Raw genomic sequence first — 56783 nt, forward strand, 5'->3', positions numbered from 1 at the left:
TCCGGTGGTCATAGCGGTGGGGAAACGCCCGGTCTCATTCCGAACCCGGAAGCTAAGCCCACCAGCGCCGATGGTACTGCCCGGGAGACTGGGTGGGAGAGTAGGTCACCGCCGGCCACTCACTCTTGTGTAGTGAGATCGTGTAGGGGAGTAGTACCTCTTCGGAGGGCACTGCTCCCCTACACGCATGTCCGGCCTCTTTCGTGAGACGCTGGACCGCTCGCGCGTCGAGCTCAACGTGAACAGTGACGAGGACAACCGCGCTCAGCGCGGCAGGTGGGAGATGGACATGGCAGAACCAGGTGCACGAGGTCGCGGCAACGGTGACCGTCGTCCGACGGGTGCCGGCCGAGACTCCGCGGGCTCCCGCCCCGACCGTCCTCGTCGTGCCGACGGTACGGCCAACGGTGGCCGCGCTGGGGGCGGCAACCGGTACGAGCGCGACCGGCCGCGTGGTGCGTCCGCGGCCGGCGACAGCCAGCGCCCGAGCCGATCCGTCCGGGGTAGCGCCCCGCGGGGAGAGCGTCCCTACCGCGAGGACCGTCCTGCACGCGACGGCGCGCGGGACGAAGCGCGCCCGGCTCGCAGCTACCGCGACGACCAACCCCGTCGGAACGACCGTCCGTGGGAGGACCGGGGGCCGCGCGTGAGCCGTCCCCGTGACGACCGTCAGAGCGAGCCCCGCCGGGAGGCCCGGGCTTCCTCGGGTGGCGACCGTCCGCGCCAGGGCCGTCCTCAGCGCGACGACGCCCGCGGGGCGGGTCGGCCCGACCGTCGGGACGACCGCGGTCAGGGTGGCGCTGCTCGGGGTGGGTCGCGTCCGGACCGGTCGTTCCGCGACCGGCCCCGTGATGACCGGCCCCGTGATGACCGCCCCCGCGAGGACCGGCCGCAGCGTGCGGACTCCCGGGGTGGGTCGCGTCCTGAGCGGCCCGTCCGTGAGCGCCCGCAGCGTGGTGCCACCGGTGGCCGTCCCCGTCGTGACGACCGCGGCCCGGTCCGGTCCGCCGGCCCTGACCGGGGCCGGGACACCCGCCCGGCGCCGCGTCCGTCCGGCCCGCGCATCCCGGACGACATCACCGGCAAGGAACTCGCGCCGGAGGTCCGTCGTGCGCTGCAGGGCCTGACGGGGGAGAACGCCGACCTCGTGGCCCGTCACCTCGTCGCCAGCGGCCGGCTCGTGGACGTCGACGCCGAGGCGGCGTGGCAGCACGCCCTGGCCGCGCAGAAGCGGGGTGGCCGCATCGCCGCCGTCCGCGAGGCCGCCGGGATCGCGGCGTACAAGGCCGGTCACTTCCGGGAGGCGCTGGCCGAGCTGCGCACCGTGCGCCGGATGACCGGTGACGACAGCTACCTGCCGCTCATGGCCGACTGCGAACGCGGCCTCGGCCGTCCCGAACGCGCCCTGGATCTGGCCTCCTCCCCGGAGGTCGGCGGGCTGGACACCCCCGCCAAGGTCGAGATGCTCATCGTGGCCGCCGGCGCGCGGCACGACCTGGGCCAGCACGAGGCGGCCGTCGTGTCGCTGCAGGTCCCGCAGCTGCGCACCAACAGCCGGGCCCCCTGGCGCGCCCGTCTCTGGTACGCGTACGCCGACGCGCTCATCTCCGTGGGGCGCAACGGTGAGGCGCGCGAGTGGCTGGTCAAGGCCGCCGAGGCCGACAGCGACGGCGAGACCGACGCGGCCGAACGCCTCGACGAGCTCGACGGCATCGTGTTCGACGAGGACTGGGACGACGCCGACGACACCGAAGGCGCGGGCCCGGCCCCCTCGACGGGCCGCGAGGGCTGAGCGGTGCGGGTGTACTGGCCGACGACCCTGACCGCCCTGGCGCGCCTGGCCGACTCCGGCGAGCTCGCGCCCGCACCCGTCACCGTCCACGCCGTCACCCCGACGCTGCGCGACTACTACGCCGACGCCGATCCTCGTGACCTGGAGGAGGAGCTGGAGTACGTGGCCATGACCGACGCGGCGGAGCAGTCGGTGCGGCAGCTCACCGCGCAGGAGGCCCCGCGTCGCGTCGTGCTCGCGCTGGACGTCCCGGACGCTGCGGTGCAGGTCGAGCGCGGCGCGTGGTCGGCGCCCGAGCGGTCGCAGGTGCGGCTGACGGTGCCGCTGCGGCTGGCGGACCTGGCGAGCATCCACGTCGACGACGCCGAAGCCGAACCCGACGTCCGAGCGGCCGTCGCGGCGTTGCCGGCGGCCGACGCCGGGGACGAGGACGCCCGGTTCACGGTGGAGGCGTGCGAGGGGCACGACCTGCTCTGGTACGACGCGGGTGAGCTGCCCCTCCTGCTCGTCGCCGGTCCCTGACCCTCAGCGGGAGGACCACTCCCGCGCGAGGTCGACCTCCGAGCGGATCAGCTGGAGCAGCCCGGGCAGGGCGGCCCGCTCGACCTGGGCGCCCAGCAGGGGGACGCGCACGGTCAGCGAGCCGTCCAGCGCGTGCTGCGTCCCGGTGCCCTCGGGGGTCAGGAGCGCCGTGGCGACCAGCTCGACCGGGGCGGAGCGGACGGTCAGCGTGAGCCGGCCCCGGCGACCGCCGTCGGCGGCGGCCGGCTCCCACCGCTCGACCTGCTCGACGACGGCCGTGGCGCCGAGGAACCGGGCGGCCGCCGCGGGCAGGACGTCCGTGCGGACGGTCCGGGAGCTGGACACCACCGTCACGTCCCCGTCGGCCGTCACCGACTCGGTGTGGTCGACGGCCTCGGACCGTCGCGCGCGGGCGCGCAGGAACTCGGGGTCGACGAGCACGCCGAAGACGGTGGCCGGGTCGGCGGGCAGCTGAGCGCGCTCGGAGAACTGGACGGGCACGGGGCCACTGTAGGTCCCGGGCCCCCGGTCCTCCTGCGCGGCGGCGGTGATCGCCACTAGGGTGGTCGGGCGTACCCACCCGCGACACGGAGCAGTGATGCCCACCTCCACCTCGGCCCCCGCCGGCAGCGTCCGCGAGCTCGTGCGAGCCGCGTCGACCACTCGTGACGAGGCCTGGGGGGAGGGGATCCCCGACGCGCTGCGGTCCGGGACGGCCGTCGAACGACTGCTGCTGGACTACTACGCGCACACCGCCCCCGAGGACCTCGCCGAGCGCGACCCCGCGGAGCTGCTCACCGCCGTCGCCTCGCACGTGCGCTGCGGCGCGCAGCGCCTCCCGGGGACGACGCTGGCGCGCCTGGTCGAGGGCGTCGCCTCGGGCGCGGGGGAGGGGCGCGCGACCCTGGAGGTCGTCACCGACGACATGCCGTTCCTGGTGGACAGCCTCACCGCGGCCCTGACCCGCGCCGGGCGCGGGATCCACCTGCTGGTGCACCCGCGGCTGGCGGCGCGCCGCTCGCCCGAGGGGCGGCTGGAGGACCTGCACGACGTCGGCACCGCACCGCCCTCGGAACCGGCGGAGTCGTGGATCCGCATCGAGGTCGACTCCGCGGCCGGGGACGACGAGGAGCTGCTGGCGCAGCTGCGCAGCGTCCTGGACGACGTCCGCGCCGCCGTGAACGGCTGGCAGCCCATGCGCGCCAAGGCGTTGCAGATCGCCGACGCGTTGCAGATCGACCCGCCCAAGGGCATCCCCGAGGCGGAGCTGCGCACCGCCGAGCGGTTCCTGCGGTGGATGGCCGACGACCGGTTCACGTTCCTGGGCTACCGCGAGTACGACCTGCAGACCCAGGGCGAGGACGGCGCCGAGGAGATGGTCCTGGTGGCCCGGCCCGAGACCGGGCTCGGCGTGCTCGCCGACCGCCCCGGCCGCCGCGGGGGGCGCGAGCGCAAGCTGTCCGGTCCGGTGCGGGACAAGGCCACCGAACCGCAGGTCCTGGTGGTGACGAAGGCCAACGCGCAGGCGACCGTCCACCGGCCGGCCTTCCTCGACTACGTCGGGGTGAAGAAGTTCGACGCTCGGGGCGCCGTGACGGGGGAGCTGCGCTTCCTCGGGTTGTTCACCTCCGTCGCGTACACCGACTCGGTCAAGCGGGTGCCGGTGGTGGCCGAGAAGGTCGCCGAAGTGCTGCAGCGGGCCGGTTTCGGCTCCAGCGGGCACTCCGCGAAGGACCTGCTGAGCATCCTGGAGACGTTCCCGCGCGACGAGCTGCTGCAGTCCGACGTCGAGTCCATCCTCGCGACGGCGCTGGCGGTGCTGCGGTTGCAGGAGCGTCGCCGCACGCGGTTGTTCCTGCGTCGCGACGACTACCGCCGCTTCATGTCGTGCCTGGTGTACCTGCCGCGCGACCGGTACACGACGCGGGTCGGGGCGCGCATCGAGCAGCTGCTCATGGACGCCTTCGACGGCGGGTCGGTCGAGCACACGCTGCGGGTGTCCGAGTCGGTGCTGGCGCGGCTGCACGTCGTGGTCCGCGCCCGCGCCGGCGAGGAGCTCAGCGACGTCGACGTCTCGCAGCTCGAGGCCGACGTCGCCCGGGCCGCGCGGTCCTGGGAGGACGACGTCGTCGACGCCGCCCGGCAGCGGTCCGGCGACGCCGGGGCGGCCCTGGTCCGCCGGTGGGCCGCGGGCATCCCCAACGGCTACCGCGCCTCGGTGCCGGCCGAGCGCGCCGTCGCCGACCTCGAGCGGGCCGAGGACCTGCTGGCGGGCGGGTCGGGCGACCAGCCCGCCCTGCACCTGCGCGAGGACCCCGAGCAGCCGCGCTCGTGGCGCCTGACCAGCTACCGGACCAGCCCCGTCACCCTCAGCGCGGTGCTGCCGGTGATGACCGACCTCGGCGTGGAGGTCACCGACGAGCGCCCGCACCTGCTGACCCGCGAGGACGGCCGCCGGGTCTGGGTGGACGACGTGGGGCTGCGGCTGCCCGTCGAGGTGTGGCAGCTGGACGCCGACCCGGCCGCGGCGCGCACCCGGTTCACCGAGGCCTTCGCGGCGGCGTGGGCGGGACGGGCCGAGAGCGACTCGCTGGCCCGGCTCGTCCTGGCCGGCCAGCTGACCTGGAACCAGGTCGCCGTGGTCCGCGCGCTCGTGCGCTACCTGCGCCAGGTCGGCCTGGCGTACTCGCTGGACTACGTCGCGAACTGCCTGCTGAACGACGTCGGGATCACCCGGCTCGTGGTGCGGCTGTTCGAGGCGCGGTTCGCCCCGACCCGGCCCGGGCACGAGAGCGAGCGCGCCGAGCTCGTCGACGCGCTGCAGGAGGAGACCCGCGGCGCGCTGGACGGGGTCGCGAGCCTGGACGCCGACCGGATCCTGCGGGCGCTGCTGTCGGTGGTGCAGGCCGTCGTGCGGACCAACGCGTACCAGCGCGGCCCGGACGGGCAGCCGCACCCGTACCTGTCGTTCAAGCTGGCGCCGCGCCTGGTGGCGGGGATGCCCGAACCCGCTCCGCACGCCGAGGTGTGGGTGTACTCCCCGCGCGTGGAGGGCGTGCACCTGCGGTTCGGGGAGGTCGCCCGCGGCGGGTTGCGCTGGTCGGACCGGCGCGAGGACTTCCGCACCGAGGTGCTGGGGCTGGTGAAGGCGCAGATCGTGAAGAACGCCGTCATCGTCCCCACCGGCGCCAAGGGCGGTTTCGTCGCCAAGCAGCTGCCGGACCCGTCGGTGGACCGGGACGCGTGGTGGGCCGAGGGGATCGCGTCGTACCGGACGTTCATCTCCGGCCTGCTCGACATCACCGACGACCTGCGCACCGTCGAGGGGCCCGACGGCCGGCCGGTGCGCACGACGGTGCCGCCGACCGACGTCGTGCGCTACGACGGGGACGACTCCTACCTGGTGGTGGCGGCCGACAAGGGCACGGCGTCGTTCTCCGACATCGCCAACGAGATCGCCGTCTCGCGGGGTTTCTGGCTCGGTGACGCGTTCGCCTCGGGCGGGTCGGTCGGCTACGACCACAAGGCGATGGGCATCACCGCGCGGGGGGCGTGGGAGAGCGTGCGGCGGCACTTCCGCGAGCTCGGGCACGACACCCAGTCCGAGCCGTTCACCGTCGTCGGCGTCGGGGACATGAGCGGCGACGTGTTCGGCAACGGGATGCTGCTGTCGCAGCGGATCCGGCTGGTGGCGGCGTTCGACCACCGGCACGTGTTCCTCGACCCCGACCCCGACCCGGCGGCCTCGCACGCCGAACGGGCCCGGTTGTTCGCGCTGCCGCGCTCGTCGTGGGCCGACTACGACGCCTCGCTGATCTCCGCCGGCGGGGGGGTGTACCCGCGGACGGCGAAGTCGATCCCGGTCAGCCCGCAGGTCGCCGAGCGTCTCGGACTGGACCCCTCGACCGGGTCGCTGTCGCCGGTGGACCTGCTCAAGGCGGTCCTGGCCGCACCCGTGGACCTGTTCTGGAACGGGGGCATCGGGACGTACGTGAAGGCCTCCACCGAGTCGCACGCCGACGTCGGGGACAAGGCCAACGACGCCATCCGCATCGACGGCCGGGACCTGCGGGTCAAGGTCGTCGGCGAGGGCGGGAACCTGGGCCTGACCCAGCGCGGGCGCATCGAGGCCGCCACGGCCGGCAACGGCGGTCAGGGCGTGAAGCTGAACACCGACGCCATCGACAACTCCGCCGGCGTCGACTGCAGCGACCACGAGGTGAACATCAAGATCCTGCTCGACCACCTCGTGACGCAGGGGCAGCTGGACCCGGCCGACCGGGACCAGACGCTGCTGCGGATGACCGAGGAGGTCGGGCGGCTGGTCCTGCGGGACAACTACGAGCAGAACGTCGTGCTGAGCGTCGAGGGGAGCTTCGCGTCGGGGCTGCTGCCCGCGCACCGGCGGTTCCTGGACGCGCTGGTCCGCGCCGGGGACGTCGACCGGCGGCTGGAGGCGCTGCCGTCGTCGAGCGAGCTGGACCGGCGTGCCCGTGAAGGGTCCGGGCTGACCATGCCCGAGCTGTCGGTGCTGCTCGCGCACGCCAAGATCAGCCTGGGCCGGGCGGTCCTGGCCAGCTCGATGCCGGACGAGGCCTGGGTGGCGCAGACGCTGCGCGGGTACTTCCCCGCCGAGCTCGGGGAGCGGTTCGGCGACCACCTCACCGACCACCCGCTGCGCCGCGAGATCGCCACGACGGTGCTGGTGAACCACGTCGTCGGGACCGGTGGGCTGACCTTCGCGTTCCGCGCGGCCGAGGAGACCGGCAGCGACCCGGCCGACGTGGTGCGCGCCTTCGTCGTGGCCTCCCAGGTGTTCGGGCTGCCCGAGCGCGCCGCGGCCGTCGAGGCCCTGGACGGGCGGGTCGAGGCGTTCGCGCAGGCGCGGCTGCGGCAGGAGCACCAGCGGCTGCTGGACCGCTCGGTGCGGTGGCTGCTGCACACCCGGCCCGAGGGCGTCGACGTCCCGGCCGAGATCGCCCGCTTCGGCCCGGCCGTCGCCCGGCTGGCTCCCCGCTTGGCCGCGGTGGCCGACGGCGAGGGGCTGATCCGGGGGGAGGACGCGGCCGCGCTGCAGGCCGAGGCGGCCTTGTTCACCGACCGCGGCGTCCCGGCCGAGGAGGCCCTGCGCACGGTGACGCTGCTGTCCCTGTTCCCGCTGCTGGACGTGGTGGAGGTGGCCGACGCGACGGGCCGGGAGGTCGAGGAGATCACCGCCGTCTGGTACGAGCTGTCGCACCGGTACTCGATCGAGTCCGTGCTGAGCGGGATCTCCGCGCTGCCGCGGACCGACCGCTGGCAGTCGCTGGCCCGCGCGGCCCTGCGCGACGACCTGTACGCGGCCGTGCGGGACTTCACGGCCGCCGTCGTGGCCGAGGTCCCCACCGGCCGGCCGCTGGACGCGGCCGAGGCCGTGCGGGCCTGGGAGACCGCGCACGCCCCGGCGGTCCGGCGGGCGCAGCAGACGATGACCGACCTGGAGGGGGAGCCGGGGGCCGGCGACCTCGCGGCGCTGTCGGTGGGGCTGCGGGCGCTGCGGACGGTCCTGCGGGCGGGGTGATCGCCCGGCGGTGCGGGGGTGGGCCGTAGGCTCGTCGGGTGCCCACCATGTCGGACCTGCTGCACTCCCGGACCGCGATCGACGGCGCCGAGGCGGAGTGGTTGCGGTTGCTCGTCGGCGACTGGCAGCTCATCTCCGACCTCTCCTTCGCCGACCTCGTCCTGTGGGTGCCCACCGCGGACCGGCAGCACTTCGTGGCGGTGGCGCACTGCCGCCCCACGACCGGGCCGACCGTGCACTACGACGACGTCGTGGGGGCGCTGCTGGAACGCGGCCGCCGTCCGCAGGTCGACACCACGTTCGACGAGGCCCGCAGCCTGCGGGGGCGCGACCCCGAGTGGGACGACGACGTCCCCGTGCGCGAGGAGACGATCCCGGTGGTCCGCGAGGGCGTGGTCCTCGGCGTCCTGGCCCGGCACACGAACCTCGCGACGTCGCGCACGCCGAGCCGGCTGGAGCTGAACTACGTCAAGTGCGCCGACGACCTGACCCGGATGATCGCGGCCGGTGACTTCCCGCAGACGGCCGCGCCGACCGGCCCGCGCCGCGGGGCGCCGCGCGTGGGCGACGGGATGCTGCGGCTGGACGCCGAGGGGGTCGTCACGTACGCGAGCCCGAACGCGTTGTCGGCGTTCCACCGCGCGGGCCTGATCGGCGAGCTGGTCGGGGCGAACCTGGCGGAGATCTCCAGCTCGCTGGCGGCGTCCCACCTGCCGGTCGACGAGTCGCTGCCGCTGGTGGTGACCGGGCGGGCGCCGTGGCGGACGGACCTGGAGACGGAGGCGGCGACGCTGTCGATGCGCGCGATCCCGTTGACCCGCAGGGAGAACGGGGCCACCAACCGCATCGCCGCGCTGCTGCTGGTGCGGGACGTGTCCGAGCTGCGCCGCCGCGAGCGCGAGCTCATGACGAAGGACGCGACGATCCGGGAGGTGCACCACCGGGTCAAGAACAACCTGCAGACGGTGGCGGCGCTGCTGCGCCTGCAGGCCCGCCGGATCCACTCCGAGGAGGGGCGCTCGGCGTTGCAGGAGGCCATGCGCCGCGTCTCGACCATCGCCACCGTGCACGAGACGCTGTCGCAGGGGATCGACGAGAACGTCGACTTCGACCAGGTCCTCGACCGCTGCCTCATGATGGCCGCCGAGGTCGCGATGGAGAACGCCGAGCGGGTCCGGACGGTGCGCGAGGGCCGCTTCGGGGAACTGCGCCAGGAGGACGCGACGGCCCTGGCGCTCGTGCTGACCGAGCTCGTCACCAACGCCGTCGAGCACGGCTTCGGCTCCGACAAGGCGGGCACGGTCGTGGTGAAGGTCGAGCACACGGCCGACGACCGGCTCGAGGTCGTCGTCAGCGACGACGGCGTCGGGCTGCCGGAGGACTTCCAGGTCGGCAGTTCCGGGCTCGGGACGCAGATCGTGCGGTCGCTGGTCGCGGGGGAGCTGCGCGGGCGCATGGAGTTCGGGGCCAGCGAGGCCGGCGGGACCGAGGTCCGGCTGGACCTGCGGGTCCGGCGGGACGCCGCCCAGATCGGCAGCGTCCGCAACTGAGGGCGTGCAGGAAGGCCCCCGACCTGGTGGTCGGGGGCCTCGCCGGCGTCGTGGTGCGGTGCCGGGTCAGCTCGCGCGGCGGGCGCGGGCGGCGCGGCGCTTGAGCGCACGACGCTCGTCCTCGCTCATCCCGCCCCACACGCCGGCGTCCTGGCCGGTCTCCAGCGCCCACTTCAGGCAGGAGTCGACGACGTCGCAGCGGCGGCAGACGGCCTTGGCCTCCTCGATCTGGAGGATCGCGGGGCCGGTGTTGCCGATGGGGAAGAAGAGCTCGGGGTCTTCGTCGAGGCAGGCGGCGGTGTGGCGCCAGTCCATGGGTGTTCCACTCCTTCTAGCGTGTGGTCGGTCTCAGGACACGCGTGTCTGCCCCGCCGTAACGAGATGGACACGCGGGATCCCTGAGCACCGGCAACGCCGGCGGTGCCGGGACACATGCTCGATCACCTGCAACTTCCCAGGTGACGACGTGTGTCGGGGATCGCGTCGGAATCAAGGGTCACACTTCGTGCGTCCTTTCACAAGGGGTTCAACCAGGTCGATCGGCGAGAAGGTCTGTCGAGTACGTCACACGGTCGTAACACGCTGGACTCCTCCTCGTCATCCCGATCTCACGGCGCGCCCGGCCGGACACGCCGGGTGATGGCCCCCGGAGGGGGGACACCGGGCGGTCGGGCGCGGACCCGTCGTACCGTGCTCCTCGTGCCGTCCGCCCCGACCTCCAAGGCTGCGCCAGGATCCCCGCGCACGCCACTGCTCACCGTCATCGCCGCCCTCGTGGGCTTCGAGGCGCTGCTGCTGCTGGCCGGTGCGGCCTACCTCGTGCACGGCCTCGTCGTCGAGGGGTCCCGGGCCCCGGCCGCGGTGCTCTCGGTCGTCGTGCTGGCGGTGGGGTTCGCCGCGGCGATCGCGTTCTGCGCCCGCGGGCTGCTGGGCCGCGCCGCCTGGGCCCGGTCCCCGCTGGTCGTGTGGCAGGTGCTGCAGGTCGCGGCCGGGTTGCCGGCCTTCAGCGGCGGGTCACCGCTGCTCGGGCTGATCCTCGTCCTGCCGGCCGTCGCGGTGGGCGTCGGGCTGTTCCTGCCGTCGGTCTCGGCGCAGGTCGGGCGGTAGGTCTACCCGCCGTCGACGTCGCCGAGGTCCTCGCGCAGCTGCGCGAGGGTGCGGCTCAGCAGGCGGGACACGTGCATCTGCGAGATCCCGACCTCGGCGGCGATCTGCGCCTGGGACAGCCCGCGGACGAAGCGCAGGGCCAGGATGCGGCGCTCGCGCGCGGGCAGCGCCGCCAGCAGCGGCCGCAGCGCCTCGCGGTTCTCGACGTTCCCCAGGGCCTCGTCGTCGGAGCCGAGCGCGAGGGCCGGCGACGTGGGCGACCCGGTGTCCAGGGGGAGCGTGGAGTAGGCGTTCGCCGACTCCAGCACCTCCACGACGTCGTCGGTCTCCCGCCCCGTCCGCTGCGCCAGCTCGGTGACGGTCGGTGCGCGGCCGAGTTCCTGGGTCAGGGCTTCGCGGGCGTCGGCCAGCTGACGGCCGGCCTCCTGGACCCGACGGGGGACGCGCATCGCCCAGCCCCGGTCGCGGAAGTGCCGCTTGATCTCCCCGAGCATCGTGGGCACGGCGTACGCGCCGAACGGGACGCCGCGGGCGGGGTCGAAGCGGTCCAGCGCCTTGAGCAGGCCGATGGTCGCGACCTGGACGAGGTCGTCCTGCGGCTCGCCCCGGCCCAGGAAGCGGTTGGCCAGGTGCTCGGCCAGCGGCAGGTGCCGCCGGGTGAGCTCCTCGCGCAGCCGCGACCGTTCCGGGTCCCCGGGGTGCAGGGCGGCCATCCGGGCCAGCAGGGGCGCGTCCTCGGCGTCGCGCGCGCTCAGCGGTGCGGGGACCGGCGGAGAGGCGTCCTGGTCGGGTTCGTCGTGGCCGGGTCCTTCCTGATCCGGTTCGTCGCGGTCGGGTGCGTCGTGCTCCCCACCGCGCGCCGCCGGGAGGTCCCGCGCCGGGGGGCGACGCGACGTCCGGTTCACCCGACGCCCGCGACCAGCGTCGTCGGCGCTCCCGTGGTCTTGCTGTGGCGCAGGACGATCCAGGCGCCGGTGGCGGAGGTCCCGGTGAACACCTCGCCCACCAGGGCCTCCAGGACGGCCCACGCGAAGCTGGACCGCTCGGGCAGCTCGCGGGCCGGGCCGCGGACCTCGACCTCGAGGGTGCCGTCCCCCAGGCGGAACGTGGCGACCAGCTCGTCGGCGGAGGGGGAGGGGCCCAGCAGCAGGGTGCAGGCCTCGTCGACCGCGATCCGCAGGTCCTCGATCTCGTCGAGGGTGAGGTCGAGCCGGGCCGCGAGCCCGGCGCTGGCCGTCCGCACCACGGTCAGGTAGGCCGGGTCGGCGGGGACCCGCAGCTCCACCAGGTCGGTGGAGGTCTCCGCGACCGGGTCGCCGGTCGGGTCGCCGGTCGTGTGGGTCGTCACGAGGCTGCGTCCTCTCGGGGCCGGGCGGAACGGGGAGCTTCGAAGCTCAACGTATACGGGTGAACACTACCGGTCACGACGAGGTGGCTTCCGGCAGCGCCGCGAGCCGATCCCCGTCGACGCGCCAGACGGTCCACCCCTCCTGGGGAGCAGCACCCAGTGCACGGTAGAAGGCGTGGGCCGGGGTGTTCCAGTCCAGGACCGAGAACTCCAGCCGGCCGAACCCCCGCTGCGCGCAGATCCGCCCCAGCTCGGCGAAGAACGCCGACCCGATCCCCGCCCGCCGGTGCGCCGGGCGCACGTACAGGTCCTCCAGCCACATCCCCTGCCGGCCCTGCCACGTCGAGAACGTCGTGTACCACAACGCCATCCCCGCGACCTCGACGCCGTCGTCCCCCGCCACCTCGGCCAGCACGCACCCGATGCCCGTGCCGGGCCCCAGCGCCCGGGCGAAGTCCTCGGCCCGCGCCGTCGCCGCCTGCGGCTCCCGCTCGTACTCCGCCAGCTCGCGCACCAGCTCGGCGATCACGGGGGCGTCGGCCGCGGTCGCGGCCCGCAACGTCGCGGTGGGGTTCGGGACAGCGGTCACGGGGCCACCGTAACCGCGCACCGCGGCACCCCGACCCGCACGCTCGTCCACACCCCGTCGCGCACGACGAACCCGGCGCCCGGGCCCGGCCCCGGTGCCGCCACCGGCCGGCGCGACAGCACCTCCGCCGGGACCCGCCCGTCGCGCCCCAGCAGCACCGTCGTGCGGGCCGACGCCCGGGCCAGCGCCGGCAGCCCGCGGAAGCCGCCGACCAGTTCCGCGCCCTCCCCGGCCACCACCAGCCGCAGCGGGCCACCCCCGCGCAGGGCCTCCACCAGCAGGTCCTCCACCCCGGCGGGCAGCGGCCGGGAGACGTCGTCGACGAGCACCAGGCGGCCCGCCGCCAGCGCCGCCGCCAGGGTGCCCGCGTCCACCGCGCGCGCCCAGACGGGATCGGCGACCGCTGCGGCCAGCGTCCGCAGCACCTGGGTGCGGCCGCTGCCCGCCGGACCGCACACCAGCAGCACCGGGGACGGGTCCACCCGCACCGGCCCGGCGTCGTCGCCGCCGCGACCCAGCAGCAGGCCCGTGCCCCCCGCACCGGTGCCCGTGCGCTCGACCTCGACCCGCGCGGGCAGCGCCGCCACCCCCAGCGTCGTGGCCCCCGGCGCGCCCACCGCCGGCGCGGCCGGCAGCGCCACCTGGACCTCCCGCCCGCACCCGTCCACGACCAGGACCCCGCGCCCGGCGGGGGCCGCCCGCGGCAGGTCCGCCGGGCGCAGCCCGACCAGCGCCGCGTCGGCCCGGTCGGCCGTGCGCAGCAGCACCACCGACCCGACGGCCCCCGCGACCGCGCCCGTCAGGGCCTGCCTGTCCCCGGCGACGACGACCCGGACCCCCACCCCCGAGCCCTCCCGCAGCAGGCGCAGCAGCCCGTCCACGCCGACGGCCGGGTCCGCCGCCGTCAGCGCCGCCGACCACGCCTCCCAGCCGTCGACCACCAGCAGCACCGGCCCGGGCCACCGGCCCGCCGACCGGCGGCGGTCCACCTCGGCCTGCACCCGCTCGACGAGCCGCCCCGCGCGCCACACCTCCGCCAGCGCCACGACCGACCCGGTCGTCCCGGTGCCGGCCAGGTCCCGCAGCCCGCCCCCCGCGTCCAGCACGTGGACCTCCCCGCCGCCGCGGTGACCGGCCTCGACGACCAGCCGGCGCAGCAGGGTCGTCCGCCCGCTGCGCACGCCCCCGGCGACCAGCAGGTGCTGCCCGGCGTCGAGGTCCCAGACGGCGACCTCGCGGCACTGCCGGTCCGGGACGTCCAGCAGCCCCCAGGCCAGTCCCTGCTCCGACCGGCAGGACGCCGCGGGCACCACGTCGGGCAGCGGCGGCAGCCACGGGACCGCCGGGAGGCGACGGCCGCGGGCCGCCGCGCGCACCGCGTCCACCAGCGCGGGCAGGTCGTCGACCTCCTCGCGGTCCGGGGCCGTCCCCACCGGGCGCACCCGCGCACCGCCCGCGGCCACCGGCCCCCGGGTCCGCGCGGTCTGGAACTCCTGCGCGAACCCCTCGGACCCGGACCGGCTGCGTCGCACCACGGCCCGCCCCGGCACCGAGAACCCCGCCGGCCGCGGGTCCCCGACCACGTCCTCGGCGTCGGCGCGGTCCTGCACCCGCAGCGCGACCCGCAGGTCGGTGTTGGCCCGGACCTCCGGCGAGACCACCCCCGCGGGCCGCTGGGTGGCCAGGACCAGGTGCACGCCCAGCGACCGCCCCACCGAGGCCAGCCGCACCAGGCCGTCGACGAACTCCGGGACCTCCTGCACCAGCACCCGGAACTCGTCCACGACGACGACGAGCCGCGGCACCGTCCCCGCCGGCAGGTCCCGCACGTCCGCCACCCCCGCCGCCGCGAGCACCCGCTCGCGCCGCGACACCTCCGCCCGCAGGCTGCGCAGCACCCGGCCCGCGAGCCGGTCGTCCAGGTCGGTCACCAGCCCGGCCACGTGCGGCAGCCGCACGCACTCCCCGAACGCGGCACCGCCCTTGTAGTCGACCAGGACGAACTGCAGCCCCTCCGGCGGGACCGCCAGGGCCAGGGACGTCACCAGCGTCGCCAGCAGCACCGACTTGCCCGACCCCGTCGTCCCGGCCAGCAGCGCGTGCGGGCCGTCGACCACGAGGTCCACCCCGACCGCCCCCTGCGCGTCGGCCCCCAGCACCGCGGGCAACCCCGCGACCGGGGTGTGCCAGCGCTCCACCAGGTCCGCCGCCGCGCAGGGCCCCACGAGGTCCAGCAGCCGCACGTCAGCGGGCACGGCGCTCGCCGCCCCGCCCGCCGCGTCCCGCAGCGGCGCGAGAGCGCGGGCGAACCCCTCCGCCCACCCCTCGTCGACCAGGTCGGTCCGGAACGGCACCGACCCCTGCGCGGACCGGACCTCGCCGCCGGCCAGGTCGACGACCGTGCGGCACTCGGTGGGCAGGTCGGCCACGAGCGCACCCAGGCAGAGGGTGTGCACCCCCAGCGCCGGGCCGTCGGTGAGCACCTCGGCCAGCCGCGGGTCCTCCCGCCACCAGCCCACCGGGTCCAGCAGGACGACCACGTCGGGGCCGCCGGGCCGCTCCCGGCGGGCCCGCACGTGCGCCACCGGAGCGGCCAGCACGTCGCCGTCCGGCGCGGGCCGGTGGTGCGGCAGCCACCGGGCCCACTCCGCGTCCGGGCCGGTGACGAGCACGACCTCCGACGGCGACTGGTGCGCGGCGAGCTGCGCCAGCAGCCAGCGGGCGCACCCGGCGACGTCCGGGCCCGGCCCGCACACCCCCACCGGGCCCTCGCGCAGGTCCACGACGACGGGGACGTCCCGCAGCAGCGTGGACGGTGCCCCCTCACCCTCGACCGTCGCGGAGGCCGCGGGCCGGTCGCCCAGCCCCACCCGCACGGTCAGGTGGTCCGGGTCGCCGGGGGACCGGGCGAACAGCCGGTCGCCCCGCCGGGTCGCCGCGGCCAGCAGCGCCGCCGCGTCCGGGTGCCGCTCCGACCGCACGTCGTGCTCGCCCCGCAGGGCGCGTCCGACCTCCGCGCCGACCCGGGTCCGCTGCGCGGTCAGGTCCGCGGACCGCCGCTCCAGCAGGTCCCGGTGCCGCCGGCGCTGCGTCCACCACTGCCCGCCGGCCACCACGGGGGAGGCCAGGCCCAGCAGCAGCGAGAACGGCGACCAGAGCACCGCCAGCACCCCGGCCACCGCGAGCGGGACCACCAGGGCGAGCACCGGCAACCCCGGGGCCTGCGGGGCGGGCTCGGGGACGGGCCAGCGCCACCGCTGCGGCGGCGCGTCGCCCAGCAGGCGCGGGGGGCGGTTCAGCAGCAGGTGACCGGCGGCGTCGGGGCGCACGACCGCGGCCGCGACGGGCACCGGACCGGTGCGCAGGACGGTGTCGCCGACCGCGACGAGGGTTCCCGCCGGCAGGTCCACCGGGTCGCGGACGGCCGTCCGTCCGCCCGCGTGCAGCAGGTCGGTCCCGTTGAGCGAACCGAGGTCACGCACCGTCGCCCCGTCGCGGCCCACGTCGAACCGGGCGTGCGCGCGGGACACCGACGGGTCCGCCACCGCCACCGCGCCCTCCCGGCCCAGGACGTGGGTCCCCGGCGGCAGCAGGAACCGGGCACCGGCCCGCGGGCCGGCCACGACGGAGAACTCCAGCCCGCCGCGCGGGACCGGGACCGGCCCGGGGGACGGGGGCAGGACCGCCCCGGCCAGCAGCGGGGGCATCCCGACGACGGCCCCGGCCAGGGGTTCCCCGTCCAGTTCCCACACCGATGCCCAGTCCGCCGGCCAGGGGCCGGTGACCTCCTCGAACCGGGCGCGGAGAGCCGCCAGGGTGGTTCCCGGCGGGACCTCGATCTCCACGTCGACCCCCAGCACGGTCATCCGGAACGGCACCGCCGGATCGTGGCAGGATCACCCGGCGCGGGACCGGCGTCGTCCACACCCGGCGCCCCGCGGGGAGTTGTCCACATCACCCGAACGCCGATCCGCCGGTTCCCGTACCGTCGCCGCCGACGAGTTCGAGGGGAGGTGCGCGGTGGACGCCGTGAAGCTGGTCGAGGACGAGGTGCGGACCCAGGTCCGCCGCCGCATCGCCGCGGGGAGTTTCCGCGGCGACGCCGCGGAACTGCGGTCGCTGGTCGACGCCGTCGTCCTGGACTACGACCTGCGGTCCCTCGACGGTTCGCTGCCCGGTCTCACCGACCGCGCCGGGACCGTCCGCGAGGTCGTCGCCGCCGTCTCCGGTTTCGGTCCGCTGCAACGGTACTTCGACGACCCCGAGGTCGAGGAGATCTGGATCAACGAACCCGGCAAAGTGTTCGTCGCGCGCGGCGGGGTCGCCGAGCTCACCACCACGATCCTCGACGCGGACACCGTCGCCGAGCTCGTCGAGCGGATGCTGGCCAGCACCGGCCGCCGGGTCGACCTGTCCAGCCCGTTCGTCGACGCCAGCCTGCCCGACGGTTCCCGGGTGCACGTCGTCATCCCGGACGTGACCCGCGCCCACTGGGCGGTGAACGTGCGGCGGTTCGTCGCCCGCGCCCGCCACCTCGACGACCTGGTGGGCCTGGGGTCGCTCACCGCCGAGGCCGCGCGGTTCCTCGCCGCGGCCGTCGCCTCGGGGCTGAACCTGCTGGTGTCCGGGGCCACCCAGGCCGGGAAGACGACGCTGCTGAACTGCCTGCTGAGTTCGGTCCCGGCGAACCAGCGCATCATCACCTGCGAAGAGGTGTTCGAGCTCCAGCTGCACAACCGCGACGTCGTCGCCATGCAGTGCCGCCAGCCGAACCTGGAGGGGCGCGGGGAGATCCCGTTGCGCCGCCTGGTGAAGGAGGCGCTGCGGATGCGGCCGGACCGCCTCGTCGTGGGCGAGGTGCGGCAGGCCGAGAGCCTGGACCTGCTCATCGCCCTGAACTCCGGCCTGCCCGGCGCGGCGACCGTCCACGCGAACTCCGCGGCCGACGCGGTCGCCAAGATGTGCACGCTGCCGCTGCTGGCCGGGGAGAACGTCACCAGCGGTTTCGTCGTCCCGGCCGTCGCCTCCAGCCTGGACCTCGTCGTGCACGCCGAGCTCGACGCCGGCGGCCGCCGCCGGGTGCGCGAGGTCGTCGCGGTCACCGGCCGCAGCGAGGGCGGGGTCGTGGAGACGGCCGAGGTGTTCGGCACCCGCGACGGACGGCTGGTGCGCGGTTCGGGCTGGCCGCCGCACCGGGAACGCTTCACCCGCGCCGGTTTCGACCTCGGGGCGCTCCTGGGCGGGGCGCGGTGACCGGCGTCGCGGTCGGCGCGCTGGTCGGGGTCGGGGGTTTCTGCCTGTGGTGGTCCTGCTGGGAACGCCCGGCCCGCACCCGCCGGCCCCGGCGCCCGGTGCGCACCCTGCTCGACGCCGCGGGCTGGGCCGACGTGCCGTCGCCGGTGTTCCTGGCCGCCCTGGTACTCGCCGGGCTGGTCGCGGGGGTCCTCGTCGCGGCCCTGACCGGGCTGCCCGTCCTCGGTCTCGGCGCGGCGTGCGCCGCGGCGTGGGCGCCGGTGGAACTGGCCCGCGGGCGGGTCGCGCGCCGTCGCCAGGACGCCGCCGCGCAGTGGCCCGACGCCGTCGACGCGCTCGCCGCCGCGGTCCGCGCCGGGGCCGCGCTGCCGGACGCCGTGTGCTCCCTCGCGGTGCGCGGCCCGGAGCGGTTCCGGCCCGCGTTCGCCCGGTTCGCCGCCGCCCACCGCGCCAGCGGGGCGTTCGAGACCGAGCTCGACCGGGTCCGCGCCGAACTGGCCGACCCGGTGTTCGACCGCCTCGCGGCCACCCTGCGGATGACCCGCCAGGTCGGCGGCAGCGACCTCGGCGCGACCCTGCGGACGTTGTCGGGGTACCTGCGCGAGGACGTCCGGACCCGCGGGGAACTGCGGGCCCGGCAGAGCTGGACGGTCTCGGCCGCCCGGCTGGCCGTCGCCGCCCCGTGGATCGTGCTGGGGCTGCTCGCCACCCGGCCCGGGACGCTCGCCGCGTACGGCGACACCACCGGCGCGCTGGTCCTGGCCGCCGGGGCGGCGGTGTCGGCCGGTTCCTACCGGGTGATGCTGCGGCTCGGTCGGCTGCCCGAACCCCGGCGGGTGCTGTCGTGAACGCCGGGGCGTGGGCGGGCCTGCTCGCCGGGTTCGGCGCGGCGCTCGTGGTGGCGGGCGTGCCGTGGCGCCGCGAACCGTCCCTGGCCGCGCGGGTGGTCCCGTACCTCGCGCCGCGGCGCACCCGGTCGCGGGACCTGCTGCGGGCGCTCGCGGCCGCGGTGGGGGAGCGCCTGGGGTCGGGGCGCGTCGTCACCGAACGCCTCACCGTCCTGACCCCCCACACCGCGGTCGACCTGCCCGGGTACCGCGCCCAGCAGGTCCTGTGGGCCTGCGGCGCGACGGCCGCGGCCCTGGTCGCGGTGTGGGCCGGGGCCGGGGCGAACCCGGTGGCGGTCGTCGCGGCCATGGTCGTCGGGGCCGCCGGCGGAGCCCTGGCCCGCGACGAGCTGCTGGCCCGCGCGGTGCGGCGCCGCCGCGGCGAACTCGTCGCGGACCTGCCCGCCGTCGCCGAGCTGCTGGCGCTGTCGGTCGCCGCGGGGGAGAACGTCGCCGCCGCCCTCGAACGGGTCGCCGCCGGCCACGGGCCGTTGTGCGCCGGGCTGCGCGGCGCGCTCGGCCGCGTCCGCACCGGCACGCCGCTGCTGGACGCGCTGTCGGACCTGGCCGGCCGCTGGCAGGTGCCGCCGTTCAGCCGGTTCGCCGACGCGATCTGCGTCGCGGTCGAGGCGGGCAGCCCGCTCGCCGACGTGCTGCGCGCCCAGGTCGCCGACGCGCGCGACGCCGAGCACCGGCGGCTGGTGGAGACCGGGGGGCGGCAGGAGGTCCGGATGATGGTCCCCGTCGTCTTCGGGATCCTCCCCACCGTCGTGGTGTTCGCCGTCTACCCGGGTCTGGCCCAGCTGGACCTGGCGACTTGAAACCCCGAGAAACCCGAGAAACCCGAACCGCAGGAGGACACCGTGCTGCACGACCTGAAGAACCACCTGACCGCACTGGCCGGACTGGCCGACGACGACCGCGGCGACGTGCCCGGCTGGGTCCTGGTCACCATCATGACCGCCGGCCTGGTCGTCGGGCTGTGGGCCGTCGCCGGTCCCCGGCTGGCGGCCCTGTTCACCGCGGCCATGGACGCGGTCGTCGGGCAGTTGTGACCCCTGTCGTGACCCCTGTCGTGACCCCTGTCGTGACCCCTGTCGTGACCCCTGTCGTGACCCCGGTCGTGACCCCGGTCGTGACCCCGGTCGTGACCCCGGTCGTGACCCCGGTCGTGACCCCGCGGCGCGACGAGGGGTCGGCCGTCGCGGAGTTCGCCGCCGTCGCCGGTCTGCTCTGCCTGCTGTTCGCCGCGGTCGTCCAGCTCGCCGTCGTGCAGCACGTGCGGGCGACGGCCGCGGACTGCGCCGGGGAGGGCGCCCGGTTCGGCGCGCTGCGCGGCCGCTCCGCCGCCGACGGCGCCGCCCGCACCCGGGAGCTGCTGACCGGTTCCCTCTCGCCCCGGTTCGCGCGGGAGGTGACCGCGCGCCGCACCGCGGTCGCCGGCCGCCCCGCCGTCGAGGTCGAGGTGGTGGCGCCGCTGCCGGTGCTGGGGTTCCTCGGCCCGCGGGCCCTCGTCGTCCGCGGGCACGCGCTCGTGGAGGCGGCTGCGTGAGGGGCGGGCGCGCCGACGAGGGCAGTGCCGCTGTGGAGTTCCTCGCCGTCGGGGTGCTGCTGCTCGTGCCGGTCGCCTACCTCGTCCTGACCCTCGGCCGCGTCCAGGCGGCGACGTTCGCCGCGGAGTCGGGGGCGGGTCAGGCCGCCCGGCTCGTCGCCACCGGTGCCGCCGACGGCGGGGTCCGGGAGGCCGTCGCGCTCGCCGTCACCGACCAGGGCCTGCCGCCGGCCGCGGCGGACCTGGACGTCCGCTGCTCGGCCGACCCGTGCCGCACCCCCGAGGGGGAGGTGGCCGCGACCGTCCGGATCGACGTCGCCCTGCCGCTGGTGCCGGCGTTCCTCGGGGACGTCGTGCCCCTGGAGGTGCCCGTCAGCGTGCGCCGCGTCGCCGTCGTCGACCGCTTCGCCCCGTGAGCCGGCGGGTGGACCGCGCTCCCCGCGACGAGGGCCGCATCGCGCTGCTGTCGCTGGCCTTCGGGCTGCTCGCGGTGGTCCTGGTGCTGGTCGTGGTGTCGGCCTCGGCGGTGCACCTGCAGCGCAAGCGGCTCTACGCCCTCGCCGACGCCTGCGCCCGCGACGCGGCCGACGCCCTGGACGAGGACCGCTACTACGCCCGCGGCGACGTCCTGCTCACCGACGCCTCCGTCCGCGCGAGCGCCCGGGACCACCTGGACGCGCACGCCGACCTGCCGGGGGTCGTGGTGGGTGCGGGGACCGGGACGCCGGACGGGCGCACGGCCCGGGTGGAGCTGGTGCTGGTCACCGTGCCGCCGTTCACGGCGTTCGTGCCGGCCCGGTTCGCCCGGGTGGAGGTGGTGGCCCGCTCGTCCGCGGTCGCCGAGCTGCGCTGAGCGTGCCAGCGTGGCGGCGTGGACCACCACGAGACGCTGGACGGGGCCCGGGTGCTGGTGACGGGCGCGGGCGGCGGGCTGGGCGCGCCCCTGGTCGAGGGGCTGCTGCGCGCGGGCGCGCGGGTCGTCGTCAGCAGCCGGACGCCGCGGGAGGTGCCCGGCACCCGCGCGGTCGCCGCGGACCTGCGGCTGCCGGGGGAGCCCGAGCGGCTCGTGGAGGAGGCGGTCGCGCACCTGGGCGGTCTGGACGGCCTGGTCCACGCGGCCGGGGTGGTGGCCTTCGGGCCGGCGACCGAGGCCGACGACGACCTGCTCGACGAGCTGTTCCTGGCCGACGCGATCGGCCCGATCCGGTTGCTGCGGGCCGCGGTCCCGCACCTGCGGGCCGGGCGGGACCCGTTCGCGGTGGTGGTGAGCGCGGTGGTGGCCGAGCGGCCGCAGCCGGGGATGGCCGCCTACTCGGCGGCGAAGGCCGCGCTGTCGGCGTTCGTGCGGGCCCTGGCCCGTGAGGAGCGGTTCCGGGTGCTGGACGTGCGGCCCCCGCACACCGAGACGGGGCTGGCGACGCGGCCGGTGGCCGGGACGGCGCCGCGGCTGCCGGCGGGGCTGGCGCCGCGGGAGGTGGCCGAGCGGGTCCTGCGGGCGGTGACCGGCGGGGAGCGGGAGCTGGGCGCGGCGGCCTTCACCCGCCCGGTCTGAGCCGCCGCCCGGTCCGCCGCCCGATCCGCCGCCCGATCCGCCGCCCGGTCGCCGCCTGATCCGCCGGCCCGGCCACGGACGTAGACTCGTCGGTCGTGGCCGCCACAGACTTCCCCGCCGAGATCTCCGCCCTCCGCACGACGTACGCCTCGATCCGGGAGGTGTCGGACCTGGAGGGGCTGCGCCGGGAGCTGGCCGACCTCAACGACCAGGCCGCCGCGCCGGACCTGTGGGACGACCCCGAGAGCGCCCAGGGCGTGACGAGCCGGCTGTCGTACGTGCAGGCCGAGCTGGAGCGCATCGAGAAGATGGGCGGGCGCATCGACGACCTCGAGGTGCTCGTCGAGCTCGCCGAGTCCGAGGGCGACGCGGACTCCCTGGCCGAGGCCGAGGAGGAGCTCGCGGCGATCCGCAAGTCCCTGGCCGAGCTGGAGGTCCGCACCCTGCTGTCGGGGGAGTACGACCCGCGCGAGGCGCTGGTCACCATCCGCGCCGAGGCCGGGGGCGTCGACGCGGCCGACTTCGCGCAGATGCTGATGCGGATGTACCTGCGCTGGGCGGAGCGCCGCGGCTACAAGAGCGAGGTCTACGACACCTCCTACGCCGAGGAGGCCGGCATCAAGTCCGCGACCTTCAAGGTCGCCGCGCCCTACGCGTACGGCACCCTCAGCGTGGAGCAGGGCACCCACCGCCTCGTGCGGATCTCCCCCTTCGACAACCAGGGCCGCCGGCAGACGTCGTTCGCCGGCGTCGAGGTCCTGCCCGTGGTGGCCGAGACCGACCACATCGACATCCCCGAGAACGACGTGCGCGTCGACGTCTACCGCTCCTCCGGCCCCGGCGGGCAGTCGGTCAACACGACCGACTCCGCGGTGCGCCTGACCCACCTGCCGACCGGGATCGTCGTGACCTGCCAGAACGAGAAGTCGCAGCTGCAGAACAAGGCCGCCGCGATGCGCGTCCTGCAGGCCAAGCTGCTGGAGAAGGCCCGCCAGGACCGGCAGGCCGAGCTCGACGCGCTCAAGGGCGAGGACTCCGGGTCGTGGGGCAACCAGATGCGTTCCTACGTCCTGCAGCCGTACAAGATGGTCAAGGACCTGCGCACGAACTTCGAGGTCGGCAACACCGACGGCGTCTTCGACGGCGAGATCGACAGCTTCCTCGACGCGGGCATCCGGTGGCGCAAGCAGCGCGAGGGCTGACCGGCCGGCTGGGCGTTCACGCTCAGCCACAGACCTTAGGGTGTGAGTGATGATCACCTTCGAGCACGTCAGCAAGTCGTACGGCGAGGGGCACCGCCCCGCGCTCGCCGAGGTGACCCTCCAGATCGACAAGGGCGACTTCGTCTTCCTCGTCGGGCCGTCCGGGTCGGGCAAGTCGACCTTCCTGCGGCTGGTCCTGAAGGAGGAGAGGGCGAGCAGCGGGTCGGTCCAGGTCAACGGCCGCGACGTGGGCCGCCTGCGGTCCTGGAAGGTCCCGCAGCTGCGCCGCCAGATCGGCGTGGTGTTCCAAGACTTCCGGCTGCTGGCCGACAAGACGGTCTTCGAGAACGTCGCGTTCGCGCTGCAGGTCCTGGGCAAGCCCCGGCACGTCATCGCCCAGACCGTCCCCGAGACGCTGGGGCTGGTCGGGCTGGGGGGCAAGGAGAAGCGCCGCCCGCACGAGCTGTCCGGTGGTGAGCAGCAGCGGGTGGCGATCGCCCGCGCGTTCGTCAACCGGCCCGCGATCCTGCTGGCCGACGAGCCCACCGGCAACCTCGACCCGGAGACCAGCGTCGGGATCATGAAACTGCTCGACCGCATCAACCGCACGGGAACCACGATCCTCATGGCCACGCACGACGACGACATCGTCGACCAGATGCGCAAGCGCGTCGTCGAGCTGCGCGACGGCCGCGTCGTGCGCGACGAGGACCGCGGCGTCTACGGATCGGGCCGCTGATGCGCCTCGGTTTCGTCCTGTCCGAGATGGGCGCCGGGCTGCGGCGCAACTTCACGATGACGATCGCGGTGGTCCTGGTGACCATGGTGTCGTTGTTCTTCTTCGGGACCGGCCTGCTCGTGCAGAAGCAGGTGGGGATCCTCAAGGGCGAGTGGTACGACCGGGTGCAGGTCTCGATCTTCCTGTGCGGGGACGACTCCCCGGTGGATCGCTGCCCCGCCGGGGCGGTCACCGACGACCAGCGCACCGCCCTGCAGGCGCAGCTGGAGGCCGACCCGCGCGTCGACCGGGTGTTCTACGAGTCCAAGCAGGAGGCGTTCGAGAACTTCAAGGAGACGACGAACACCTCCATCACCGACAACATCACCGCCGACCAGCTGCCGGAGTCCTTCCGGGTCCGGCTCGTCGACCCCGAGGGGTACCTCGCCGTCAGCGACGACTACCTGTCCTCGCCCGGGGTCGAGGACGTCCCCGACCAGCAGGCCATCCTGCAGCCGCTGTTCACGGTGCTGAACGTCGCGACGAACATCGCCCTCGGCCTGGCCGCGCTCATGCTGCTGTGCTCGATGATGCTGGTCTCCACCACGATCCGCCTCACCGCGTTCAGCCGTCGCCGCGAGACGACGATCATGCGGCTCGTGGGGGCCTCGCGCGCACTGATCCAGCTGCCGTTCGTCCTCGAGGGCGTCGTGGCCAGCCTGTTCGGCGGGGTGCTGGCCTCGGCCGCGCTGTGGGCGATGGTCAACTTCGGGGTGTCCCGGCTGCAGAACCGGCCCGGGTTCACGACCCGGCTCATCGACACCGGGGACGTGCTGACGCAGACCGCGCCGATCATCGTCGGCGTCGGGGTCGTGTTCGCGGTCATCGCCTCGCTGTTCAGCCTCCGCCGCTGGCTGAAGGTCTGAGAACCGCGGTGCGCGCGGTGGTCCCCGGCACCTAGAGTGGAGGGCTCAGCAACCACCCGAGGAGGGACGACGTGCCGCGCGAAACCGGGCGGAAGAACATCGCCAGCAACCGCAAGGCGCGCCACGACTACTTCATCGATGACACCTACGAGGCCGGCATCAGCCTCATGGGCACCGAGGTCAAGGCGCTGCGCATGGGCCGGGCCTCCCTCGTCGACGGGTTCGCCCACATCGACCGCGGTGAGATGTGGCTCGAGGGCGTGCACATCCCCGAGTACGTCCAGGGCACCTGGACGAACCACACGCCGCGGCGCAAGCGCAAGCTGCTGCTGCACCGGGCCGAGATCGACAGGTGGGCCGGCAAGGTCCGCGAGTCGGGGCTGACCATCGTGCCGCTGGCGCTGTACTTCGTCGACGGCCGGGTCAAGGTGGAGATCGGCCTGGCCCGGGGGAAGAAGAACTACGACAAGCGGCAGACGCTGCGGGAGAAGCAGGACAAGCGCGAGGCCGAGCGCGCCATGTCCCAGCGTCGCAACCGCTGACGACGATCTGCTGATGCGCGTTCCCCGATCACCGGCTGTGATCGGGGCATGCGCAGCGTCCTGCTCGGTCCCCTCGCCGCGATCGTCGTCCTCGTCGGCCCGCTGGCGCTGCCGGCCGCGGCCGCCGACGGCGAGCGCGTCGTCGCCGTCACCGCCGGCCTGACCGTCCAGCAGGACGGCTCGCTGCGGGTGCGCGAGGAGGTCGTCTACGACTTCGGCGACGACGGGCACCACGGCCTGGAGCGGGTGATCCCCGTCCGCGCGCCCCACGACCGGACGCACGACCGCAGCTACCCCGTGCAGGACCTGCGGGTCGAGAGCCCCACCGGGGCACCGACGCAGGTCGAGACCGAGACCGACGGCGACTTCCTCGACGTCCGGGTCGGGGACCCGGACTCCGAGGACGTGCGGGGCGAGCAGACGTACGTGCTGACGTACACCGTCCCGGCCGTCGCCGACGCCCGGCCCGACGGCTCGGCCCGGATCGCCTGGGACGCCGTCGGCACCGGCTGGCAGGTGCCGATCGACCGGGTCGAGGTGACGCTGGACGCCCCGGCCCCGCTGCGGGACGCCCGGTGCACCGCCGGCGACGAGGGCAGCACCCGGCCCTGCGACACGACGGCCGACGCGCCAGCCGGCGCGTCGGCGGGCACCACCGCCTTCGGCGAGACCGACCTCGGCGAGGAGCAGGGCGTCACGGTCTCGGCCACCGTGCCCGCGGGCGTGCTGACCCCGGCTCCGCCGATCCTGCTCGACACGTTCAGCCCCGCGCTCGCCTTCGCCGCGACCCCCGCGACCCTGGGCGGGGCGGCGGCCGTCCTGCTCGCCGGGGCGCTCGGGCTGCTCGGGCTGCGCCGCCGTCGCGACCCGGCCGGGCCGGGGGTCCCGGCCGACGTGACGGACCTGCCCCCGGGGGTGGTGGGGGCCGTCGCGCACCGCGGCGCGCGCGACGTCGACGTCGTCGCCACCCTGCTGGACCTCGCCCAGCGCGGGCACCTCGCGATCGAGGAGGTCGGGGACGGCGACGACTGGTCCCTGCACCGGCGCGAGACGCCCGACCCGCTGCGCCCGGCCGAGCAGCGGCTGCTGTCGACGGTGTTCGCCGGCGGCCCCCGCACGTCCCTGTCGGCGGTGCGCACGACGGCCCGGACGGGCACGCAGCTGACCAAGGAGGCGCTGGAGGACGACGCGGTGGCCCGCGGTCTGTTCTCCGCGCGCCCGGCGCGGCTGGCGCTGCGGCGCGTCGGCGCGGGCCTGCTGGTGACGTTCGCCGGGGCGGTCGCGACGGTCCTGCTCGCGCTGTGGACGTCCGCGGCCCTCGTCGGGGTCGCCGTCGTGGTGGTCGGGCTGGTCCTGGCCGTGGTGGGGCTCGTCACGGCCGACCCGCTGACCGTCGCGGGCGCGCACGTCCGCGCCCGGGCGGGGGAGTTCGCCACGACGCTGACGCGGTCGGCGGCTCCGGAGCGGTTCACCCGGCTCGTCCCGTACGCGGTGGCGCTGGACGCGACGGGGGCGTGGGCCGCGGGGGCCCGGTCCCTGCACGCCCCGGTCCCCACCCCGCCGTGGTACTCGGGGCGGGCGGTGGACGGCTCGACCTTCAACGTCGCCCTGTTCGCCGGGACGATGGGCGGCTTCTCGGCGAGCACGTCCGACGCGCTCAGCGCCGCGCCGCCGTCGACGGCGGGCTCCTCGAGCGGGTCCACCTACACCGGCGGGGGCGCCGGTGGGGGCGGCGGCGGTTCCTGGTGAGCCGGCGGTCCGGGGAATGCGGGCGCGGGGAGCCGCGTTGCAGGGTAAGCTGGACGCACAACTCAACACGGGGATGACAGGTTTCGACGTTGGTCGTCGAGCCAGGGGAAGCGGGTCGAGGATGCATGGTCATCTCGTCAACGATCCATGCAAACCAATAGGTGCCGATTCCAAGCGCACCGAGTTCGCCCTCGCCGCCTGAGCGAGCGCGACTCTGTCAGCCCGGGTGCGCTCCCGCCCCGGGTCCTGGCATCGACTAGGGAGCTCACCCCTCGCGGAGGTCGCGTACGCGAGGGGGACAACCAACGCGGCTGGGCCCGGCGATGACATGCCTGTATGAGCATCGGGGCCGAGCAGACCGCTGAACAGGATGCACCCGGAGAAGCCCTGGTACCACGCTGACGGACGCGGGTTCGATTCCCGCCATCTCCACACCACGACGCAGGCCGTCCCGGTCCACCGGGGCGGCCTTCGTCGTCCCCGCCCCTCTCCCTCAGGCGTAGGCCCGGGGGCGGACGCCGCGCCGCGCGGTTCCGCCCCCGCTCCGACGCGGAGCCCGCGGGCCGCGCGGGACGCTCGGGCCATGGACCTCCTCCACGCCCGCGACCTCGTCATGACCTACGGCCCGACCCGCGCGCTCGACGGCGTCGACGTCACCGTGCGCTCCGGTGAGTCCGTCGCCGTCATGGGCCCGTCCGGGTCGGGCAAGACGACCCTGCTGCACGTCCTGGCCGGGATCGTCCGGCCCACCTCCGGGACGGTCGCCCTCGCCGGCGACGACCTCGTCGCGATGGGCGACGCCACCCGGACGAAGCTGCGCCGCGACCGGTTCGGCTTCGTCTTCCAGTCCGGCCAGCTCCTGTCCGAGCTGCCCGCCGAGGAGAACGCCGCGCTGCCCCTGATGCTGGGCGGCCTCGGCCGCGCCGCCGCGGTGGAGCGGGCGGGTGGGCTGCTGCGCCGCCTGGGCCTGGCCGGGATGGAGCGCCGGCGCCCGGGGGAGCTGTCGGGCGGGCAGGCGCAGCGCGTCGCCATCGCGCGGGCCCTGGTGGGGCGCCCGGAGGTCGTCTTCGCCGACGAGCCCACCGGGGCGCTGGACCAGGCCACCGGCCGGGAGGTGCTGGACCTGCTGACGTCGGTGGCCCGGGAGAACGGGGCGGCGCTGGTGGTCGTCACCCACGACGCGGGGGTCGCGCGCTGGTGCGACCGGACGCTGGCCATGCGCGACGGCCGGGTCGTCTCGGAGTTCACCGCCCCCGCGGCGGTGGGACGGTGAGCGCGACGACGCGGATCTGGTGGTCGCTGGCCCGGCACACCCACGCCGAGACCCGCCTCCCGACGGTCCTGGCGGTGACGGCCTTCGCCGTCACGACGTGGGTGGTGCTCACGGTGGCCGGCGGGGTGCAGGCGTTCGACGCGCGGGCCGCGGCGCCGGGGGCCGGGGACGAGGAGGGCACGTACCGCTTCCTGTCGTGGATCGCGGTGGCGCTGCTGGTGGTGCCGACGGCGACCCTGGGGGCGGCGGCGGCCCGGCTGACCGTGGCGCGCCGCGACGAGCGGCTGGCCCGGTTGCGGCTGGCGGGGGCCACCAGCGGGCAGATCGGGGCGATCGCCCTGCTGGACGCCGGGGCGCAGGCCCTGGCCGGGGTGGTGGCCGGGATCGGGCTGGACCTGGCGGCGCTGCCGCTGGTCGCGCGGCTGCGCTTCCAGGACCGCGTCTTCGACGTGGCCGAGCTGCGGCTGGGGGCCGGGCCCGTGCTGGCCGTCGCGGTGTCGGTGCTGCTGGTCGCGCTGGTGTCGTCGGCGGTCAGCCTGCGGCGGGTCGCGATCACCCCGCTGGGGGTGGCCCAGCGCCTGCCGCAGAAGGGTCTGAGCTGGGCGCGGGTGCTGCCGGTCCTGCTGCTCGGCGGGGGGTTCGTGCTCGCCTTCAACGCCAGCAGCGCCCTGTTCGGCGTGGGGGCGGCCTTCGCGGTGCTGGTCCTGGTGGGGTTCCTGGCGGGCGCGTTCGCGGTGTTCAACCTCGTGGGGCCGCTGTTCGTCTCGGTGCTGGGCCGGGTGCTGGGCGCCCGGGCCCGCACGGTCCCGACGCTGCTGGCGGCGCGCCGGATGACGGAGGACCCCAAGTCGGTGTGGCGCAGCGTGGGGGGCATCTCGCTGGTGACCTTCGTCGCGGGCTGCCTGAGCGTGACGCCGGGGATGACGCAGGGGCCGGAGGACGTGCTGATGACGGACATCGGGACGGGCACGACGGTGACGCTGGTGATCTGCGCCGTCCTGGCGGCCGTCTCGACGGGCGTCACGCAGGCGTCGCGGGTCCTGGACTCGCGGTCGCGGTACCGCACGCTGCACCTGGCCGGGACGGACGTCGCGGTGCTGCACGCGGCGCGGGCGCGGGAGACGTGGGTCCCGCTGGTGGTGACGATGGGCGGGGCGGCGGCGCTGTCGCTGCTCATCGTCTCGCCGGTGATCGGCCTGCTGCGGACGGCGCCGGTGGGGGTGCTGTGGTTCGCCGGGTCCGCGGTGGGTGCGGCGGCGCTGGTGCTGCTCGCGGCGCGGGCGAGCCGGCCGTTGCTGCAGGCGTGCGCAACGGCCGCCCCGACCGGGATCCCGTCTCGCTGAGTCACCTCCGGACACGCTGTGTCGCAACGTGTCCGCCGTGTCAGCGACATTCCGGAACTCACTGAGGAATTCGTGCTCCCCCCTCGTACCGTCGGGTGACACCGGCCGACCGTGCCGGGACGGCGGGGGGGAACGCAGTGCAGGACGCCGACTACCGGCGCCTCGTGGAGGACTCGCCGCTGGCGACCGTGCTGGTCGAGCGCGCGACGGGTGACCGGGGCGCCCCCGGGTGGCGCGCGACGTGGCTGAACCGGGCGGCGGCCGACCTGTTCGCGGCGACGACGGCCGCGCGCCCCGTGGCCGATCTGGTCCACCCCGACGACCTGCCCGACGTGCTCGCCGCGCTGGAGCTCGGCGCGAGCGGGGACCGGACCGCGCACGAGTGGCGCTTCCTGTCCGGCGACGGCGGGGTCGTCGCGGTCGAGGTGCTCGTCGGCGGCGCGGGCCGGGGCGGGGACGCGCTGACGCTGTCGTGCTGGGACGTCACCCAGCACGTCGAGCGGGCCCGCGACCTCACCCACCGCGCCACGCACGACCGCCTGACGGGCCTGCCGAACCGCGGGCTGCTGGAGGACCGCTGGGAGCTGGCGCGGTCCCGGGCCCGGCGGTCGGGGGACGCGCCGGTCGTCGCGTTCTGCGACGTCGACGACCTCAAGCAGCTGAACGACGAGCACGGCCACCTGGTGGGGGACCAGGCGCTGGTGCGGATCGCCGAGCGGCTGGCCGGGGTCTCGCGGGCGGGGGACACCGTGGCCCGCTTCGGCGGGGACGAGTTCGTCGTCCTGGTCGACACCTCCGCCGAGGTCGACCCGCAGGCGCTGGAGCAGCGGCTGCGCGAGGCCGTCTCGGCGGTCCCGGTGGACCTTCCGGACGGCTCGGTCGTGCCGGTGCGGTGCAGCGTGGGGCTGGTCGCCGACGACCTGTCGGCGTCGACGGAGGAGGTCCTGGCGCGCGCCGACCGGCACATGTACGAGGACAAGCGCCGCCACCGGCGCTGACGGCGGGGAGCCCGGTCAGGGCCGCGTCGTCGCCAGCCGGCGGTGCGCGAGCGCCGGCCCGAGCTCGGCGAACCGCCCGAGCCGCACGTGCTCGACGAGGGCGGCGACCTCGGCGGCGGTGAGGCCGCCGCCGAACCAGTGCAGGACGCCGTCGTGCCCGAGCCCGAGCTGGGCGCCGGGCACGGGGGTGCGGTCGAGGGCGACGAGCACCCCGCGGGTGGTGGCGCGGACGGCGGGTCGCAGCCGCGCGAGCAGCCCGACCTCCTCGGCGGGGACCAGCAACCAGGTGTTCACCCACCGCACTGTAGAGAACGATTCTCAGGAAGGCGACGGGGTAGCGTCCCCGGCGTGAGTCGACTCTTCACCCCGATCACCCTGCGCGGCACCACGCTGCCCAACCGCGTGTGGGTCTCGCCCATGTGCCAGTACTCCTGCGACCCCGTCGCCGCCCCCGGCGTCCCGAACGACTGGCACCTCGTCCACCTCGGCGGCCTCGCCGTCGGGGGCGCCGGGCTGGTCCTCACCGAGGCCGCCGCCGTCGTGCCCGAGGGCCGGATCAGCCCGCAGGACGCCGGGCTGTGGAACGACGAGCAGGCCGCCGCCTGGGCCCGGGTCGTCGACTTCGTGCACGGGCAGGGCGCGGCCGTCGGCGTCCAGCTCGCCCACGCCGGCCGCAAGGCCGGCACGTACCGGCCCTGGGACGGGCGCTCGGGGACCGTCCCGGCCGCCGAGGGCGGCTGGGAGGTGGTCGGCCCCAGCGCGCTGCCGCACGGCGACCTCGCCACCCCGCGCGAGCTGGACGCCGAGGGGATCGCCGCGGTCGTGCGCGCCTTCGCCGAGGCCGCCCGCCGCGCCGACACCGCCGGGTTCGACGTCGTGGAGCTGCACGCCGCCCACGGCTACCTGCTGCACCAGTTCCTCTCGCCGCTGTCCAACCACCGCACCGACTCCTACGGCGGCTCCTTCGAGAACCGCGCCCGGCTGCTGCTGGAGGTCCTCGACGCCGTCCGCGCGGTCTGGCCCGAGGACAAGCCCGTCCTGGTCCGCCTCAGCACCTCCGACTGGGTCGAGGGCGGCTGGGACGTCGAGCAGTCGATCGCGCTGGCCCGCGAGCTCGCCGCCCACGGCGCCGACCTCGTCGACGCCAGCTCCGGGGGCAACGACCCGCGCCAGCGGATCCCCGTCGGCCCCGGCTACCAGGTGCCGAACGCCGGCCGCGTCCGGCGCGAGGCGGGCGTGCCCGTCGCCGCCGTCGGGCTCATCCTCGAACCCGCCCAGGCCGAGCAGGTCCTCGTCAGCGGCGAGGCCGACGCCGTGTTCCTGGCCCGTCCGCTGCTGGCCGACCCGCGCTGGCCGCAGCGCGCGGCCGTCGCCCTGCACGCGGTGCAGGACGTGCCGTGGCCGGCGCAGTACGTCCGCGCGACCCGCGACCCGGTGCCGCTGGCCCGCCCGTTCCCTCGCCCGGGCGTCGACGGCGCGTCATGATGAGGAGGTGACGAGCGAGACCGCGAGCCTGACCGGTCGTCTCCTGCTGGCGACCCCCTCGCTGAGCGACCCCAACTTCGCCCGGTCGGTGGTCCTGGTGCTCAACCACGACGAGGACGGCGCCCTGGGGGTCGTCGTCAACCGGCCGCTGGACGTCGACGTCGCCGCCGTGCTGCCCGGCTGGCAGCGGTTCGCCACCGCCCCCGGCAAGCTGTTCCAGGGCGGGCCGGTGGCGCTGGACTCCGCGCTCGGCCTGGTCGCGGTCCCGGGGGACCGGCCCGACCCGCAGGGCGTGCGGCGCGTCTTCGGGTCCGTCGGCCTCGGGTCGGTGGGGCTGGTCGACCTCGACACCCCGCCGGAGTCGATCGTCGCGGAGCTGTCGGGCCTGCGGATCTTCGCCGGCTACGCGGGCTGGAGCGCGGCCCAGCTCGAGGACGAGATCGCCGAGGGGGCCTGGTTCGTCCTGCCCGCCGAGGCCCGCGACGCCTTCAGCGACACCCCGCAGGACCTGTGGGGCGACGTCCTGCGCCGCCAGGGCGGCGACCTGGCGCTCGTCGCCAGCTTCCCCAGCGACGTCTCGATGAACTGAGCGCCCCGGGCGCCCGTCGTACCATCGCCGCATGAGCTCGCCGACCGACGACCCGTTCCGCACCCAGCCCCAGCCGCAGGCGCCCACGGCCCCCTCGCGCACGGCGGTCCTGGACCGCGAGGAGCAGGTCCAGGAGGAGGCGTCCCCGGGCGACCACGAGCGCTTCGCGCACTACGTGAAGAAGGAGAAGATCATGGAGTCGGCCCTGTCGGGCGACCCCGTGATCGCGCTGTGCGGCAAGGTGTGGGTCCCCGGCCGCGACCCCAAGCGGTTCCCGGTCTGCCCGACCTGCAAGGAGATCTACGAGAGCCTGTCGGGCGGTGGCAAGGAGGGCAAGGACGGCGACGGCCAGGGCTGAACCCCCGGCGAGTCGCCACGCCGGAGCACGCGCGGGCGTCGTCTACGGTGGACGGACCCATGAGCACGACCGAACACGAACCCCAGCTGGCCCTGGCCGACACGATCCCCGGCCCCGTGGTCGACGCTCCCGGCGTCCCCGCGGCCCGGCCGCTGCGGGCGTGGCAGAACGCCGCGCTGGAGCGGTACTTCGACCCCGCGCGGGAGGAACCCGCCGACTACCTCGTGACCGCGACCCCGGGCGCGGGGAAGACGACGTTCGCCCTCGCGCTGGCCCGCCGGCTCCTGGACACCCGCCGCGTCGACCGCGTGGTCGTGGTGGCCCCCACCGACCACCTGCGCACCCAGTGGGCCGAGGCCGCCCACCGCGCCGGGATCGAGCTGGACCCGACGATGACCAACGCCGTCGGGCCCGTCCGGCCCGACATGAAGGGCTACGTCACCACGTACGCCCAGGTCGCCGGGCACCCGATGCTGCACCGCGCCCGCGCCACCGCCAAGCGGTCCCTGGTGGTCATGGACGAGATCCACCACGCCGGGGACGGCCTGTCCTGGGGCGAGGCGGTCTTCGAGGCCTTCGGCGACGCCCGCCGCCGGTTGTCCCTGACGGGGACGCCGTTCCGCACCAAGGCCGACGAGCGCATCCCGTTCGTCTCCTACGTCGAGGACGACTCGGTGGAGTCCGAGGGCGGCCTGAAGTCCGTCGCCGACTACACCTACGGGTACAAGGACGCCCTGGCCGACGGCGTCGTCCGGCCCGTCGTCTTCGCCGCCTACACCGGCGTCTCGCGGTGGCGGAACTCCGCCGGCGAGGTGGTCGCGGCCTCCCTGTCCGACGCGACGACGAAGTCGGTGGAGTCGCTGGCCTGGAAGACCGCGCTGGACCCGCGCGGGGACTGGGTGCCGCACGTCATCGCCGCCATGGACGAGCGCCTGAACCACCTGCGCGAGCACGGCATGCACGACGCCGCCGGCCTCGTGCTGGCCTCCGACCAGGACGACGCCCGCGCCTACGCCAAGATCGTCCAGCGGGTCACGGGGGAGAAGCCCGCGCTGATCCTGTCCGACGACCCCAAGGCGTCGCAGAAGATCTCCGAGTTCGCCGAGTCCGACCAGCGGTTCGTCGTCTGCGTCCGCATGATCTCCGAGGGCGTCGACGTCCCCCGCGCGGCGTGCCTGGCCTGGATGACGTCGTACCGGACCCCGCTGTTCTTCGCCCAGGCCGTCGGGCGCGTCGTCCGCTCCCGCGCGCCGGGGGAGTCGGCGACGGTGTTCCTGCCGGCCGTGCGGCCGCTGCTGGCGCTGGCCGCGGAGATGGAGACCGACCGCAACCACGTCATCCCGCCCCCCGCGCCGGTGTCCTCCGACGAGGTCGACGAGGGCGGGCTGGACCTGCTGCCGGCGCCCGAGCGCGAGCCGGGGGAGAAGCAGGAGTACGAGGCCCTGGAGGCGCAGGCGGAGTTCGCGCACGTCCTGCACGGCGGCAAGGCCGTCACCGGCGGCCAGCTGCCGGCCGTCAGCGTCGAGGAGCAGGACTTCCTCGGGCTGCCCGGGCTGCTGTCGCCGGAGCAGACCGCCGCGCTGCTGTCCCAGCGCGACGCCGAGATCCGCAAGCGCACGGCCCGGCCGGTCGAGCCCACCGACCAGGACGAGACCGGCGAGGCCGAACCGGAGCAGGAGGACGCGGCCTGGCACACGGCCGCGCTGCTGCGCAAGGAGATCCACTCCCTCGTCGGCCGGGTCGCCGCCGGGCGCGCCCTGCCGCACGCCTCGGTGTACTCCCGGCTGCGCGCGGCCGTCCCCGGCCCGCCGTCGGCGTCGGCGTCGGTGGACGTGCTGCGCCGTCGCCGGGACCACCTCCTGGCCATGGTCTAGGTTGCTGGGATGCCGGAGATCGTCCAGCGGACCATGGTCCGCGCCCCCCTCGAGGAGGTCTTCGAGATGTCCCTCGACCTCGACGTGGAACGGGTCGCGGGCAAGCGGTACGGGGTCCGCGCCGTCGAGGGCGCCGGCCGGACGACGGGCCGCATCGAGCTCGGCGAGAAGGTGCGGTGGCGGCTGCGGATCATGGGGTTCCCCCTCACCCACACCTCGCACATCGTCGAGCTGGACCGGCCCCACCGCTTCGTCGACGAGATGTCCGCCGGGGCGTTCGCGCAGTTCCGGCACGAGCACTCGTACGTCCCCGAGGGCCCGCAGATGACGATCATGACCGACCGCATGTCGTGGCGGTCCCCCTACGGGGTCCTGGGCCGGATCGCCGACGTGCTGTTCGTCCGGCGCACCCTGAGCCGGCTGCTGGCCGACCGCAACTCGGAGATCGTCCGCCGGTTCAGCTGAGGAACCCGCTGCCGCGCACGCCCGTTGGCCGGGTATGGGATTCCTGGACAACCTCAAGAGCAAGGGCCTGCTGGCGGGCGACCAGCTGAAGACGAAGGTCGGTCAGTTCAAGAGCAAGGACTTCGCCGAGGCCTCGATGGCCACGTGCGCGCTCATCGCCGCCGCCGACGGCAGCATCGAGCCGCAGGAGCGGCAGAAGACCGCCGCGTTCATCGCCAGCAACGACGTGCTGTCGGTCTTCAACGCCGGTGACCTGCGGGAGTCCTTCGACAAGTGGTGCGGCAAGCTCACCGCCGACTACGACTTCGGCAAGATCGAGGCCCTGCAGGCCGTCGGGAAGCTGCGCAGCAAGCCCGAGCAGGCGCGCGCGGTCGTGCAGGTCGGCGTCGTCATCGGCGGCGCGGACGGCGACTTCGACCCCACCGAGCAGCGGGCCGTCCGGGAGATCTGCCAGGCCGTGGGCATCGACCCCTCCGAGTTCGGCGTCGCCTGAGCACCGGCCCTCCGCGAGGAACTGGCACCCTGACACCCATGAGCACGCCCGCCGGGTGGTACCCGGACCCGTCCGACCCCTCCCGGTCCCAGCTGCGCTGGTGGGACGGGGCGCAGTGGACCGAGCACGTCCACGCCCAGGCCCCCGCCCACCAGCAGCAGCCGTACGCGTCGCAGCCGTCGGGGCAGCAGCCGTACGCGCCGCAGCAGTACGCCCGGCAGCAGTACCCGCCGTCGCAGTACCCGGCCCCGGGCGTGCGGGCCATCGCGACCCCCGACGGTCAGGCACTGGGGAACCTGGGGCTGCGCCTGGTGGCCCGGCTCATCGACGTGGTCCTCGTCACCCTCATCGCCTCGCTGGCGGGCTGGGCGCCGCTGCGCACGATGAACGCGATCGTGGAACCGATCACCCAGGACATGGTGACCGGCGGCACCGGGTGGCTCACCGCCGCCCTGGACGTGGCCCAGAACACCACCTACCTGGCCGCCCAGCGCGAGCTGACCCTCATCACCGTGGTGGTGAGCGCCGTCTACACGATCCTGACGATCCGCTTCTACGGGGCGACGCCGGGCAAGGCGATCTGCCGGTTGCGCGTGCGGGACTGGCAGCGTCCGGGGCTGCCGACCTTCGGGCAGGCCGTCGTGCGCTGGATCGGCAGCGACATGCTCGGCTCGGTCATCGGCCTGTGGTACCTGATCGACTTCCTCTGGCCGTGCTGGGACCAGCGCCGGCAGGCCCTGCACGACAAGCTCGCCCGCACCGTCGTGGTGAAGCGGCGCTGACTCACCCCAGGACGGGGTCACCCACCAGGGTGACCCCGTCCTCGCGCATCTCGGCCAGCGCCCGCTCGACGCCGGACGCGGAGATCCCCGCCGTCAGCCCCAGCAGGACGGTCGTGCGGAACCCGGCCCGCGCCGCGTCCAGCGCGGTCGCCCGCACGCAGTGGTCGGTGGCGATCCCGACGACGTGGACCTGCTCGACCCCCCTGCCGCGCAGCCAGTCCGCCAGGCCGGTGACGACCTCCCCGCCCTCGGGGTCCAGGTGGGTGCTGACCCCCTCGAACCCCGAGTAGGCCGCCGCGTACTGCCCCTTGCGGAACACCGCCTCGACCCGGGAGGTGTCCAGGTCGTCGTGCAGCAGCGCCCCGCTGGTCCCGGCGCGGCAGTGCACCGGCCAGCTGTCCACGAAGTCGGGGGTGTCGGAGAAGTGCGCGCCGGGGTCGATGTGGAAGTCCTGGGTGGCCACGACGTGGTCGTAGGCGATGCCCCGGCCGGTGGAGGTGTCCGTCGCCAGCAGCGCGCTGATCGCGCGGGCCACCTCGTCACCCCCGGCGACCGCCAGCGACCCGCCGGGGCAGAAGTCGCGCTGCACGTCCACGACCACCAGCGCGCGGGTCACGGGCGCGCCCCCGCCCGCTGCGGGCCCAGCACCGTGGTCGGGATGGCCGGGTCGCCCTTGGACAGCGCCAGCCCGTCCCACGGCAGCGTCACCAGTGCCCGGCGCAGGTGCTCGCGGGACGCGGTCAGGTCCGGCAGCCCCTCCACGCGCACGCCGTCGCGCACCAGCGGGACCTGCAGCGGGCGGTCGTTCGGCTCGCGCTCGGGGGTGAACCCGACCCCCAGGACCTCGTCGGTCGCGGTGCCCGTGGGCCGGTGCCGGCGGACGGCGACCTTCCGGCCGCCCTGGGTCACCTTCGACGTCGAGCGCTTCGCCACCGGACGGCCCTCCACCTCGACGAGCTTGTAGACCAGCCCGGCCGTGGGCGCCCCCGAGCCCGTCACCAGCGAGGTCCCCACCCCGTACCCGTCGACGGGGGCCGAGCGCAGCGCGGCCAGGGCGAACTCGTCGAGGTCGCCGGAGACGACGATGCGCGTCGAGGTGGCCCCCAGGGAGTCCAGCTGCTCGCGGGCCTGCACGGCCAGGACCGCGAGGTCGCCGGAGTCGATGCGGACCGCGCCCAGGCGCGGCCCGGCGACCTCCACGGCCGTGGCGATGCCCGCGGTGATGTCGTAGGTGTCGACCAGCAGCGTCGTGTCCACGCCGAGGGCGGCGACCTGCGCGGCGAACGCCTCGGCCTCGGTGTCGTGCAGCAGCGTGAACGCGTGCGCCGACGTGCCCGAGGTGGGGATGCCGTAGGACGCCCCGGCCTGCAGGTTCGACGTCGAGGTGAACCCGGCGAGGTAGGCGGCGCGGGAGGCCGCCACGGCGGCCTGCTCGTGGGTGCGCCGCGAGCCCATCTCGATGATCGGCCGCTCGCCGGCGGCCTGGGCCATCCGGGAGGCGGCCGCGGCGATCGCGCAGTCGTGGTTGAGGATCGACAGGACCACCGTCTCCAGGACGACGGCCTCGGCGAAGGTGCCCGTGACCGTGAGGATGGGGGAGCCGGGGAACCACAGCTCACCCTCGGCGTACCCCTCGATCGAGCCGCTGAAGCGGTACGCGGCCAGCCAGTCGAGGGTGCGCTCGTCCAGCACCCCCCGCAGGCCGCCGAGCAGCTCGGGGTCGAAGGTGAAGTCGCGCACGGCGTCCAGGACGCGGCCGGTGCCGGCCACCACCCCGTACCGGCGCCCCTCCGGCAGACGGCGGCCGAAGACCTCGAACGTGCAGGCGCGGTCACCCGTCCCGTCGGACAGGGCCGCCTGCAGCATCGTCAGCTCGTAGTGGTCCGTCAGCAGCGCTGTGCTCACCATGCAGCGAATCTAGCCATCCGGACCCCGCCTAGACTGCCGGGGTGTCTGTCGTGCTGTCCGTGGTCGCGACCGCTCCCACCGAGCTGGAGCGTCCGGAGACCGACCTCCTCACCACCCCGGACACCCCGTGGGTGACGCTGGTCTGGAACGACCCGGTGAACCTGATGTCGTACGTCACCTACGTGTTCCGCACCCACTTCGGCTACTCCGAGGCCAAGGCGGAGGCGCTGATGATGGACGTCCACTCCAAGGGCCGCGCCGTGGTGAGCTCCGGCTCGCGCGAGGCGATGGAGCGCGACGTCGAGGCCATGCACGGCTACGGCCTGTGGGCCACGCTGCAGAAGGACGAGTGAGTGGCCACCTTCCGACGGTCCCGCCACGGCCTGTTCTCGATCACCCTGCACGTCTCCGAGGCCGACCTGCTGGCCTCGCTGGCGCGTGAGGTCGTCGAGCTCCTCGAGGTCGGCGAACCGCCCGCCCGCAGCGTCGACCCGCTGGCCGCGCAGCTGGGGCTGACCGACCTGCCCGCCTTCGACGAGCTGCCCGACCTCGGCGCCGACGGCCCCACCACCGCCCCCGAGGACGAGGTCCTGCGGCGGCTGTTCCCCGACGCCTACGGCGCGGACGCGGACCCGCAGGCGTCCGCCGACTTCCGCCGCTTCACCGAACGGGGCCTGCGGGAGAAGAAGGCCGCCGCCGCGCGCGGCATGCTCGCCACCCTCGACCCCGTCGTCGGGCAGGGCGGGCGGGTGCAGCTGGACGCCGACGGCGCCCGGACCTGGCTGGCCGCGCTGAACGACATCCGGCTGGCCCTGGGGACCCGGCTGGGCGTCAGCGACGACTCCGACCCCTACGCCGAGCTGGCCGAGGACGACCCGGCCCGCTGGGCGTGGGCGGTGTACGACTTCACCACCCACCTGCAGGAGACCCTCGTGAGGTCGCTGCTGTGACGTCGGCCGTCAGCTCGGCCGTGAGCCCGGCCGGGAGGGACCCGCTGTGAGGGAACGCGAACTGCCCATCGGGATCTTCGACTCCGGGGTGGGCGGGCTGACCGTCGCGCGCGCCGTGCTGGACCAGCTCCCGCACGAGTCGATCCACTACGTGGGCGACACCGCGCACTCCCCGTACGGGCCCAAGCCCATCGCCGAGGTCCGCCGGCTGGCGCTCGACGTGCTCGACCGGGTCGTGGAGTCGGGCGTGAAGATGCTCGTGATCGCCTGCAACTCCGCCTCGGCGGCCATGCTGCGCGACGCCCGCGAGCGCTACGACGTGCCGGTGGTGGAGGTCATCCAGCCGGCCGTGCGCCGGGCGGTGCGCGCGACCCGCAACGGCCGCGTCGGGGTCATCGGCACGCGCGCCACGATCTCCTCGCGCGCCTACGAGGACGCCTTCGCCGCCGCGCCGCACCTGGCCCTGACGACGGCGGCGTGCCCGGCGTTCGTGGAGTTCGTCGAGCGGGGCGTCACCAGCGGCCCGGACCTGCTGACCGCCGCCCGCGCCTACCTGGCCCCGGTGATCGCCGCGGACGTCGACACCCTCGTGCTGGGCTGCACGCACTACCCGCTGCTCATGGCGGTGCTGCGCAGCGTCGTCGGCGACGACGTGACGCTGGTCTCCAGCGCCGAGGAGACCGCCTTCGACGTCTACCGCGAGCTCGCCGCCCGGGAGCTGCTGCGCCCGGACGACCTGCCGCTGCCCGCCGGCCGCCCCCGGCACCGGTTCACCTCGACGGGCGACGCCCGCGCGTTCCGGTCTCTGGCGCGCCGGTTCCTGGGGCCGCAGCTCGGACCGCAGATCGTGCAGGCCGACGGCGCGGTCGACGAGACGGGCCCGTTGCACCTCGGCGCACTCTGACCATCCCGGCACCGGCGGCGGCCGGGGGTTCCTCGGCCGGGGCGACCGTCCAGCGCGCCGAGGCGGCCACCGGCTGGCTGCGGGTGCCGTCGGTGAACTCCAGCACCACCCGGCGCCGGCGGCGGTGCAGGCGGGCCACCTCCCGCGCGGCCGTGGCCCGCAGCGGGCGCGGGCTCCAGCGCAACGGCCGCAGCACCACTCCCTCGTGGTCGGCGAGTCCGGTGATCACCCGGTCACCGGGGGTCAGGGCCGCGGTGGGACGTCGAGTCATGCCCCCAGGGTGGCCCCGATCGCGCTCGCGCGCAGGCACTTCCGTCGTGTCGGCGGTGTGCTTTCGGTGCGGATTCCCTGGACGGACCCTGAGTCGGCACTCACCGTGCCCCGCAGTGCACTCCGCGTGATCTGGGAGTCTTGAGGAGTGACCGAACGCGCAGACGGCCGAGCCGCCGACGAGCTCCGCCCCGTGACCATCACCCGCAACTGGCTCGACCACGCCGAGGGCAGCGTCCTCGTCGAGTTCGGCCGCACCCGCGTGCTGTGCGCGGCCTCCTTCACCGAGGGCGTGCCCCGCTGGCGCAAGGGCTCGGGCCAGGGCTGGGTCACCGCCGAGTACGCCATGCTGCCCCGCTCCACCAACACCCGCAGCGACCGCGAGTCCGTCAAGGGGAAGATCGGCGGCCGCACCCACGAGATCTCCCGGCTCATCGGCCGCAGCCTGCGCGCCGTCGTCGACACCGCCCAGCTCGGCGAGAACACGATCGTCCTGGACTGCGACGTCCTGCAGGCCGACGGCGGCACCCGCACCGCGGCGATCACCGGCGCCTACGTGGCGCTCGCCGACGCGATCTCCTGGGCGCGCGGCAAGGGCATCGTCAAGGCCTCCCGGCAGCCGCTGACGGGGTCGGTCAGCGCCGTCAGCGTCGGCGTCGTGAAGGGGGTCCCCGTCCTGGACCTGCCCTACGTCGAGGACGTCGCCGCCGAGACCGACATGAACGTCGTCGTCACCGGCGACGGGCGGTTCGTCGAGGTCCAGGGCACCGCCGAGGGCGTGCCGTTCGACCGGTCCGAGCTCGACGCGCTCCTCGACCTCGCCCTGACCGGCACGACACGGCTGGCCGCGCTGCAGGCGGAGGCGCTGGCCCGATGAGGATCGTCCTGGCCACCCGCAACACCCACAAGGTCGGCGAGCTGCGGGCCGTCCTGGCCCCGCTGCTGCCCGACGTGGAGGTCCTCACCGTCGACGCCTTCGACGCCGTCCCCGAGGTCGCCGAGACCGAGGTGACGTTCGCCGGCAACGCGCTGCTGAAGGCGCGCGCCGTCGCGGCGGCCACCGGGGTGCCCGCGATCGCCGACGACTCCGGGATCTCCGTCGACGTCCTCGGCGGCGCGCCGGGGATCTTCTCGGCGCGCTGGTGCGGCCGCCACGGCGACGACGCCGCCAACCTGGAGCTGCTGCTGGCCCAGATCGCCGACGTGCCCGCCCCGCACCGGGGGGCGGCGTTCGTGTGCGCGGCCGCCCTGGCCCTGCCCGGCGGGGTGAGCGCCGTCCGGCACGGCGAACTGCGCGGCACGGTCACCACGGCCCCCGCCGGGGGCGGCGGCTTCGGGTACGACCCGGTCTTCGTGCCCGCCGGCGCTGACCGGACCCTCGCCGAGCACACCGCGCAGGAGAAGAACGCGATCAGCCACCGCGGGGCCGCGTTCCGGGCGCTGGCGCCGGTCGTGGTCGACGCCCTGGCCGGCCGACCCATCCAGGGCTGACGCGGCTCCGAACCCACCAGGTGAGGACCACCGAGGACGCAGGCACCGGGACGGGCACGGGACGGGGCCCGCGGGCCGGGCGGAGGTGGGCCGGTCCCGCGCTCGGCGCGCTGAGCGGCCTGGTCGCCGCGGCGCTGACGTTCGGCGTGGGACAGCTCGCCGCCGGGGTCGTCTCCCCGTCGGCGGCGCCCGTCGTCGTCGTGGGCGACGCGGTGGTGGACCGGGTGCCGGCCTGGCTCAAGGACGTCGCGATCCGCACCTTCGGCACCGCCGACAAGACGGTGCTGCTGGCGACGATCACGGTGCTGGTGCTGCTGCTGGCCGCCGTGGCCGGGGTCCTGGCCCGGCGCCGGCTCGCCGTCGGCGTGGGCCTGGTCGCGGCCCTGGGCGTGGTGGGCGTCGCCGCGGCGGCGACCCGCCCGGACGCCACCGCGCTGTCCCCGCTGCCCTCGGCGCTGGGCGCCGCGGCCGGGGTGTACTCCCTGGTCCTGCTGACCCGCCGCCTCAGCGGCCCCGGCCACGACAGCGCGCGCGGCACCGACCGGGCCCGGCGGGGCCTGCTGCTGGGCGGGACCGCGGCGGCGGCGCTGGTCACCGGCGGCGGCGGGCAGGCCCTGGTCGCCACCCGCAGCGCCGAGCGGTCCCGCGGCCGGGTGGTGCTGCCCGCCCCGGCCGACCCGGCCCCCGCGCTGCCCGCCGGGCTCGACCCGGCCGACGCGGTCGCCGCGGGGCTCACCGCCTACGTCACGAAGAGCGCCGACTTCTACCGCATCGACACCGCCCTGGTCGTCCCCGACGTGCCGGCCGAGGACTGGTCGCTGCGCGTGCACGGGCTCGTCGAGCGTGAGCTCACCCTCGACTTCGCGGCCCTGCTGGCCAGACCCCTGCGTGAGCGCTGGATCACGATGACGTGCGTGAGCAACGAGGTCGGCGGCTCGTACGTCGGCAACGCCCGCTGGCTGGGGTACCCGCTGCGCGACCTGCTGGCCGAGGCGGGCGTCCGCGACGGGGCCGACATGCTGCTGGCCACCAGCGTCGACGGTTTCACCCTGTCCGCCCCGCTGGCCGAGACCACCGACGGCCGCGACGCCCTGCTGGCCGTCGGGATGAACGGCGAACCCCTGCCCCGCGAGCACGGGTTCCCGGTCCGGATGGTGGTCCCCGGGTTGTACGGGTACGTCTCGGCGTGCAAGTGGGTCGTCGACCTGGAGGTCACGACGTTCGCCGAGAAGACCGCCTACTGGACCGACCGGGGCTGGGCCGAGCGCGGGCCGATCAAGACCGCCTCCCGCATCGACGTGCCGAAGTCCTTCGCGCAGGTGCGCGCGGGGCGCGTGCCCGTCGCCGGGGTCGCCTGGGCCCAGCACCGCGGGATCTCCGCCGTGGAGGTCCGCGTCGACGAGGGGGAGTGGCGGCCGGCGAGGATCCTGCCCTCGGCGTCCTCGGACACCTGGTGCCAGTGGGTGTACGACTGGGCCGCCGACGAACCGGGCAGCCACTCGATCCAGGTGCGCGCCACCGACGGAACCGGTGCGCCGCAGACGGAGACGGTCGTCGCCCCCATCCCGGACGGGTCCAGCGGGTACGACTCCGTGACGGTCACCGTCCGCTGAACCCGGCCCCGAGGGGACCCCCGGGGAACTCCGAGAAAAAAACTCCCGTCCGACCCATCCACCCGCCCGTCGGCGACGAACCCCGGGTGCTCGACCGACCGGAACCACCGGCCCGGAACCACCGGCCCGGAAGCGATGGGAGAAACTCGTGAAACGCACCGGAACCCTGCTCGCGATCGCGGCCACCGCCACCTTCGCCCTCGGCGCCTGCGGCGGTGACAGCACCAGCGGATCCACGGACACGACCAGTTCGACGAGCTCCAGCAGCACCACCACGTCGAGCTCGCCCTCGATGACCAGTTCGGCCGCCGCGATGGAGGGTCCGGTGGGCCCCGGCTGCGCCGACTACGCCGCCGCGAACGCCTCCGGGCCCGCGTCGGTCGACGGCATGGCGCAGGCGCCGCTGGCCAGCGCCGCCGCCGCGAACCCGCTGCTGAAGACGCTGACCGCCGCGGTCTCCGGCCAGCTCAACCCGCAGGTGAACCTCGTGAACGACCTCAACGGCGGGGAGTTCACCGTGTTCGCGCCCGTCGACGACGCGTTCGCGAAGGTCCCCGCGGCCACGCTGGAGGGCCTGAAGACCGACAGCGCCACGCTGCAGAAGATCCTGACCTACCACGTCGTCCAGGGCCGCCTGTCGCCCTCGGAGGTCGCCGGGACGCACACGACCCTGGAGGGCCAGGACCTCACCGTCGCCGGGTCCCCGGAGGCGCTGACCGTCAACGGCTCCACGAACGTGGTCTGCGGCGGGGTGTCCACGCAGAACGCCACGGTGTACCTCGTGGACTCCGTCCTGATGCCGCCCATGTGACCAGGTGACACAGTGGCGTCGATGACGACCACGACCGAGGATGCCCTGGTCGCCGCTGCGGGTGGCGACCAGGGCGCCTTCGCGTCGTTCTACGACGCGACCTCGGCGGCCGTGCACGGCACGGTCCTGCGCGTGCTGCGGGACCGGGCCCAGTCCGAGGAGGTCGTGCAGGAGGTCTACCTGGAGGCGTGGCGGACCGCCGCGCGCTTCGACCCGGCCCGCGGCAGCGCCCGCGGCTGGATCGTCACCATGGCGCACCGGCGGGCGGTGGACCGGGTGCGGGCGGCGGAGGCCAGTTCCCGGCGGGACGAGGTGGTGGGGTACCGGGAGGTGCCCCCGTACGACAGCGTGAGCGAGGAGGTGCAGGTGCTGGTGGAACGCGAAGAGGTGCGCCGTGCGCTGGGCTCGCTGACTCCGCTGCAGCGCGAGGCCATCGACCTCGCCTACTACGGCGGCCGCACCCACCGGCAGATCGCCGACGACCTCGACCTGCCCCTGGGCACGGTCAAGACGCGCCTGCGCGACGGCCTGATCCGGTTGCGCGACACCCTCGGGGTGGTGACCCGGTGACCGGCCGCGAACCCGGCCGCGGCGCCGGCGACGACCCGCTGCTGGCGGCCGCCTGGGCGCTGGACGCCGTGGACGACGAGGAGCGGGCCGCCTTCGAGCGCCGCCTGCGCGAGCACCCCGAGGAGCGCGCGGACGCGGACGCGCTGCGCGAGGCCGTCTCGCACCTGGCCGACGCCGAACCCCCGCCGGAGCGGCTGCGGGCCGCGGTGCTGGCCGCCGTCGCGGCCACCCCGCAGGAGCACCCGCACGGGACGGCGCCCGTGGTGGAGCCCCCGGTGGACCTCGCCGCCGCCCGCGAGCGCCGGGCGGGCCGTCGCGGGCCCTCGCGCTGGAGCGTGCTGGTCGCCGCGGCCGGCGTCGCCGTCGCCGCGGTGGGCGTGGGGACGGGCCTGAACCTCGCCCAGCGCGAGCCGGCGCCCGTCCTCAGCGCCGAGCAGCTCGCCCGCCAGCAGGTGGCCGACCTGCTCGCCGTGCCCGGGGCGACGGTCTCGACGCTGTCGACCACCGCCGGGGGCACCGCGACCCTCGTGCGCGCCGACGGCCGGCTGGGGGTCGTGGCCGCCGGGCTGCCCGCCGCGGGAGCCGGGAAGGGCTACCAGGTGTGGCTGGGCACCGGGGACCACTTCGACTCGGTGGGGATGATGGACCTGTCCGGGGACGGCGGCACCGCGATGGTGCTGGACACCGGGTCCGCCACGGCGCTGGGGATCACGGTGGAACCGGCGGGGGGCTCGCCGCAGCCGACCACGACGCCGGTGCTGCTCGCGCCCCTGACCGCCTGAGGGCGCCTTCCGGGGTGCGGGAGAAGGGACTCGAACCCTCACGCCCGGAGGCACAGGAACCTAAATCCTGCGTGGCTGCCAGTTACACCACTCCCGCTCGCGGGCCAGACTACTGGCCCGCGGCGTCCAGCCCGAGGTCGCGGCGCAGCTTCGCGACGTGGCCGGTGGCCTTCACGTTGTACTGCGCCAGCTCCACGACCCCGTCCGGGCCCACGACCACGGTCGAGCGGACCACCCCGACGGAGGTGCGGCCGTAGTTCGTCTTCTCACCCCACGCCCCGTACGCCTCCAGGACCGCGTGGTCGGGGTCGGACAGCAGCTTGAAGGTGAGGCCGTCGCGCTCGGCGAACTGCGCGAGCTTGTCGACGGGGTCCTTCGAGACGCCCACGACGGTGTACCCGGAGGCGTTCAGCGCGTCGAGGGAGTCGCGGAAGTCGCACGCCTGCGTGGTGCACCCCGGCGTCATCGCGGCCGGGTAGAAGTACACGACGACGTGCCGGCCGGTGTCGGCCAGCAGTTCCCTCAACGTGACCGTGGACCCGTCGTGGGCGGTCAGCGTGAAGTCGGGGGCGAGGTCACCGGGGACGAGACGCGTCATGGACGGCGACGATAGCCCCGCCGCGCCCGGGCTCGGCGCCCCCACCGGGAGGCCAGGGCCGGTCTCGGGTACGGTTCGCGGGACGTCCTAGCAACTCAGGGCAACTCAGCGTGATTCAGTCAGGGTGATTCAGGAGGTGGCCGTGGCGGCCAGCGACGGCAAGGCCGAGATCACGACCAGCGACCCGCGCGCCCTCGAGCGCGAGGTCGAGGCGCGTCGTGCCCAGCTCGCGGGCACCATCGACGAGCTGACCTCCCGGCTCGCCCCGGCCTCGATCGCCCAGCGGTCGCTGGCCACCGCGCGCGGCCGCGTCGAGGGGTTCGTCTTCGACCACCGCGGTGGTCTGCGCGTCGAGCGCGTCGCCGCCGTCGGCGTGGCCGTCCTGGGGGTCACCACGTTCCTGGTGGTCCGCGCCGTCCGCAAGCGCCGCTGACCGGTGTCCGCCGCCGACCAGCTGCCCGTCCGGATGCTGCACGACCGCGTGCTGGTGCTCCCGGACGACGCCGCCGAGCGCAAGTCCTCGGCGGGCATCCTCATCCCCGCCACGGCCGCCGTCGGCCGCCGGCTCAGCTGGGCCGCGGTCGTGGCCGTCGGCCCGCACGTCCGCCAGGTCGCCACCGGCGACAAGGTGCTGTTCGACCCCGAGGACAAGGCCGAGGTCGAGCTGCACGGCAAGGGGTACACGCTGCTGCGTGAACGCGACCTGCACGCGGTCGCCGCGCCGGGCGAGGCGGACGGCGGGACCGGGCTGTACCTCTGAACCGGTACTCCCCGCTCGACGTCCCCGGCCCGCTGCCGTGGGACATGGTGCGCTCGGTCCCGCGGATCCTGCGGGCCCCGCACCTCTTCCTCACCGACGTCACCGCCCGGCACGGCCGCGCGGCGGCGATCCCGCTGCCCCGCACCCCCGTGCTGGTGCTGGCCGACCCCGCCGGGGTCCGGCGGGTGCTCGTCGAGAACGCCCGCGGCTACGGCAAGGCGACGATCCAGTACTCGGCCCTGGCCACCGTGACCGGCCCCGGGCTGCTCGCGGGGGACGGCGTCCGGTGGCGGGCCCACCGCCGCGTCGTCCAGCCCGCCTTCCACCACGGCGGCCTGCGCGACGTCGCCGGGCACGCCGTCCGCGCCGGCCTGCGGCTGGCCGCCGAGGCCGACGCCCTGCCCGCCGGGACCCCGATGGAGGTGCTGGACGCCACCTCCCGCGCCGGGCTGGAGGTCGTGGGCCACACCCTCGCCGCCGCCGACCTGTCGGCCGACGCCCCGTTGCTGGTCGAGGCCGTGGGCCGCGCGCTGGAGGTCGTCGTGCGGCGCGCCGCCAGCCCCGTCCCCGCGTCCTGGCCCACCCCCTCCCGGCGCCGGCTGGCCCGCGCGGTCGCCACCGTCGACGAGGTCTGCGCCCGCGTCGTGCAGCGGCGGGCCGACCGCGGCCTCGACGACCCCCGCGACCTCGTGGGCCTCATGCTGGCCGCCGGGATGGACGACCGGCAGGTCCGCGACGAGCTCGTGACGTTCGTGGTGGCCGGGCACGAGACCGTCGCCAGCTCCCTGACCTGGACCCTGCACCTGCTCTCGCGCCACCGGGCCGCCCTGGACCGGGCGCGGGCGGAGGCCGTGGCGCTCGGCGGCGTCCCGACGTGGGACGACCTGCCCCGGCTGCCGTACCTGCGCGCCGTCGTCGACGAGGCGCTGCGGCTGTTCCCCCCGGCCTGGGTCATCACCCGCACCGCGCTGGCCGACGACGAGGTCGCCGGGGTGCCGGTCCCGGCGGGCACGCTCGTCATCGTCTGCACGTGGGCGCTGCACCGCGACCCCGAGCTGTGGGAGGCGCCGGGGGAGTTCCGCCCCGAGCGGTTCCTCGACGGCGCCCGGCACGACCACTACGTGCCGTTCGGGGCGGGGCCCCGGTTGTGCATCGGCCGCGACCTCGCGCTGGTCGAGGAGGTGCTGGTCCTGGCGGCGCTGCTGCGCACCCACACGGTGCGCCCGGCGGGCCCGGAACCGGCGGTGGACGCGCTGGTGACGTTGCGCCCGAAGGGCGGTCTGCCGCTGCACGTCGAGCGGGTCGTTGCGCCGGAGGGGTGAACCCGGGCCGGAACCCTCAACCCCGGACCGGGGTCGTCCGATGGTCCGGCACGGTCCGGCGGAGGACCGCTGAGCAACGGTGCTGAGGAGGAATCCGTGAAACCGCTCCACCAGGTCCTGAGGGACCTCGAGTTCACCGCCCACCAGGGACTGCTGACGCCGTCGTTCCTGGACTCCTACGCCCTGCGCCACGGGGAGCAGGTGTTCGCGCTGTACGGCCTCGCCGCGCGCCACGGCCTGCCCGTCGCGCCCGAGGAGGGCCGCAACGAGCACCTCGCCGAGGTGCGGGAGTGGCACGGGGAGGTGGACCTGGCGGCGGTCGAGCGGGCGCTGGACGCCCGCAGCGCCGCCGAGGTCCGCGCCGTCCACGAGGCCGCCGAGGACGGCCGTCCCGCCGTGCTGCGCAAGCGGAACCGGTCGTCGTCCCACCCCGTGCTCAACGGCTGAGGCGCCCGCGCGGTCACGGGGTCAGGGCATCTCCATCGTCTCGGCCCGGTGGACCTCCGACAGGGCCGCGTCGAGGGCTCGCCGCAGGGGACGCCCCGGCCCGGTCGCCAGGTCGTGCACCAGCAGCAGGGAGTGCTGCAGCACGAGCGCGTGACCGAGCCGGGGGACCTCCTCGGGGTCGGGGTGCTCGCCCAGGGCCGCGGTCAGGACGACGACGAGGATCCGCGGGTCCAGGCCGTCGAACCACTGCGCGGCGCGCGCCGTCGCGGCGACCGCGTCCCGCAGGTCGTCGGCGTCGAGGCCGTCGGGGTGGCGTTCCTCCAGGGCGCGGCGCAGGACCCAGCCGAGGACGACCCGGGCCTGCTCGGCGTCGAAGCGGGCCAGTTCCGCGCTCGCGCCGGCGAAACCCCCGGCGTCGCCGACGGCGTCGACGGCGCGGGTGACCAGGCGCAGCAGGAGGGCGGGGTCGGCGGAACTCACCGGCACATCATCTCCCGCGCGACCTGCCCGCGCGGTGTCCCCGCCCGACTACCCTGCGCCGGTGACCCTCGAGCGCGTCCCCGACCTGACCTCGCTGCGGCTGCTCGTCGCGGTCGTCGAGGCCGGGTCGATCGGGCGCGGGGCCCGCGCCGTGGGGCTGACGCAGCAGGCGGCCTCGGACCGGTTGCGCGCCATGGAGTCCCAGGTGGGGGTGGCGCTGCTGCACCGCAGCCGCCAGGGGTCGGCGCCGACGGCGGCGGGCACGGTCCTGGCCGGCTGGGCGGCGCGGTTGCTGGAGGTCGCCACGGAGGTCGCCGAGGGCATCGGCACCCTGCGCGCCGACCGGGCGGCGCGGGTGCGGGTGGCCTCCAGCATGACGATCGCCGAGCACCTGCTCCCGCGGTGGCTGCTGGTCCTGCGCCAGCGCGCCGAGGCGGCCGGGACGCCGCCGCACGCGGTGGAGCTGGTGGCGACGAACTCGGTGCGCGTGCTGGCCGCGGTGCAGGACGGCGACGCCGACCTGGGGTTCGTGGAGGGGCCGGCGGTGCCGCGCAGCGTGCGCAGCCGCGAGCTCCTGGACGACCACCTCGTCGTGGTGGTCGCCCCCGCGCACCCGTGGACCCGGCGCCGTCGGCCCGTGGACGCGGCCGAGCTGGCCGCCACCGCGCTGGTCTCGCGGGAGACCGGCTCGGGGACCCGCGACGTCCTGGGGCGGGCGTTCGCGGCGGCCGGTGTCGTCCCGGTGTCCCCGGCGGTCGAGCTGACGACCGCGACGAGCGTGCGCGAGGCCGTCCGCGCCGGGGCCGGGGTGGCGGTGCTCAGCCGCCTCGCGGTGGCCGACGACCTGGACGCCGGGCGGCTGGCCGTGGTGGCCGTGCAGGGCCTGGACCTGCGCCGGACGCTGCGCGCGGTGTGGACGGGCGCGGCGCGGATGGCGCCGGGCCCGGCGCGGGAACTGCTGGAGGTGGCCTCCGTCAGCAGGCCAGCCCGTCCTGCAGGGCCGTCAGGTTCTGCCGCATGAGGCCCAGGTAGTCCTCGCCCTCGTCCACCCGCTCGACGGGGTGCAGCACGGACGTCCTCACGCCCAGCTCGGTGGCCAGCTTCTCGGCGACGGCCGGGTTGGCCGACGACTCGAAGAAGATGGTCCGCACGGAGTTGTCCCGGGCCACGGCCAGGACGTCGCGGACGCGGGCCGGGGACGGTTCGACGGACGGGTCGATCCCGGCGATGCCGATCTGCCGCAGGCCGTACCGGTCGGCGAGGTACCCGAACGCCTCGTGGGAGGTGACGAGGGCGGCGCCCCGGCACGGGGCCAGGGCCGCGGCGTAGTCGGCGTCGAGGTCCGTCATCTCCCGCCGCAGGGCCGCCGCCCCGGCGCGGTAGGCCTCCTCCCCGGAGGGGTCCACCTCCGTGAGCTCGTCGGCGACGTCGTCGCCGAGCTCGGCCATCAGCGTCGGGTCGAGCCAGAAGTGCGGGTCCCGGTCGAGGTCGGCGTAGGTCGCGGCGTCGACGAGGTGCTCGGGGGGCCGGGAGGACAGGGCGGCGTCGACGGCCGGTTGCATGGAGCTCAGGTGCACCACGACGTCGGCGTCGACGAGGTCGGCCAGCTGCCGGGTCGAGATGTCGGCGTCGTGGCTGTCCGCGCCGGGGGCGACGAGGTTGCTCACGTCGGCGCGCTCGCCGGCCACGGCGGCCGCGACGTGCTCCAGCGGGTGCGAGGTCGTCACGACCGACAGCCGCCCGTCCGGCTCGCCGGCCGCGGGGGACCCGCAGCCGGCGAGCAGGGCGAGGGCGGCGCCGGCCCCCAGGAGGGGGTACCTCACTCGGTGACCTCGCCGGGGACGGCGGTGAGCTCGTTGGGGGTCACCTTCAGCGTGCCGCTGGCGTAGACCTCGCCGGTTTCGATGTCGACGGCGTGGATCTCCTTCGTCGCCGGTTCGGTGACGTACGCGGTGCCGTCCATCGTGAACACCTGCGGCTGGGGGGCCTGCCAGTCCTCCTGGACCTCCCACGGGTCGACGACCGGGGTGGAGCGGGTGACGGTGCCGGCGGCGGTGTCGACGAGGTGCAGCTGCCCGTCGGTGCCGAGCACGACGCCCTCGCCGTTCTCGCCGCGGCCGATGGAGCGGTACCAGTAGGAGGTGCCGCCGGGCAGTTCGACCAGGCGCAGGGTCGCGGTGGTCGTGTCGATGAGGGAGATGCGGGTGGTGAGGTCGACCTCGGCGTCGGGGTTCGACTTGTAGTCGCCCACGACGATCGGGGACTCGTCGGTGCCCCACTGGTTGCCGATGCGGCCGTAGGCGTCCGGGCTCTGGACCTTGGTGATCTCGGTGCCCTTGACGACGAGCACGCCGTCGCTGCAGCCGATGACGACGGTCTCGTCGGCGGCGACGGTCTCGCCGTGGGTGTTCGGGCACTGGTCGTTCGCGGCGATCTGCTCGTCCTGCGCGTCGAGGACGCGGATGCCCGTGCGGGCCTCCTCGGTGCCCTCGGTCACGACCATCGTGCCGTCGGAGCGTTCGACGGCGACGCCGTGGTGGGCGGCGGGGGTGGTGTACTCGCGGGCCTCGCCCTCGGCGACGGCGTCGTGGGCGACGTGCTCGGAGTCGAAGGACACGACGTGGCCGGTGCCGTCGTCGAACAGGGTGGTCTTGCCGGCGTGGCGGACGACGTGGCCGGGCTTCTCGGCCGCGTAGACCACGTCGGTGTCGTGCGGTTCGGCCGTGTAGTAGTGCGCGTGGTCGCCGTGCGGCTCGCTCCAGGCGCCGGCGTCGACGACGTGGAAGCCGCCGGCGGCGGAGACCACGACGTGCCGGCCGTCACCGGCGGGGTTGAGGCGGGTGAAGCCGTCGAAGGGCAGGTCGGCCAGCACCTCGAAGGTGGCGGCGTCGAGCACCTGGACGCCGCCGTCGTAGGTGACGGCCACGCGGGCCTTGGCCGCGCCGACCTCGGTGGCCTCGGCCTCGGCGCGGTGGTCGTCCCCGGAGCTGGCGGCGGGGGCGGCGGGGGTCTCGGCGGAGCTGCCGCCGCAGGCGGCGAGCAGGGTCAGGGAGAGGGGGAGGGCGGTCAGGACGAGCAGCGGGCTGCGGCGCACGGGGGAGGTCCAACCTGGTCGGGAGCTGTGAACGAGGCGTACCGTAACACGACTGAGAACCGTTACCAGTACCACCGCCCGGGACGGCGGGCGGGCTCCCGAACGCCTCCGGATGAGAAGCGGGCCGGTCTGTGGTGGGGTGAGGTCCGTGGACGAGACCGACGTGACCGCTGAGATCGCCGAACCGATCGAGCACGAGCCGAGCGAGATCACGTACGACGAGCAGCGCTACCCCGCCAGGCCCCGCTCGTTGCGGCGCCCGCGCCCCCAGGCCCGGCTGCGCGGCACCGACGCGCCGCCGCGCCCCACCGCCGGGGAGGGGCCGGCGGACGGGTCGAATCCCGAGTACGTCCGGTGGCTCCTCGCGCAGTCCATGCTGGCCGACGCCCAGAAGATCAGCCGGCAGTTCTCCGGCCAGTCGATCATGTGGCAGAACCCCTACGCCAAGCCCGACCCGCGGCGCGCGGTCGACACGGCGGCGGTGTGGTTCACCGCCTACCCCATCTCGCTCGTGACGCGCCCGGGACGGTCCTTCCTCGGCTCCCTGGGCGACCCCGCGCTGTGGGAGGCGTTCCAGCGCATCGGCATCGACGCCGTCCACACCGGCCCCGTGAAGGCCGCCGGCGGCCTCGACGGCTGGCGGCAGACCCCCAGCGTCGACGGCCACTTCGACCGCATCTCCACCGAGATCGACCCCATGTTCGGCACCGAGGGCGAGTTCCGGCACCTGTGCGAGGTCGCGGCCGAGCACGACGGCAGCGTCATCGACGACATCGTGCCCGGGCACACCGGCAAGGGCGCGGACTTCCGCCTCGCCGAGATGGCCTTCGGGGACTACCCCGGGATCTACCACATGGTGGAGATCCCGCGCGAGCACTGGGGCCTGCTGCCCGAGGTCCCCCCCGGCCACGACGCGGCGAACCTCGACGCGACCTCCGAGGGGGCCCTGTCGGAACTGGGCTTCATCATCGGGCAGCTGCAGCGCGTCATCTTCTACGCCCCCGGCATCAAGGAGACGAACTGGTCGGCGACCCGCGAGGTCGAGGGCGTCGACGGCGTGACCCGCCGCTGGGTCTACCTGCACTACTTCAAGCAGGGGCAGCCGTCGGTGAACTGGCTCGACCCCTCCTTCGCCGGGATGAAGCTCGTCATCGGTGACGCCCTGCACTCCCTGGGGGACCTGGGGACGAGCGCGCTGCGCCTGGACGCCAACGGTTTCCTCGGTGTCGAGAAGAGCGTCGAGGGCCCGGCGTGGTCCGAGGGGCACCCGCTGTCGGAGGCCGCCAACCACCTCATCGCCGGGATGGTCCGCAAGGTCGGCGGGTTCACGTTCCAGGAGCTGAACCTGACCATCGAGGACATCCGCGACACCTCCGAGGTGGGCGCGGACCTGTCCTACGACTTCATCACCCGGCCCGGGTGCCAGCACGCCGTCGCGACGGGGGACACCGAGTTCCTGCGCCTGTGCCTGCGCCAGGCCCTCGAACTCGGCGTCGACCCCGCCTCCCTGGTGCACGCGCTGCAGAACCACGACGAGCTCACCTACGAGCTCGTCCACTGGGCCACCCGGCACGCCGAGGACGAGTACGAGTTCCGCGGCGGCACCATCACCGGGGAGAAGCTCGCCGAGACGATCCGCGCCGACCTCGTCGACCGGATCACCGGGGAGAACGGCCCCTACAACCTCGTCTTCACGACCAACGGCATCGCCTGCACGAGCGCCAGCGTCATCGCCGCCAGCCGCGGGCACCGCGACCTGGACGCGCTGACCGAGGAGGACGTCGAGCAGGTCAAGCGGGCCCACCTGCTCATGGCGATGTTCAACGCCTGGCAGCCGGGGGTCTTCGCCCTGTCCGGCTGGGACCTGCTCGGCATGCTGCCGCTGCCGGTGGAGAGCGTGAAACCCCTGCTGAGCTCCGGGGACACCCGGTGGATCGAGCGCGCCGGGCACGACCTCATGGGCGTCGCCCCCGAGGCCACGACGTCCGCCTCCGGCATTCCCGTCGGCCGGTCCCTGTACGGGACGGTGCCCGAGCAGCTCGCGGACGAGAACTCCTTCGCGAACCGGCTGCGGGAGATCCTCCAGGTCCGCCGCGACCACCGCATCGCCACCGCGCGGCAGATCGACATCCCGCCCGTCGCGCACCCGAGCATGCTGGTGATGGTCCACGAGCTCGACCCCGCCGACCACGCCGGACGGCCCGCCCTGCAGGTCACCGTCCTGAACTTCGGCGCGGAGACCATCGAGGGGTCGGTGCGGTCGGAGTTCTTCACCCCGCGCGTCCCCGTCGTCGACCTGTCCAACGACTCCGAGATCGGCTGGGTCGACGACCTCAAGAGCTTCGGGGTCTGGCTGGCGCCCTACGCCGGGATGTCGCTCCTGCTGTGCGAGAAGGGCCCCGAGGAGGAGATCAGGCGTCCAGAGGGACGTTGAACGGCGTGACGATCTGGATGGGGGACGCCCTCCCGACGAGCTCGGAGCGCGTGTAGGGGGCCTGCAGCAGCATCCGGCACGCGTGCCGGCAGTCGCTGCGCAGGTCGTGGTGCAGCACGGCGGACAGTTCGCCGTGCCGCAGCAGGTCGGCGTTCTCCCCGTCCAGGTCGTGCGCGACGAAGGCGACCGGCCGGGTCCGCGCCCGCTCGAAGGCGCGGACCACGGCCGCGTTGCCGCCGGCCCCGGCGCACATCGAGTACACGGCCCGCAGTTCGGGGCGCCCGGCGAGGACCCGGGCGACGGCGTCCTCCAGCACGAGCGGGTCGCGGTCGTCGTCGACGACGTCGACCACCGGCCGGACCGAGCCCTCCAGCTGGGCCAGGGCCGCCTCGAAACCCCGCCACCGCTCCCGCTCGGAGTCCTGCGGCTGGAGGCTGCGCACCACCAGGACCGTCTCGGTGGGGTCCGGCACCCACTGGGTCAGCAGGTACGCCGCCGTCGCCCCGGCGCCCCGGTTGTCGGCGCCCACGTACCCGCGCCGGCTGCTGCCGGGCAGGTCGCTGGCCAGGGTGACCACCGGGACGCGGGCCCGGTCGAGGGCGTCCACGGCCTCGCGGACCACGGGCAGGTCCGGGGACTGGAGCACGACGCCGTTGGACCCGGTGCGCAGCACCCGTTCGAGTTCAGCGGCCACCCAGTCGCCCCCCGCCCCGGCGGAGGTGTGGAACCGTGCCCGGACCGTGGCCGGGTGCAGCGAGGGCAGTTCGACCTCCAGGGCCCGGCGCACGGCGTCGGCGAAACGCCGCGGGGCCGCCATGACGACGTCGAACATGACCGTCCGGCCCGTGAGCCGCACCTGCGAGCGCTGGCGTTCGAGGTCCTCGACCGCGCGCCGCACCTGCTCGACCGTCGCGGCCCGCACCCCGGGCCGTTCGTGGAGCACGCGGTCGACGGTCGCCTCGGACAGCCCCGCCTGGACGGCGATGTCCCGCACGCTGAACTTGCGTCTCACCACGGGATGTTCCCACGCTCACCCGGATGCGCGTGGCAGGCGGGTGGTGGTGACCGGATCCGGCGTCCGGGCCGCGGGACCGGCCCTACCGTCGTCCCGAACGTCCCCCGACCCGAAGGAGAACCGCCGTGGCCACCGTCGGCGCCGAACTGTCCACCCTCGCCAGCCTCCACCGCACCTTCAACCAGAAGGCGCAGGAGGCCCTCGACATCAAGAGCACCGTGGAGTCCGGGGTGAACTCCGCGGTCTGGACCGGCACCTACTCCGAGCAGTTCCGCACGGCCTGGCAGGAGTACAAGCAGAACCTCGACAAGCTGAACCTGGCGCTGCTCGACGCCGCGCGCGACGTGCAGAGCAACCACAACAACATCGCCGCCGCGACCGGTGAGGGCGACCGCATCTGAGGCGGCCCGCCGCGGCGGGGGTCACATGAGCACCGACGACAGCAGCAGGCTCGTCTCGGAGTTCACGACGCCCTCGACCGACCGGATGCGCCCCAGCGTCCGGTCGAAGTCGGCCAGGGACGTCGTGCGGATCTCCGCCACCAGGTCCCACCCGCCGTTGGTCGTGTGCAGCGACACGACCTCCGGCAGGCCGCGCAGCCGCTGGATCACCCGGTCGGTCGCCCGGCCCTCCAGCTCGATGAACGAGATCGCCCGGACCTCGCCCTCGGCCCCCTCGCGCACCCGCGTGGTGAAACCCAGGATCGTGCCGTTCGCCTGGAGCCGGGCGATCCGGTGGGTCACGGTGGCCCGGGTCACGCCCAGGCGGCGGGCCAGCGACGCGGCGGGTTCCCGAGCGTCCGCGCGCAGCGCGGCCAGCAGCCGG

Annotated in this window: 59 protein-coding genes, 1 tRNA gene, 1 rRNA gene and 1 other RNA gene (1 of these 62 running past the window's edge); 46 read left to right on the top strand and 16 right to left on the bottom strand. The window is 75.2% G+C overall.

Annotation, left to right across the window (positions count from 1 at the left end; translation table 11 throughout):
- The 3 genes from rrf to ACRYRX_RS17030 all read left to right on the top strand — a co-directional run bounded on the left by rrf (position 1) and on the right by ACRYRX_RS17030 (position 2314).
- A 5S ribosomal RNA gene (gene rrf, locus ACRYRX_RS17020) occupies positions 1-117 on the top strand.
- 1030 nt (positions 118-1147) lie between these two features.
- On the top strand, positions 1148-1792 hold the full coding sequence (locus tag ACRYRX_RS17025) for a hypothetical protein (protein ID WP_432513663.1): 645 nt from the start codon (positions 1148-1150) through the stop codon (positions 1790-1792).
- 9 nt (positions 1793-1801) lie between these two features.
- On the top strand, positions 1802-2314 hold the full coding sequence (locus tag ACRYRX_RS17030) for a DUF6912 family protein (protein WP_432513665.1): 513 nt from the start codon (positions 1802-1804) through the stop codon (positions 2312-2314).
- A gap of 3 nt (positions 2315-2317) precedes the next feature.
- On the opposite strand, the gene ACRYRX_RS17035 is transcribed toward ACRYRX_RS17030, so the two are convergent.
- A complete protein-coding gene (locus tag ACRYRX_RS17035; RefSeq protein WP_432513667.1) occupies positions 2318-2815 on the bottom strand; it encodes a DUF2505 domain-containing protein in 498 nt (165 codons plus the stop codon).
- 97 nt (positions 2816-2912) lie between these two features.
- Here ACRYRX_RS17035 and ACRYRX_RS17040 point away from each other — a divergent pair, with 97 nt between their 5' ends.
- Both ACRYRX_RS17040 and ACRYRX_RS17045 read left to right on the top strand, forming a co-directional pair.
- Positions 2913-7874, top strand: a complete 4962-nt coding sequence (locus ACRYRX_RS17040; protein ID WP_432513669.1) for an NAD-glutamate dehydrogenase — start codon at positions 2913-2915, stop codon at positions 7872-7874.
- Between the two features lie 47 nt (positions 7875-7921).
- The gene (locus ACRYRX_RS17045) at positions 7922-9424 is read left to right on the top strand and encodes a sensor histidine kinase (RefSeq protein WP_432513782.1); all 1503 of its coding nucleotides are present in this window, start codon (positions 7922-7924) and stop codon (positions 9422-9424) included.
- 66 nt (positions 9425-9490) lie between these two features.
- Here the strand turns inward: ACRYRX_RS17045 and ACRYRX_RS17050 are convergent, their stop codons facing one another.
- Positions 9491-9739, bottom strand: coding sequence for a WhiB family transcriptional regulator (locus ACRYRX_RS17050; RefSeq protein ID WP_106211318.1), 249 nt, complete (start codon positions 9737-9739; stop codon positions 9491-9493).
- A gap of 384 nt (positions 9740-10123) precedes the next feature.
- On the opposite strand from ACRYRX_RS17050, the gene ACRYRX_RS17055 reads away from it, so the two are divergent.
- The gene (locus ACRYRX_RS17055; protein WP_432513672.1) at positions 10124-10531 is read left to right on the top strand and encodes a hypothetical protein; all 408 of its coding nucleotides are present in this window, start codon (positions 10124-10126) and stop codon (positions 10529-10531) included.
- Positions 10532-10533: 2 nt separating this feature from the next.
- Here the strand turns inward: ACRYRX_RS17055 and ACRYRX_RS17060 are convergent, their stop codons facing one another.
- From ACRYRX_RS17060 to ACRYRX_RS17075, 4 genes are all read right to left on the bottom strand, one after another.
- On the bottom strand, positions 10534-11436 hold the full coding sequence (locus ACRYRX_RS17060; RefSeq protein WP_432513674.1) for a SigB/SigF/SigG family RNA polymerase sigma factor: 903 nt from the start codon (positions 11434-11436) through the stop codon (positions 10534-10536).
- Entirely contained in the window at positions 11433-11879 is a 447-nt protein-coding gene (locus tag ACRYRX_RS17065) for an ATP-binding protein (protein WP_432513676.1), read from the bottom strand. The genes ACRYRX_RS17060 and ACRYRX_RS17065 overlap by 4 nt, the downstream gene beginning before the upstream one ends.
- 73 nt (positions 11880-11952) lie before the next feature.
- Positions 11953-12468, bottom strand: coding sequence for a GNAT family N-acetyltransferase (locus ACRYRX_RS17070; RefSeq protein ID WP_432513679.1), 516 nt, complete (start codon positions 12466-12468; stop codon positions 11953-11955).
- Positions 12465-16346 (bottom strand): FtsK/SpoIIIE domain-containing protein, encoded by a 3882-nt coding sequence (locus tag ACRYRX_RS17075; RefSeq protein WP_432513681.1) that lies wholly within the window; start codon positions 16344-16346, stop codon positions 12465-12467. The genes ACRYRX_RS17070 and ACRYRX_RS17075 overlap by 4 nt, the downstream gene beginning before the upstream one ends.
- Before the next feature lie 142 nt (positions 16347-16488).
- On the opposite strand from ACRYRX_RS17075, the gene ACRYRX_RS17080 reads away from it, so the two are divergent.
- The 17 genes from ACRYRX_RS17080 to ACRYRX_RS17160 all read left to right on the top strand — a co-directional run bounded on the left by ACRYRX_RS17080 (position 16489) and on the right by ACRYRX_RS17160 (position 30463).
- Positions 16489-17721, top strand: a complete 1233-nt coding sequence (locus ACRYRX_RS17080) for a CpaF family protein (RefSeq protein WP_432513683.1) — start codon at positions 16489-16491, stop codon at positions 17719-17721.
- Complete coding sequence (locus tag ACRYRX_RS17085; RefSeq protein ID WP_432513685.1) at positions 17718-18569, top strand: type II secretion system F family protein; 852 nt, start codon at positions 17718-17720, stop codon at positions 18567-18569. Before ACRYRX_RS17080 ends, ACRYRX_RS17085 begins: the two co-directional genes overlap by 4 nt.
- Entirely contained in the window at positions 18566-19429 is an 864-nt protein-coding gene (locus ACRYRX_RS17090; protein ID WP_432513687.1) for a type II secretion system F family protein, read from the top strand. The genes ACRYRX_RS17085 and ACRYRX_RS17090 overlap by 4 nt, the downstream gene beginning before the upstream one ends.
- Before the next feature lie 42 nt (positions 19430-19471).
- Positions 19472-19663, top strand: a complete 192-nt coding sequence (locus ACRYRX_RS17095; protein ID WP_432513688.1) for a hypothetical protein — start codon at positions 19472-19474, stop codon at positions 19661-19663.
- A gap of 56 nt (positions 19664-19719) precedes the next feature.
- A complete protein-coding gene (locus ACRYRX_RS17100; protein WP_432513690.1) occupies positions 19720-20160 on the top strand; it encodes a TadE family protein in 441 nt (146 codons plus the stop codon).
- On the top strand, positions 20157-20576 hold the full coding sequence (locus ACRYRX_RS17105) for a pilus assembly protein (RefSeq protein ID WP_432513693.1): 420 nt from the start codon (positions 20157-20159) through the stop codon (positions 20574-20576). The genes ACRYRX_RS17100 and ACRYRX_RS17105 overlap by 4 nt, the downstream gene beginning before the upstream one ends.
- Positions 20573-21013, top strand: coding sequence for a pilus assembly protein TadG-related protein (locus tag ACRYRX_RS17110; RefSeq protein ID WP_432513695.1), 441 nt, complete (start codon positions 20573-20575; stop codon positions 21011-21013). Before ACRYRX_RS17105 ends, ACRYRX_RS17110 begins: the two co-directional genes overlap by 4 nt.
- A gap of 18 nt (positions 21014-21031) precedes the next feature.
- Positions 21032-21712 (top strand): SDR family NAD(P)-dependent oxidoreductase, encoded by a 681-nt coding sequence (locus tag ACRYRX_RS17115; protein WP_432513696.1) that lies wholly within the window; start codon positions 21032-21034, stop codon positions 21710-21712.
- Positions 21713-21807: 95 nt separating this feature from the next.
- On the top strand, positions 21808-22914 hold the full coding sequence (gene prfB / locus ACRYRX_RS17120) for a peptide chain release factor 2 (RefSeq protein ID WP_432513699.1): 1107 nt from the start codon (positions 21808-21810) through the stop codon (positions 22912-22914).
- A gap of 49 nt (positions 22915-22963) precedes the next feature.
- Entirely contained in the window at positions 22964-23653 is a 690-nt protein-coding gene (ftsE, locus tag ACRYRX_RS17125; protein ID WP_432513701.1) for a cell division ATP-binding protein FtsE, read from the top strand.
- A complete protein-coding gene (gene ftsX, locus ACRYRX_RS17130) occupies positions 23653-24558 on the top strand; it encodes a permease-like cell division protein FtsX (protein WP_432513703.1) in 906 nt (301 codons plus the stop codon). The genes ftsE and ftsX overlap by 1 nt, the downstream gene beginning before the upstream one ends.
- A gap of 71 nt (positions 24559-24629) precedes the next feature.
- On the top strand, positions 24630-25100 hold the full coding sequence (smpB, locus tag ACRYRX_RS17135) for an SsrA-binding protein SmpB (protein ID WP_432513704.1): 471 nt from the start codon (positions 24630-24632) through the stop codon (positions 25098-25100).
- 48 nt (positions 25101-25148) lie between these two features.
- Complete coding sequence (locus ACRYRX_RS17140; protein WP_432513706.1) at positions 25149-26849, top strand: DUF2207 domain-containing protein; 1701 nt, start codon at positions 25149-25151, stop codon at positions 26847-26849.
- Between the two features lie 69 nt (positions 26850-26918).
- Positions 26919-27284, top strand: a transfer-messenger RNA (tmRNA) gene (gene ssrA, locus ACRYRX_RS17145).
- Positions 27285-27432: 148 nt separating this feature from the next.
- A complete protein-coding gene (locus ACRYRX_RS17150) occupies positions 27433-28122 on the top strand; it encodes an ABC transporter ATP-binding protein (protein WP_432513707.1) in 690 nt (229 codons plus the stop codon).
- Complete coding sequence (locus ACRYRX_RS17155) at positions 28119-29465, top strand: ABC transporter permease family protein (RefSeq protein WP_432513709.1); 1347 nt, start codon at positions 28119-28121, stop codon at positions 29463-29465. The genes ACRYRX_RS17150 and ACRYRX_RS17155 overlap by 4 nt, the downstream gene beginning before the upstream one ends.
- A gap of 137 nt (positions 29466-29602) precedes the next feature.
- Positions 29603-30463, top strand: coding sequence for a GGDEF domain-containing protein (locus tag ACRYRX_RS17160; RefSeq protein ID WP_432513711.1), 861 nt, complete (start codon positions 29603-29605; stop codon positions 30461-30463).
- A gap of 15 nt (positions 30464-30478) precedes the next feature.
- Here the strand turns inward: ACRYRX_RS17160 and ACRYRX_RS17165 are convergent, their stop codons facing one another.
- Positions 30479-30757 (bottom strand): hypothetical protein, encoded by a 279-nt coding sequence (locus ACRYRX_RS17165; RefSeq protein WP_432513713.1) that lies wholly within the window; start codon positions 30755-30757, stop codon positions 30479-30481.
- 54 nt (positions 30758-30811) lie between these two features.
- Here ACRYRX_RS17165 and ACRYRX_RS17170 point away from each other — a divergent pair, with 54 nt between their 5' ends.
- From ACRYRX_RS17170 to ACRYRX_RS17200, 7 genes are read left to right on the top strand one after another with little or no spacing between them, the layout of a single operon-like run.
- Positions 30812-31948, top strand: coding sequence for an NADH:flavin oxidoreductase/NADH oxidase (locus tag ACRYRX_RS17170; protein ID WP_432513714.1), 1137 nt, complete (start codon positions 30812-30814; stop codon positions 31946-31948).
- Between the two features lie 7 nt (positions 31949-31955).
- Complete coding sequence (locus tag ACRYRX_RS17175) at positions 31956-32537, top strand: YqgE/AlgH family protein (protein ID WP_432513716.1); 582 nt, start codon at positions 31956-31958, stop codon at positions 32535-32537.
- Between the two features lie 31 nt (positions 32538-32568).
- On the top strand, positions 32569-32895 hold the full coding sequence (locus ACRYRX_RS17180) for a DUF3039 domain-containing protein (protein ID WP_432513717.1): 327 nt from the start codon (positions 32569-32571) through the stop codon (positions 32893-32895).
- A gap of 59 nt (positions 32896-32954) precedes the next feature.
- Complete coding sequence (locus ACRYRX_RS17185; RefSeq protein WP_432513719.1) at positions 32955-34769, top strand: DEAD/DEAH box helicase; 1815 nt, start codon at positions 32955-32957, stop codon at positions 34767-34769.
- Positions 34770-34778: 9 nt separating this feature from the next.
- Positions 34779-35234, top strand: a complete 456-nt coding sequence (locus ACRYRX_RS17190; protein WP_432513720.1) for an SRPBCC family protein — start codon at positions 34779-34781, stop codon at positions 35232-35234.
- A 34-nt stretch (positions 35235-35268) separates the two neighbouring features.
- Positions 35269-35727, top strand: coding sequence for a tellurite resistance TerB family protein (locus ACRYRX_RS17195; protein ID WP_432513722.1), 459 nt, complete (start codon positions 35269-35271; stop codon positions 35725-35727).
- A 38-nt stretch (positions 35728-35765) separates the two neighbouring features.
- The gene (locus ACRYRX_RS17200) at positions 35766-36509 is read left to right on the top strand and encodes an RDD family protein (protein ID WP_432513723.1); all 744 of its coding nucleotides are present in this window, start codon (positions 35766-35768) and stop codon (positions 36507-36509) included.
- 1 nt (position 36510) lies between these two features.
- Here ACRYRX_RS17200 and ACRYRX_RS17205 read toward each other — a convergent pair whose 3' ends face one another.
- On the bottom strand, positions 36511-37125 hold the full coding sequence (locus tag ACRYRX_RS17205) for a nicotinamidase (protein ID WP_432513724.1): 615 nt from the start codon (positions 37123-37125) through the stop codon (positions 36511-36513).
- Positions 37122-38417, bottom strand: coding sequence for a nicotinate phosphoribosyltransferase (locus ACRYRX_RS17210; RefSeq protein WP_432513726.1), 1296 nt, complete (start codon positions 38415-38417; stop codon positions 37122-37124). Before ACRYRX_RS17210 ends, ACRYRX_RS17205 begins: the two co-directional genes overlap by 4 nt.
- Before the next feature lie 41 nt (positions 38418-38458).
- On the opposite strand from ACRYRX_RS17210, the gene clpS reads away from it, so the two are divergent.
- From clpS to ACRYRX_RS17255, 9 genes are all read left to right on the top strand, one after another.
- The gene (gene clpS / locus ACRYRX_RS17215; protein ID WP_432513728.1) at positions 38459-38770 is read left to right on the top strand and encodes an ATP-dependent Clp protease adapter ClpS; all 312 of its coding nucleotides are present in this window, start codon (positions 38459-38461) and stop codon (positions 38768-38770) included.
- Positions 38771-39367 (top strand): DUF2017 domain-containing protein, encoded by a 597-nt coding sequence (locus tag ACRYRX_RS17220; protein ID WP_432513731.1) that lies wholly within the window; start codon positions 38771-38773, stop codon positions 39365-39367. It abuts the gene before it with no gap.
- 46 nt (positions 39368-39413) lie between these two features.
- Entirely contained in the window at positions 39414-40271 is an 858-nt protein-coding gene (gene murI, locus ACRYRX_RS17225) for a glutamate racemase (RefSeq protein ID WP_432513733.1), read from the top strand.
- 463 nt (positions 40272-40734) lie between these two features.
- A complete protein-coding gene (gene rph / locus ACRYRX_RS17230; protein WP_432513735.1) occupies positions 40735-41418 on the top strand; it encodes a ribonuclease PH in 684 nt (227 codons plus the stop codon).
- Entirely contained in the window at positions 41415-42032 is a 618-nt protein-coding gene (rdgB, locus tag ACRYRX_RS17235) for an RdgB/HAM1 family non-canonical purine NTP pyrophosphatase (RefSeq protein ID WP_432513737.1), read from the top strand. Before rph ends, rdgB begins: the two co-directional genes overlap by 4 nt.
- 20 nt (positions 42033-42052) lie before the next feature.
- Positions 42053-43645, top strand: coding sequence for a molybdopterin-dependent oxidoreductase (locus tag ACRYRX_RS17240; protein ID WP_432513739.1), 1593 nt, complete (start codon positions 42053-42055; stop codon positions 43643-43645).
- A 148-nt stretch (positions 43646-43793) separates the two neighbouring features.
- The gene (locus tag ACRYRX_RS17245; protein ID WP_432513741.1) at positions 43794-44456 is read left to right on the top strand and encodes a fasciclin domain-containing protein; all 663 of its coding nucleotides are present in this window, start codon (positions 43794-43796) and stop codon (positions 44454-44456) included.
- Positions 44457-44477: 21 nt separating this feature from the next.
- On the top strand, positions 44478-45026 hold the full coding sequence (sigK, locus tag ACRYRX_RS17250; protein WP_432513744.1) for an ECF RNA polymerase sigma factor SigK: 549 nt from the start codon (positions 44478-44480) through the stop codon (positions 45024-45026).
- A complete protein-coding gene (locus tag ACRYRX_RS17255) occupies positions 45023-45808 on the top strand; it encodes an anti-sigma factor (protein WP_432513746.1) in 786 nt (261 codons plus the stop codon). Before sigK ends, ACRYRX_RS17255 begins: the two co-directional genes overlap by 4 nt.
- 15 nt (positions 45809-45823) lie before the next feature.
- On the opposite strand, the gene ACRYRX_RS17260 is transcribed toward ACRYRX_RS17255, so the two are convergent.
- Positions 45824-45905: transfer RNA gene (locus ACRYRX_RS17260), tRNA-Leu, on the bottom strand.
- A 12-nt stretch (positions 45906-45917) separates the two neighbouring features.
- Positions 45918-46406, bottom strand: coding sequence for a thioredoxin-dependent thiol peroxidase (gene bcp / locus ACRYRX_RS17265; RefSeq protein ID WP_432513748.1), 489 nt, complete (start codon positions 46404-46406; stop codon positions 45918-45920).
- 142 nt (positions 46407-46548) lie between these two features.
- On the opposite strand from bcp, the gene ACRYRX_RS17270 reads away from it, so the two are divergent.
- The 4 genes from ACRYRX_RS17270 (at position 46549) to ACRYRX_RS17285 (ending at position 48935) form a co-directional block, all read left to right on the top strand.
- Positions 46549-46839: a DUF3618 domain-containing protein gene (locus ACRYRX_RS17270; RefSeq protein WP_432513750.1), complete on the top strand. Its 291-nt coding sequence runs from the start codon at positions 46549-46551 to the stop codon at positions 46837-46839.
- A 33-nt stretch (positions 46840-46872) separates the two neighbouring features.
- Positions 46873-47166: a GroES family chaperonin gene (locus ACRYRX_RS17275; RefSeq protein WP_432513784.1), complete on the top strand. Its 294-nt coding sequence runs from the start codon at positions 46873-46875 to the stop codon at positions 47164-47166.
- A gap of 32 nt (positions 47167-47198) precedes the next feature.
- Positions 47199-48488 (top strand): cytochrome P450, encoded by a 1290-nt coding sequence (locus tag ACRYRX_RS17280; protein WP_432513787.1) that lies wholly within the window; start codon positions 47199-47201, stop codon positions 48486-48488.
- Between the two features lie 96 nt (positions 48489-48584).
- Positions 48585-48935 (top strand): hypothetical protein, encoded by a 351-nt coding sequence (locus tag ACRYRX_RS17285; protein ID WP_432513753.1) that lies wholly within the window; start codon positions 48585-48587, stop codon positions 48933-48935.
- 21 nt (positions 48936-48956) lie between these two features.
- Here ACRYRX_RS17285 and ACRYRX_RS17290 read toward each other — a convergent pair whose 3' ends face one another.
- Positions 48957-49415 (bottom strand): hypothetical protein, encoded by a 459-nt coding sequence (locus ACRYRX_RS17290; protein ID WP_432513755.1) that lies wholly within the window; start codon positions 49413-49415, stop codon positions 48957-48959.
- Between the two features lie 61 nt (positions 49416-49476).
- Here ACRYRX_RS17290 and ACRYRX_RS17295 point away from each other — a divergent pair, with 61 nt between their 5' ends.
- Positions 49477-50436, top strand: coding sequence for a LysR family transcriptional regulator (locus ACRYRX_RS17295; RefSeq protein WP_432513758.1), 960 nt, complete (start codon positions 49477-49479; stop codon positions 50434-50436).
- Here ACRYRX_RS17295 and ACRYRX_RS17300 read toward each other — a convergent pair.
- Complete coding sequence (locus ACRYRX_RS17300) at positions 50390-51238, bottom strand: metal ABC transporter substrate-binding protein (protein WP_432513760.1); 849 nt, start codon at positions 51236-51238, stop codon at positions 50390-50392. The two genes, ACRYRX_RS17295 and ACRYRX_RS17300, sit on opposite strands and share 47 nt — an antisense overlap.
- Positions 51235-52509 (bottom strand): zinc metallochaperone AztD, encoded by a 1275-nt coding sequence (aztD, locus tag ACRYRX_RS17305; RefSeq protein WP_432513762.1) that lies wholly within the window; start codon positions 52507-52509, stop codon positions 51235-51237. Before aztD ends, ACRYRX_RS17300 begins: the two co-directional genes overlap by 4 nt.
- A gap of 112 nt (positions 52510-52621) precedes the next feature.
- On the opposite strand from aztD, the gene treS reads away from it, so the two are divergent.
- A complete protein-coding gene (gene treS, locus ACRYRX_RS17310; RefSeq protein ID WP_432513764.1) occupies positions 52622-54943 on the top strand; it encodes a maltose alpha-D-glucosyltransferase in 2322 nt (773 codons plus the stop codon).
- Here the strand turns inward: treS and ACRYRX_RS17315 are convergent.
- On the bottom strand, positions 54921-55955 hold the full coding sequence (locus ACRYRX_RS17315) for a LacI family DNA-binding transcriptional regulator (RefSeq protein WP_432513767.1): 1035 nt from the start codon (positions 55953-55955) through the stop codon (positions 54921-54923). The two genes, treS and ACRYRX_RS17315, sit on opposite strands and share 23 nt — an antisense overlap.
- 128 nt (positions 55956-56083) lie before the next feature.
- On the opposite strand from ACRYRX_RS17315, the gene ACRYRX_RS17320 reads away from it, so the two are divergent.
- Positions 56084-56359 carry a WXG100 family type VII secretion target gene (locus ACRYRX_RS17320; RefSeq protein WP_432513769.1) on the top strand — a complete coding sequence of 92 codons (276 nt, stop codon included), beginning with the start codon at positions 56084-56086 and terminating at the stop codon, positions 56357-56359.
- A 21-nt stretch (positions 56360-56380) separates the two neighbouring features.
- On the opposite strand, the gene ACRYRX_RS17325 is transcribed toward ACRYRX_RS17320, so the two are convergent.
- Positions 56381-56783: the 3' portion of an Lrp/AsnC family transcriptional regulator gene (locus tag ACRYRX_RS17325; protein ID WP_432513771.1), read on the bottom strand. Its footprint extends 26 nt past the window's final position; 403 of the gene's 429 nt are visible here — the last part of the coding sequence; the start codon falls outside the window, past its right edge — the gene reads right to left on this strand; its stop codon occupies positions 56381-56383.

The organism is Kineococcus lubricus, assembly GCF_050871965.1.
Lineage (GTDB): Bacteria > Actinomycetota > Actinomycetes > Actinomycetales > Kineococcaceae > Kineococcus.

Coding starts and splice junctions, on each gene's coding strand:
- ACRYRX_RS17195 (WP_432513722.1), top strand. CDS start 35,269: ATGGGATTCCTGGACAACCTCAAGAGCAAGGGCCTGCTGGCGGGCGAC.
- ACRYRX_RS17140 (WP_432513706.1), top strand. CDS start 25,149: ATGCGCAGCGTCCTGCTCGGTCCCCTCGCCGCGATCGTCGTCCTCGTC.
- ftsX (WP_432513703.1), top strand. CDS start 23,653: ATGCGCCTCGGTTTCGTCCTGTCCGAGATGGGCGCCGGGCTGCGGCGC.
- ACRYRX_RS17200 (WP_432513723.1), top strand. CDS start 35,766: ATGAGCACGCCCGCCGGGTGGTACCCGGACCCGTCCGACCCCTCCCGG.
- ACRYRX_RS17180 (WP_432513717.1), top strand. CDS start 32,569: ATGAGCTCGCCGACCGACGACCCGTTCCGCACCCAGCCCCAGCCGCAG.
- ACRYRX_RS17275 (WP_432513784.1), top strand. CDS start 46,873: ATGCTGCACGACCGCGTGCTGGTGCTCCCGGACGACGCCGCCGAGCGC.
- ACRYRX_RS17185 (WP_432513719.1), top strand. CDS start 32,955: ATGAGCACGACCGAACACGAACCCCAGCTGGCCCTGGCCGACACGATC.
- ACRYRX_RS17045 (WP_432513782.1), top strand. CDS start 7,922: ATGTCGGACCTGCTGCACTCCCGGACCGCGATCGACGGCGCCGAGGCG.
- sigK (WP_432513744.1), top strand. CDS start 44,478: ATGACGACCACGACCGAGGATGCCCTGGTCGCCGCTGCGGGTGGCGAC.
- ACRYRX_RS17050 (WP_106211318.1), bottom strand. CDS start 9,739: ATGGACTGGCGCCACACCGCCGCCTGCCTCGACGAAGACCCCGAGCTC.
- ftsE (WP_432513701.1), top strand. CDS start 22,964: ATGATCACCTTCGAGCACGTCAGCAAGTCGTACGGCGAGGGGCACCGC.
- ACRYRX_RS17210 (WP_432513726.1), bottom strand. CDS start 38,417: ATGGTGAGCACAGCGCTGCTGACGGACCACTACGAGCTGACGATGCTG.
- treS (WP_432513764.1), top strand. CDS start 52,622: ATGAGAAGCGGGCCGGTCTGTGGTGGGGTGAGGTCCGTGGACGAGACC.
- bcp (WP_432513748.1), bottom strand. CDS start 46,406: ATGACGCGTCTCGTCCCCGGTGACCTCGCCCCCGACTTCACGCTGACC.
- ACRYRX_RS17150 (WP_432513707.1), top strand. CDS start 27,433: ATGGACCTCCTCCACGCCCGCGACCTCGTCATGACCTACGGCCCGACC.
- ACRYRX_RS17040 (WP_432513669.1), top strand. CDS start 2,913: ATGCCCACCTCCACCTCGGCCCCCGCCGGCAGCGTCCGCGAGCTCGTG.
- ACRYRX_RS17190 (WP_432513720.1), top strand. CDS start 34,779: ATGCCGGAGATCGTCCAGCGGACCATGGTCCGCGCCCCCCTCGAGGAG.
- rdgB (WP_432513737.1), top strand. CDS start 41,415: ATGAGGATCGTCCTGGCCACCCGCAACACCCACAAGGTCGGCGAGCTG.